The organism is Pseudoalteromonas sp. S4741, from assembly GCF_005886135.1.
GTDB lineage: Bacteria > Pseudomonadota > Gammaproteobacteria > Enterobacterales > Alteromonadaceae > Pseudoalteromonas > Pseudoalteromonas tetraodonis.
Map to the genome: position 1 here is coordinate 1 of NZ_PNCN01000032.1, position 57,671 is coordinate 57,671.

Annotated in this window: 51 protein-coding genes and 1 pseudogene (1 of these 52 running past the window's edge); 28 read left to right on the forward strand and 24 right to left on the reverse strand. The window is 40.5% G+C overall.

All coding sequences use genetic code 11. The features are described from left to right. Positions 1 to 456 precede the first annotated feature (456 nt). Entirely contained in the window at positions 457 to 1,950 is a 1,494-nt protein-coding gene (gene gppA, locus CWC30_RS05725) for a guanosine-5'-triphosphate,3'-diphosphate diphosphatase (RefSeq protein WP_138626643.1), read from the reverse strand. Between the two features lie 45 nt (positions 1,951 to 1,995). Further along, positions 1,996 to 3,273 (reverse strand): ATP-dependent RNA helicase RhlB, encoded by a 1,278-nt coding sequence (rhlB, locus tag CWC30_RS05730; protein WP_010392673.1) that lies wholly within the window; start codon positions 3,271 to 3,273, stop codon positions 1,996 to 1,998. Positions 3,274 to 3,364: 91 nt separating this feature from the next. Here rhlB and trxA point away from each other — a divergent pair, with 91 nt between their 5' ends. Beyond that, positions 3,365 to 3,691: a thioredoxin TrxA gene (gene trxA / locus CWC30_RS05735; RefSeq protein ID WP_013463750.1), complete on the forward strand. Its 327-nt coding sequence runs from the start codon at positions 3,365 to 3,367 to the stop codon at positions 3,689 to 3,691. A gap of 188 nt (positions 3,692 to 3,879) precedes the next feature. Further along, a complete protein-coding gene (gene rho / locus CWC30_RS05740; RefSeq protein WP_013463749.1) occupies positions 3,880 to 5,139 on the forward strand; it encodes a transcription termination factor Rho in 1,260 nt (419 codons plus the stop codon). A 78-nt stretch (positions 5,140 to 5,217) separates the two neighbouring features. On the opposite strand, the gene CWC30_RS05745 is transcribed toward rho, so the two are convergent. Then, a complete protein-coding gene (locus CWC30_RS05745) occupies positions 5,218 to 8,040 on the reverse strand; it encodes a tetratricopeptide repeat protein (RefSeq protein ID WP_138626644.1) in 2,823 nt (940 codons plus the stop codon). A gap of 170 nt (positions 8,041 to 8,210) precedes the next feature. Here CWC30_RS05745 and CWC30_RS05750 point away from each other — a divergent pair, with 170 nt between their 5' ends. Beyond that, the gene (locus CWC30_RS05750) at positions 8,211 to 8,792 is read left to right on the forward strand and encodes a DNA-J related domain-containing protein (protein WP_069438775.1); all 582 of its coding nucleotides are present in this window, start codon (positions 8,211 to 8,213) and stop codon (positions 8,790 to 8,792) included. An 8-nt stretch (positions 8,793 to 8,800) separates the two neighbouring features. On the opposite strand, the gene dbpA is transcribed toward CWC30_RS05750, so the two are convergent. After that, the gene (dbpA, locus tag CWC30_RS05755; protein ID WP_171034688.1) at positions 8,801 to 10,189 is read right to left on the reverse strand and encodes an ATP-dependent RNA helicase DbpA; all 1,389 of its coding nucleotides are present in this window, start codon (positions 10,187 to 10,189) and stop codon (positions 8,801 to 8,803) included. Positions 10,190 to 10,382: 193 nt separating this feature from the next. Between dbpA and CWC30_RS05760 the strand changes: the two genes are divergently transcribed. Together CWC30_RS05760 and CWC30_RS05765 are read left to right on the forward strand one after the other, a co-directional pair. Then, positions 10,383 to 12,458 (forward strand): TonB-dependent siderophore receptor, encoded by a 2,076-nt coding sequence (locus tag CWC30_RS05760; RefSeq protein WP_138626646.1) that lies wholly within the window; start codon positions 10,383 to 10,385, stop codon positions 12,456 to 12,458. 135 nt (positions 12,459 to 12,593) lie between these two features. Further along, positions 12,594 to 13,535, forward strand: coding sequence for a tetratricopeptide repeat protein (locus tag CWC30_RS05765; protein ID WP_069438772.1), 942 nt, complete (start codon positions 12,594 to 12,596; stop codon positions 13,533 to 13,535). Positions 13,536 to 13,617: 82 nt separating this feature from the next. On the opposite strand, the gene CWC30_RS05770 is transcribed toward CWC30_RS05765, so the two are convergent. Then, entirely contained in the window at positions 13,618 to 14,523 is a 906-nt protein-coding gene (locus tag CWC30_RS05770) for a DUF808 domain-containing protein (RefSeq protein WP_036980862.1), read from the reverse strand. A 122-nt stretch (positions 14,524 to 14,645) separates the two neighbouring features. On the opposite strand from CWC30_RS05770, the gene CWC30_RS05775 reads away from it, so the two are divergent. The 5 genes from CWC30_RS05775 (at position 14,646) to CWC30_RS05795 (ending at position 19,945) form a co-directional block, all read left to right on the forward strand. After that, complete coding sequence (locus CWC30_RS05775) at positions 14,646 to 14,924, forward strand: MliC family protein (protein WP_138626647.1); 279 nt, start codon at positions 14,646 to 14,648, stop codon at positions 14,922 to 14,924. Positions 14,925 to 14,991: 67 nt separating this feature from the next. Further along, complete coding sequence (locus CWC30_RS05780; RefSeq protein WP_076922609.1) at positions 14,992 to 17,022, forward strand: methyl-accepting chemotaxis protein; 2,031 nt, start codon at positions 14,992 to 14,994, stop codon at positions 17,020 to 17,022. Positions 17,023 to 17,093: 71 nt separating this feature from the next. Further along, positions 17,094 to 18,560: a 4-hydroxy-3-polyprenylbenzoate decarboxylase gene (gene ubiD / locus CWC30_RS05785; RefSeq protein WP_013463739.1), complete on the forward strand. Its 1,467-nt coding sequence runs from the start codon at positions 17,094 to 17,096 to the stop codon at positions 18,558 to 18,560. 86 nt (positions 18,561 to 18,646) lie between these two features. Further along, on the forward strand, positions 18,647 to 19,360 hold the full coding sequence (gene fre, locus CWC30_RS05790) for an NAD(P)H-flavin reductase (protein WP_069438769.1): 714 nt from the start codon (positions 18,647 to 18,649) through the stop codon (positions 19,358 to 19,360). A 171-nt stretch (positions 19,361 to 19,531) separates the two neighbouring features. Then, positions 19,532 to 19,945: a CBS domain-containing protein gene (locus CWC30_RS05795; protein WP_013463737.1), complete on the forward strand. Its 414-nt coding sequence runs from the start codon at positions 19,532 to 19,534 to the stop codon at positions 19,943 to 19,945. 46 nt (positions 19,946 to 19,991) lie between these two features. Here the strand turns inward: CWC30_RS05795 and add are convergent, their stop codons facing one another. The 8 genes from add to cyaY all read right to left on the reverse strand — a co-directional run bounded on the left by add (position 19,992) and on the right by cyaY (position 29,714). Then, on the reverse strand, positions 19,992 to 20,993 hold the full coding sequence (add, locus tag CWC30_RS05800; RefSeq protein ID WP_069438768.1) for an adenosine deaminase: 1,002 nt from the start codon (positions 20,991 to 20,993) through the stop codon (positions 19,992 to 19,994). Positions 20,994 to 21,115: 122 nt separating this feature from the next. Beyond that, positions 21,116 to 23,806, reverse strand: a complete 2,691-nt coding sequence (locus CWC30_RS05805; protein ID WP_138626648.1) for an ATP-binding protein — start codon at positions 23,804 to 23,806, stop codon at positions 21,116 to 21,118. A 48-nt stretch (positions 23,807 to 23,854) separates the two neighbouring features. Next, complete coding sequence (locus CWC30_RS05810; RefSeq protein ID WP_036980855.1) at positions 23,855 to 24,964, reverse strand: heme biosynthesis HemY N-terminal domain-containing protein; 1,110 nt, start codon at positions 24,962 to 24,964, stop codon at positions 23,855 to 23,857. Then, positions 24,961 to 26,799 carry a uroporphyrinogen-III synthase gene (locus tag CWC30_RS05815; protein WP_138626649.1) on the reverse strand — a complete coding sequence of 613 codons (1,839 nt, stop codon included), beginning with the start codon at positions 26,797 to 26,799 and terminating at the stop codon, positions 24,961 to 24,963. The genes CWC30_RS05810 and CWC30_RS05815 overlap by 4 nt, the downstream gene beginning before the upstream one ends. Further along, the gene (hemC, locus tag CWC30_RS05820; RefSeq protein ID WP_069438765.1) at positions 26,799 to 27,737 is read right to left on the reverse strand and encodes a hydroxymethylbilane synthase; all 939 of its coding nucleotides are present in this window, start codon (positions 27,735 to 27,737) and stop codon (positions 26,799 to 26,801) included. Before hemC ends, CWC30_RS05815 begins: the two co-directional genes overlap by 1 nt. 71 nt (positions 27,738 to 27,808) lie before the next feature. After that, the gene (locus CWC30_RS05825; RefSeq protein ID WP_069438764.1) at positions 27,809 to 28,714 is read right to left on the reverse strand and encodes a DUF2914 domain-containing protein; all 906 of its coding nucleotides are present in this window, start codon (positions 28,712 to 28,714) and stop codon (positions 27,809 to 27,811) included. 23 nt (positions 28,715 to 28,737) lie between these two features. After that, the gene (locus CWC30_RS05830) at positions 28,738 to 29,394 is read right to left on the reverse strand and encodes an alpha/beta hydrolase (RefSeq protein ID WP_036980847.1); all 657 of its coding nucleotides are present in this window, start codon (positions 29,392 to 29,394) and stop codon (positions 28,738 to 28,740) included. Continuing rightward, positions 29,391 to 29,714 carry an iron donor protein CyaY gene (gene cyaY, locus CWC30_RS05835; RefSeq protein WP_013463729.1) on the reverse strand — a complete coding sequence of 108 codons (324 nt, stop codon included), beginning with the start codon at positions 29,712 to 29,714 and terminating at the stop codon, positions 29,391 to 29,393. Before cyaY ends, CWC30_RS05830 begins: the two co-directional genes overlap by 4 nt. Positions 29,715 to 29,862: 148 nt before the next feature. On the opposite strand from cyaY, the gene lptM reads away from it, so the two are divergent. The 7 genes from lptM to CWC30_RS05870 all read left to right on the forward strand — a co-directional run bounded on the left by lptM (position 29,863) and on the right by CWC30_RS05870 (position 34,939). Beyond that, entirely contained in the window at positions 29,863 to 30,042 is a 180-nt protein-coding gene (lptM, locus tag CWC30_RS05840) for an LPS translocon maturation chaperone LptM (protein ID WP_013463728.1), read from the forward strand. Next, entirely contained in the window at positions 30,043 to 31,296 is a 1,254-nt protein-coding gene (lysA, locus tag CWC30_RS05845) for a diaminopimelate decarboxylase (RefSeq protein WP_024601982.1), read from the forward strand. It begins immediately after the preceding gene. A 64-nt stretch (positions 31,297 to 31,360) separates the two neighbouring features. After that, a complete protein-coding gene (dapF, locus tag CWC30_RS05850; RefSeq protein WP_013463726.1) occupies positions 31,361 to 32,191 on the forward strand; it encodes a diaminopimelate epimerase in 831 nt (276 codons plus the stop codon). After that, complete coding sequence (locus tag CWC30_RS05855) at positions 32,188 to 32,799, forward strand: DUF484 family protein (protein ID WP_069438763.1); 612 nt, start codon at positions 32,188 to 32,190, stop codon at positions 32,797 to 32,799. The genes dapF and CWC30_RS05855 overlap by 4 nt, the downstream gene beginning before the upstream one ends. Further along, the gene (locus tag CWC30_RS05860; protein WP_069438762.1) at positions 32,796 to 33,740 is read left to right on the forward strand and encodes a tyrosine recombinase XerC; all 945 of its coding nucleotides are present in this window, start codon (positions 32,796 to 32,798) and stop codon (positions 33,738 to 33,740) included. Before CWC30_RS05855 ends, CWC30_RS05860 begins: the two co-directional genes overlap by 4 nt. 10 nt (positions 33,741 to 33,750) lie before the next feature. Further along, entirely contained in the window at positions 33,751 to 34,461 is a 711-nt protein-coding gene (locus CWC30_RS05865; protein ID WP_013463723.1) for an HAD-IA family hydrolase, read from the forward strand. 97 nt (positions 34,462 to 34,558) lie between these two features. Further along, a complete protein-coding gene (locus CWC30_RS05870; protein WP_069438761.1) occupies positions 34,559 to 34,939 on the forward strand; it encodes a HopJ type III effector protein in 381 nt (126 codons plus the stop codon). On the opposite strand, the gene CWC30_RS05875 is transcribed toward CWC30_RS05870, so the two are convergent. Both CWC30_RS05875 and CWC30_RS05880 read right to left on the reverse strand, forming a co-directional pair. Further along, a complete protein-coding gene (locus tag CWC30_RS05875) occupies positions 34,932 to 35,351 on the reverse strand; it encodes a GNAT family N-acetyltransferase (RefSeq protein WP_069438760.1) in 420 nt (139 codons plus the stop codon). The genes CWC30_RS05870 and CWC30_RS05875 overlap by 8 nt on opposite strands. A gap of 41 nt (positions 35,352 to 35,392) precedes the next feature. Continuing rightward, entirely contained in the window at positions 35,393 to 35,698 is a 306-nt protein-coding gene (locus tag CWC30_RS05880) for a DUF6482 family protein (RefSeq protein WP_036980836.1), read from the reverse strand. A gap of 91 nt (positions 35,699 to 35,789) precedes the next feature. Between CWC30_RS05880 and CWC30_RS05885 the strand changes: the two genes are divergently transcribed. From CWC30_RS05885 to CWC30_RS05895, 3 genes and pseudogenes are all read left to right on the forward strand, one after another. After that, positions 35,790 to 36,479, forward strand: coding sequence for a pseudouridine synthase (locus CWC30_RS05885; RefSeq protein ID WP_069438759.1), 690 nt, complete (start codon positions 35,790 to 35,792; stop codon positions 36,477 to 36,479). 112 nt (positions 36,480 to 36,591) lie between these two features. Then, positions 36,592 to 36,966 (forward strand): BlaI/MecI/CopY family transcriptional regulator, encoded by a 375-nt coding sequence (locus tag CWC30_RS05890; protein ID WP_036980833.1) that lies wholly within the window; start codon positions 36,592 to 36,594, stop codon positions 36,964 to 36,966. 21 nt (positions 36,967 to 36,987) lie between these two features. Further along, positions 36,988 to 37,728 (forward strand): annotated as a pseudogene (locus CWC30_RS05895) (M56 family metallopeptidase); the annotation flags it as partial. Here CWC30_RS05895 and CWC30_RS05900 read toward each other — a convergent pair. Beyond that, a complete protein-coding gene (locus CWC30_RS05900; protein WP_033103663.1) occupies positions 37,725 to 38,108 on the reverse strand; it encodes an MAPEG family protein in 384 nt (127 codons plus the stop codon). The pseudogene CWC30_RS05895 and the gene CWC30_RS05900 sit on opposite strands and share 4 nt — an antisense overlap. A gap of 244 nt (positions 38,109 to 38,352) precedes the next feature. Between CWC30_RS05900 and CWC30_RS05905 the strand changes: the two genes are divergently transcribed. Next, complete coding sequence (locus CWC30_RS05905; protein ID WP_083238633.1) at positions 38,353 to 39,234, forward strand: DMT family transporter; 882 nt, start codon at positions 38,353 to 38,355, stop codon at positions 39,232 to 39,234. Positions 39,235 to 39,274: 40 nt separating this feature from the next. Here the strand turns inward: CWC30_RS05905 and CWC30_RS05910 are convergent, their stop codons facing one another. The 4 genes from CWC30_RS05910 to CWC30_RS05925 all read right to left on the reverse strand — a co-directional run bounded on the left by CWC30_RS05910 (position 39,275) and on the right by CWC30_RS05925 (position 44,426). Beyond that, the gene (locus CWC30_RS05910; RefSeq protein WP_010392612.1) at positions 39,275 to 39,592 is read right to left on the reverse strand and encodes a DMT family transporter; all 318 of its coding nucleotides are present in this window, start codon (positions 39,590 to 39,592) and stop codon (positions 39,275 to 39,277) included. Continuing rightward, on the reverse strand, positions 39,592 to 41,124 hold the full coding sequence (locus CWC30_RS05915) for a bifunctional GNAT family N-acetyltransferase/carbon-nitrogen hydrolase family protein (RefSeq protein ID WP_069438758.1): 1,533 nt from the start codon (positions 41,122 to 41,124) through the stop codon (positions 39,592 to 39,594). Before CWC30_RS05915 ends, CWC30_RS05910 begins: the two co-directional genes overlap by 1 nt. An 88-nt stretch (positions 41,125 to 41,212) precedes the next feature. After that, positions 41,213 to 42,061, reverse strand: a complete 849-nt coding sequence (locus CWC30_RS05920; RefSeq protein ID WP_036980826.1) for an MBL fold metallo-hydrolase — start codon at positions 42,059 to 42,061, stop codon at positions 41,213 to 41,215. A 76-nt stretch (positions 42,062 to 42,137) separates the two neighbouring features. After that, positions 42,138 to 44,426 (reverse strand): penicillin acylase family protein, encoded by a 2,289-nt coding sequence (locus CWC30_RS05925; RefSeq protein WP_138626650.1) that lies wholly within the window; start codon positions 44,424 to 44,426, stop codon positions 42,138 to 42,140. Positions 44,427 to 44,582: 156 nt separating this feature from the next. Between CWC30_RS05925 and ycaO the strand changes: the two genes are divergently transcribed. From ycaO to folX, 7 genes are all read left to right on the forward strand, one after another. After that, complete coding sequence (gene ycaO / locus CWC30_RS05930) at positions 44,583 to 46,343, forward strand: 30S ribosomal protein S12 methylthiotransferase accessory factor YcaO (protein WP_138626651.1); 1,761 nt, start codon at positions 44,583 to 44,585, stop codon at positions 46,341 to 46,343. 118 nt (positions 46,344 to 46,461) lie between these two features. Then, the gene (locus CWC30_RS05935; RefSeq protein WP_138626652.1) at positions 46,462 to 49,812 is read left to right on the forward strand and encodes an ATP-binding protein; all 3,351 of its coding nucleotides are present in this window, start codon (positions 46,462 to 46,464) and stop codon (positions 49,810 to 49,812) included. 47 nt (positions 49,813 to 49,859) lie between these two features. Continuing rightward, positions 49,860 to 50,492: a YceH family protein gene (locus CWC30_RS05940; protein ID WP_171034689.1), complete on the forward strand. Its 633-nt coding sequence runs from the start codon at positions 49,860 to 49,862 to the stop codon at positions 50,490 to 50,492. 72 nt (positions 50,493 to 50,564) lie between these two features. After that, positions 50,565 to 51,401 carry an NAD(+) synthase gene (gene nadE / locus CWC30_RS05945; RefSeq protein WP_036980816.1) on the forward strand — a complete coding sequence of 279 codons (837 nt, stop codon included), beginning with the start codon at positions 50,565 to 50,567 and terminating at the stop codon, positions 51,399 to 51,401. A gap of 127 nt (positions 51,402 to 51,528) precedes the next feature. Continuing rightward, positions 51,529 to 52,248, forward strand: coding sequence for a dihydromonapterin reductase (gene folM, locus CWC30_RS05950; RefSeq protein WP_013463706.1), 720 nt, complete (start codon positions 51,529 to 51,531; stop codon positions 52,246 to 52,248). 25 nt (positions 52,249 to 52,273) lie between these two features. Further along, positions 52,274 to 52,828 (forward strand): GTP cyclohydrolase I FolE, encoded by a 555-nt coding sequence (gene folE, locus CWC30_RS05955; protein WP_008108996.1) that lies wholly within the window; start codon positions 52,274 to 52,276, stop codon positions 52,826 to 52,828. A gap of 3 nt (positions 52,829 to 52,831) precedes the next feature. Further along, on the forward strand, positions 52,832 to 53,188 hold the full coding sequence (gene folX / locus CWC30_RS05960; RefSeq protein WP_013463705.1) for a dihydroneopterin triphosphate 2'-epimerase: 357 nt from the start codon (positions 52,832 to 52,834) through the stop codon (positions 53,186 to 53,188). Here folX and CWC30_RS05965 read toward each other — a convergent pair. From CWC30_RS05965 to CWC30_RS05980, 4 genes are all read right to left on the reverse strand, one after another. Further along, positions 53,165 to 53,605: a YqaA family protein gene (locus CWC30_RS05965; RefSeq protein WP_036980806.1), complete on the reverse strand. Its 441-nt coding sequence runs from the start codon at positions 53,603 to 53,605 to the stop codon at positions 53,165 to 53,167. The genes folX and CWC30_RS05965 overlap by 24 nt on opposite strands. Before the next feature lie 90 nt (positions 53,606 to 53,695). Then, positions 53,696 to 54,061, reverse strand: coding sequence for a DUF4870 domain-containing protein (locus CWC30_RS05970; protein WP_010392586.1), 366 nt, complete (start codon positions 54,059 to 54,061; stop codon positions 53,696 to 53,698). Between the two features lie 159 nt (positions 54,062 to 54,220). After that, a complete protein-coding gene (locus CWC30_RS05975; RefSeq protein WP_138563482.1) occupies positions 54,221 to 56,392 on the reverse strand; it encodes a S9 family peptidase in 2,172 nt (723 codons plus the stop codon). 128 nt (positions 56,393 to 56,520) lie between these two features. After that, positions 56,521 to 57,671 carry the 3' end of a S8 family serine peptidase gene (locus CWC30_RS05980; RefSeq protein ID WP_138626654.1) on the reverse strand. The gene runs 2,314 nt beyond the window's last position, so the window shows 1,151 of its 3,465 coding nt (coding positions 2,315-3,465); the start codon falls outside the window, past its right edge — the gene reads right to left on this strand; its stop codon occupies positions 56,521 to 56,523.

The window sequence follows — 57,671 nt, forward strand, 5'->3', positions numbered from 1 at the left end:
GTTGGTCACTCAGTATCTCTTTCGAGAAATCACATTGAGACTCTAAATTTGTTTGCCTCGTTACTTGCTCAATAAAGAACGAAATAGCTTGGCTGTTAGAACTCAATCTGTACGAGTGCCCACACAGATGATTGCTTTATATTGTTAAAGAACGTTGCGATTAAAGCGTTTAACTTTATCTCGCTAGGGCTGCGCATATTACGCTTTCCTATTTTTTTGTCAACACTTAATTTTGTTAAACTTGAAAGTTTTCGAAACTAAGTTTTACTCAACTCACTGAGTAGCTCGTGCCTCGCTATGCGTTGCCCTCTGCCGTCTCAGTGGGGTCGCATTATAGGGAGATCCGAAAACAGATCAACCCTTTTTTGAAGAAAACCTGAAATAAATGACTGTTCGCTGGATATTTAGACTAAACGCTCATTTTAACCACTAAAAACTCCGCAAAGGTCGACTTAATTAGCTTACTTTAAGTTTCCAACCGCATTTTTTCTGATACTTAATCTCTTGATTTAGCTCACTTGCCATCAATGGATGATTTTTTAACCAATCATTTTCAAATTGAATCACTAACTCTTCATTCTCAGCTGTTATCTTAAAGTTTGGCAACACATCATCTTGTCGGCGCATTGATAGAATAACAGCGATACGTAATAGTCGAACCATATACGCGGCAACAATACTATGTGCACCTAAATGATCTAAGCATCCCTTTTGAAGGTCCCAGCGATGACTATTAGCTATAGCAACAATTACTTTATGCTCTGATTGTGAAAAACCGGGCATATCGGTATTTTCTAAGATATAAGCGGTATGTTTGTGGTACTGCTTATACTCTATTAGTAAACCTATTTCATGAAGCTGCGCGACAGCATTCAAAAGCGGTAATCCGTTTTGTGCTTCAATCGGCCAATAATGACTGACTTCATTAGCTAACAGTACTGCTAAACTTGATACTCTAGATGCTTGCTTTTGATCCACATGATAACGATTCATAAAACCATCAATAGTACGTTGGCGAATGTCGGTATTGTGTAGCTCCGGTAGCATGCTATATAAAACACCTTCACGAAGCGCGCCACCCGCTAATCCCATTTGTTCTATTTCTAGTGACTCAAACAGTGCAATTAAGATAGCCAGCCCAGATACAAACACTAAACGTCGCTCTTCACTTAACCCTGGCAAGTCGAGTTCAGCGATAGTCTCATAAGCAATAGATTGTTGCTTAATGGTGTATAGCTTTTCAAGGGTGAGCATTTCATTTAAATTTTGGGCCACCATGATTTCTTGAATAGCTTGTACGGTCCCTGACGCACCAGAGGCAAGTTGCCAACCAGCCGTTTTATACTCAGGCGCTATTTCATCAATAACAGCACGCGCGGCTTTAATAGCAGTATTAAAGTTTGCTTCATTTAACTGGCAATCTTTAAAGTAGCGTTCAAGGTAAGTAACACACCCTATATTAAGACTTTTATAGTGACGTGCTTCAAAGCCTTGGCCGATCACCACTTCAGTACTCGCACCACCAATATCAATAACTAGCTGTTTGCCCGCACATGAAGAAGTGTGCGCAACTCCTTTGTAAATAGTTCGCGCTTCTAGCTCACCACTAATAACATTAACTTTATGGCCTAATATTTTTTCAGCACGTAATTTAAAGTCGTCGGCGTTGGTTGCTAAACGAAGTGTTGCAGTGGCAACAATGGTGATGTTTTTCTTGGGAATATCTTGCAAACGTTCCGCAAACAAGGCCAAACACTCCCAGCCTCGTTGCATAGCCTCTAAGCTCAATAGATTATTATCATCAAGCCCAGCGGCGAGTCTTACTTTGCGTTTGACGCGACCTATTGTTTGCAAGCCACCCGCCACTGATTTGGCAATAAGCATATGAAAGCTATTTGAGCCCAAATCAATGACTGCATATACATTTTTTTGCGGTTTAAGTTGCCCCACCGTTCAAAAACCTCTAGTTACGAATACTATCAAACTAACGGTCGGTTAAGACCGTCCTTTTTGGTAACCATTATTTGGGCGACGTCCGTTGTTATTACTACGATTACGTGGACCGGTAGAAAAATTACGTTTTCTGTGAATAGTCGGCTTAGTCAAATCATCTAGCAATGCACTTTTATCGTAATGCGATAAAGGGATGCTGTGCTCGATGTACTCTTCAATTTCATGAAGGTTATAAGCATACTGCTCACACGCAAAGCTAATTGCATGACCCGAAGCGCCTGCACGAGCTGTACGACCAATACGATGAACGTAATCTTCGCAATCATCAGGTAAGTCAAAGTTAAATACATGACTTACTTCTGGAATATGTAAACCACGCGCAGCAACATCGGTAGCTACTAAAAAGTCTAGCTCGCCTTTACTAAATTGCGCGAGTATTGATTGACGTTTCTTTTGGTTTACATCACCGGTGAGCATACCCACTCGATGTCCATCTGCTTTTAACCATGCATACACAGTTTCACAGCTGTGTTTGGTGTTTGCAAAAACAATGGCTTTCTCGGGCCATTCTTCTTCAATCAGGGTTAACAACAGCTTAATTTTATCTTCTTGTGAAGGATGAAATAGCTCTTCTTGAATACGTTTACCCGTTTTTACATCGGGTTCTATTTGCACATGCTCTGGGTTTGTCATATGTTCAAATGCAAGCTCTTGTACACGATACGACAGTGTGGCAGAGAATAATAAGTTTAAACGTTCTGATGTATCCGGCATACGACGGAACATATAACGGATATCTTTAATAAAGCCTAAATCGAACATACGATCGGCTTCATCTAGCACGACTACCTCAATTTCATTAAGGGTGTAACAGCCTTGCTTGTACAGATCTATTAGGCGACCTGTAGTACCAATTAAAATATCAACGCCTTTTTCTAGTTGTGCACGTTGTTTTTCGTAATCTTCGCCACCATATACTAAACCTAAGTTAAGATTACAGTGCGGCGCTAAAATTTTTGCATCTTTGTGTATCTGAATCGCAAGCTCCCGAGTTGGGGCCATGATCAGGGCTCTTGGATGTTTACTAGGTGCTTTGCTAGATTGTAATAACCGGTGGCATGTGGCGGTTAAAAACGCCAACGTTTTGCCTGTACCTGTTTGTGCTTGGCCCGCAATATCGCGCCCTTCACAAATAAACGGTAGGCATTTAGCTTGAATGGGTGTGCAATATTCAAACCCACTTTCGGTTAACCCGGCAACCACTTCCGGTGCAATAGCAAAGTCTGAAAACTTTTTATCGGTCAAATGTGTCTTAGTCATAGCGTTTAAGCATAACGTTTAAACTTGCAATAAGAAACAAGAGTGTTTAAATACGCACTAAATATTTCGCCTAACTAAACCGGAGAGCGCAATGAGCGAGAAAATAATCCAAATTACCGACGATAGCTTTGAAGCTGACGTATTACAATCAGACAAACCTGTACTAGTAGACTTTTGGGCTGAATGGTGCGGACCGTGCAAAATGATCGCCCCAATTCTAAGCGAAGTTGCTGAGGAATTTGATGGCCGTGTAACGATTACTAAATTAAACATTGACCAAAACGCAGGTACTCCACCTAAATTTGGTATTCGTGGTATTCCTACACTACTACTTTTCAAAGATGGTCAAGTGGCTGCAACTAAAGTAGGCGCATTATCAAAAACACAATTAGTTGAGTTTTTAGAAAACAACATCTAAGTGTAAATTTATAAAAAAAGGGCGCTCAGCCCTTTTTTTATTATTTATTTTACAGAAGTACTGGACGCTGCAGTAATGACCTGCTAGTTTATAAAGCCAACTAATCCTTAGTTATATTCAACAAACCTCACTCAACGATCTAATAAAGCGATTTTGAGTATGACAACTGTAATAAAGAACCCACCAATATGCATTTACGCGAATTAAAAGACAAGTCTATAAAAGAGCTTGTAAACTTAGCTGAGTCCATGGGGCTCGAAAACGTAGCCCGCTTAAGAAAGCAAGACATTATTTTTGCTATTCTTAAATCCCACGCCAAAGGCGGAGAGAATATTTTCGGCGGTGGTGTATTAGAAATTTTGCAAGATGGTTTTGGCTTTTTAAGATCATCAGAAGCTTCTTACTTAGCTGGCCCAGATGATATTTATGTATCTCCAAGCCAAATTCGCCGTTTTAGTATGCGTACTGGCGACTCTATTTCAGGTCTTATTCGTCCGCCAAAAGATGGTGAGCGTTACTTTGCTTTACTTAAAGTAAACGAAGTTAATTTTGATAAACCTGAAAACTCTCGCACTAAAATACTTTTTGAAAACCTGACGCCACTACATGCAAACGAACGCTTTCGTATGGAACGTGGTAACGGCAGTAAAGAAGATATTACCGCACGAGTTCTTGATTTAGCGTCACCCATTGGCCGCGGCCAACGTGGTTTATTAGTAGCACCGCCAAAAGCGGGTAAAACCATGTTGCTACAAAATATTGCGCAATCAATCACACATAACCACCCTGATGTTACATTAATGGTTTTACTTATTGATGAACGTCCGGAAGAAGTGACTGAGATGCAACGCCTAGTAAAAGGTGAAGTTATTGCATCAACATTCGATGAACCAGCATCTCGCCATGTACAGGTTGCTGAAATGGTTATCGAAAAAGCAAAGCGCTTAGTTGAGCACAAAAAAGACGTGGTGATTTTACTTGATTCAATCACACGTTTAGCACGTGCTTACAACACCGTTATTCCATCATCAGGTAAAGTATTGACCGGTGGTGTAGATGCTAATGCATTACATAAGCCTAAACGTTTCTTTGGTGCAGCACGTAACGTTGAAGAAGGCGGTAGCTTAACAATTATTGCGACTGCGCTTATTGATACCGGCTCTAAAATGGATGAAGTTATTTACGAAGAGTTTAAGGGTACGGGTAACATGGAACTACACCTTAACCGTAAAATTGCGGAAAAACGTGTATTCCCAGCTATCGACTTTAACCGTTCTGGTACGCGTCGTGAAGAATTACTTACTAAGCCTGATGAGCTCCAAAAGCTGTGGATTTTACGTAAGATAGTCCATGACATGTCAGAAATTGATGCCATGGAATTTTTAATCGATAAACTATCAATGAGTAAAACCAACGATGAGTTTTTTGATTCGATGAAACGTCAGTAATCTGAACGCTGGTTAACTAAATGTTTTTAAATAAAAAAGACACCAGATGGTGTCTTTTTATTTTTAGAGTAAATCAGCTTATCTGTATTGCTTAAGCAGTACCAGCAAGTCATTTACTAATGTTGTTAACTTTTGAGTGTTAATTTGTGACTGAAGTAATTCATCATCTAGTGCTTTTGCCACTAATGCTATCTCTTTAAACTCAAACATTTGTGCCGCACCTAAAACTCGGTGGCTATCTTTTTGCAACAATTTATAATCTCCAACTTTAAAATGCTGTTCAATTAGCTCACTTTCTGTAATCAGGCTTTGTTTAAAACTCGCTACTAAATCACTCATATCTACATGGATACTTTCTGTCGATAAATCCTCATTTGCTGAGCTTAAGTATTTAGCTAAAACAGTGTAAAAAGATTCTTTGTCTATTGGTTTTGCTAAATAATCGCTAAAACCAAGTGATAAGTAGTGGTCAATCTCGTGGCTCATGGCATTGGCCGTTAACGCTAAAATAGGCTGCTCATAGCCACATTGTTTGAGTAGTTCAAACGCAGAAATACCATCCATAACGGGCATTTGAATATCTAAAAGCACCAAATCCGGATACAACTTTAAACTTTGCTCTACGGCTTGCTCACCATTTTCAACGGCAATCACTTCAAGTCCTAGGGAGTGTAAATAACGACTGATCAGTTTTCGGTTATCACTGTGATCCTCAGCAAGCACCACCTTACCGGATAACAACCTATGCCCCTCACCCGATTTAGCCTGCATATCATCGTGGCAAACTTGCTCTTCAACTTGTATACAAGGCAAATAGAACGAAAACTCACTGCCCTTTTTAAACTCACTCTGCACGCTAATATAGCCACCCATCATCGCTGCTAACTGCTGCGACAAACTCAAGCCCAAACCGGTACCACCAAAACGTCGGCTAATGCTGTTATCTGCTTGACTAAAGCATTCAAAAATAAGCTTAAGCTGTGAGGATCTCATACCAATTCCAGTATCTTGAATACAAAAGAGCAGCCCTTGATCCGTTTTGCTAACAGCAATTGTTACGTGCCCCTTATGAGTAAACTTAATGGCATTGGCGCATAAATTAATAAGTATTTGTTTTACTCGAGTTAAATCTAGCCGCGTAAAATAGGTATCACCTAACTGACTCTCTAATATCAGTGACAAGCCTTTCGCTTTAGCTTGTGGAGAAAACATAGCATGAACATCGTTGATCAATCGCACCATATCAAAACAGCTAATGTTAAGTTCTAGCCTGTTTGCTTCGATTTTACTTAAATCAAGCACATCATTAATTAGGCTTTTTAAATGCTCACTTTGTCGTTGTATTACCCTAAGCTCATCTTGTAATTGCTCAGCCTTGTACTGACCACTAATAAGATTATCTGTTTGCGCCAAAATAGCGGTTAATGGCGTTCTAATTTCATGGCTTATATTTGCTAAAAACTGGCTTTTAACCTCGTTAGCTTCACGCAGTTCTTGCGCCACACTTTGCAGCTCTTTGGTGCGCTGTTCAACTTGATCACTCAGCTTTAACTTCGCTTGTTTTTCTGTTCGGCGTTTATAAACAGCAATTACTGTAATTAAAATCAATATGGCAACAATCACCAATAAGAACATCAGCTGTGAACGTTTAGCTATTTGTAATTCTTGTAAGTATTGTTGCTGTTTTAATTGTTTAATTTCTTGGTTTAGCTGATTTGATTCAAACTGAATTTGAAATTGACTGACCGCTTTTGAGGCTTCTTCGGTATTAACACTGCGCTGATAATCAACATACTGTTGATGCAAACTTAACGCTTTTTCATAATCCCCTAAGCTAGCATGGATCAGCGCTTCAACCCCCAAACCGTCTTTTATGCGCATGCCATTATTATACTCTTTGGCAAGCGTAATTGAACGCTCTGAGGTTTCTTTGGCATTTTCTGTATCGCCTTGCACAAATTGAACAGTCGATAACACGTGTAAAGCAGCCGCTAGTAACGACTTATTATCAGCCTCAAGTGCAAACTGCTGCCCTGCATTAGCATGATATAACGCGACATCAAATTTATTTAATTTAAGGTTAATTGTTGCTAAATTGGCGTGCTTAGTCGAAAGCTGAAAGGCGTTATTAACACTTTGATAGTAGCGCAAAGCTAATTGGTTGTAATGCAACGCTAACTGGTACTGCCTTGATTCAGTGTACGCCACACCCATGTTACCGTATACCTGTGCAACGCCATCGTCATCACCAAGCTCTTGAAAAACTTTTAAAACCTCACGATACATCTCAAGCGCGGACTCATAGCGAGAGAGACGAATATAAATACCGGCAATATTATGTAATATATCGGCTTTATCTTGTGCGCTCCCCTCTTTTTCATAAATGACTTTGGCTTGCTGATAATAATCGAGGGCTAGCTCCATGTTATACATATCAAAGTAAGCGAGCCCAATATTACTGAGTAAGTTAGCCTGTTTAATCGGGCTTTTAAGGGGAACGGCAATGTTTAACGCGCGATTATAATCAACGACCGCTTGTTGCACTAACCCTTGATAATAAAGCACCACGCCTTGCATTTTAATTGCACGAAAATAAAGTTTTGGCTGTTCTTTAAGGGTGCTATTCGCCTCTAGTAATTTAAAATACTTTAGTGCGTTAGCTAAATCACTCTGTGTAAACGCCAGCTCCGCTAAGTCACTGTAAATGGTCACGCGTTTTAAGTTTGGAAGATCAGGGTTAGCTAATATGTCTGTTGCAAGGCGGTGCTTTTTAGTCCATGTTTGCTCAAGATCGAACTGCTCAAACAAACTTGTCTGCTCATTGGATAAAGCGTCGTTTGATGCACCACTCAGTACAACCAAAAGAACAATAAAGCAGATGCGCTTTAACCGAGTCAGCATAAAAATATCCTTTAATCCTTGCTAGCCATAATAAAATGACAGCCAAACAATATGTAAACATCTAATTTAGACGAATATAAAACAGGCATTCACGCCCACTCCTTGGGGTTTAATGTTACTTAGGTGTATGATAATTTGTTAAAGATACACCAATTAATAGATTGTAAACAATGTTTAACCCACTGATAGATGAGATTTTTGAACTATTAATCAATAAAAAAGTGTGGATGGTTCATACTTTAGCATCGGAACTAAAAGAACGTGGGTTACTTGATACCTTAGCCGCTGATCCCGAGCGTGATTTATTTAAACGTAATTTTTTAATTATGAATGCACTTTATCAATTACAGCAGCAAGTCATGCCAAAACAGCAGCTACTGATTGAAAGTTTACACATTGAACTGGTGAGCGACCCTAGCCAAAACCAACTTCACCCAAACGATCCGCTGCGTGACTACTACTTAAACTGGCAAAACTTTGAAACATCAACAGCAGAAATTAACGCATTATTAGATAGCTTTTGGCAACGTTTCAGTAAGCCTAAACAACATGAAGCGCCTTTAAGTGCTCAGCTACATCAGCAATTAATCGCTCGCTGGCAATTAGTACAACCAATTACCTTAAAAACATTACAAAAGCGTTGGCGACAACTTGCAGTACAGCATCATCCAGATAAACAAGGGGGTGATAATGAAGTGTTTAAACAATTAAAAATAGAGTATGAGCAACTCAAGGCGAGCTGCTCATCTTAGATCGAGAATTAACGCGTTAGGCGACGCGCACGGATTTTACGTCCTTTAATATTACCTTCGGTTAATTTGCGTAACGCTGGTTTAGATGAGTTACGCTCTACCGCAACAAATGCCACGTTATCAAGTACGTTGATTTTACCAACTTGGCGCCCTGCTATACCATCTTTACCTGTTAATGCCCCTAAAATATCACCCGCGCGCACTTTTTGCTTTTTGCCTGCATCTATCATCAGCGTCACCATTTCAGGTTTGTATGGCGGCTTATCTAATAGGTTATAAGATGGCATTGGCTCAGGGGTAAAATCACGCTCATAGTGGTCACCAATTTGCGCTACTTTAAATTGCTCTGCCTCACCATAAATAGAACATGCAATCCCTTTTTTGCCTGCTCGTCCGGTACGGCCAACACGATGTACATGAGTTTGTGGATCGTGAGCTAAGTGATAGTTAATCACCATGTCCATATCATCAATGTCTAAGCCGCGTGCAGCTACATCGGTAGCCACTAAAATAGACGCACTCTTGTTCGCAAAATGAATCAGTGTACGCTCACGGTCACGCTGCTCTAAATCACCATGCAGCGCCACTGCACTAAAGCCTTCATCGGCTAAGTCATCACATACTTGCTGCGTTTCTACCTTGGTATTACAAAACACCACACAGCTTTGAGGGGTAAATTTAAGAAGTAGCAGCTTAAGCGTTGGATAACGCTGTTTATTATTATCCATTTTGTAGAAGTATTGTTTAATCGTACTTTTTTCTTGCTGTTCTTCTACTTTAATCATTTCTGGATTGCTTAGTACACGCTTAGCAATAGCTTCGATTGATTTTGGAAAAGTAGCGCTAAATAACAACGTTTGACGATTGGTTGGAATGCGATCAATTATGGCATCGAGGGTATCTTGAAAGCCCATATCAAGCATTTGGTCGGCTTCATCAAGTACCAGGGTTTCAACATCATCTAAACGCAATGTACCTTTGCGAATATGATCATCAACTCGCCCCGGTGTACCCACAATAATATGTGCACCATGTTCGAGTGAACCAATTTGCGGCCCAATTGAAACCCCACCACACAAAGTTAAAATCTTAATGTTATGAATACCACGCGCTAGTTTACGCATCTCAACCGCCACTTGCTCTGCAAGCTCACGAGTTGGGCATAATACTAGCGACTGAATACGAAAGCGTTTTACATTTAGCTTGGCTAAAACGCCTAAACTAAATGCCGCTGTTTTACCTGAGCCTGTTTTGGCTTGGGCAATAATATCTTTGCCACTTAAAATAGGCGGTAGGCTTTGCGCTTGTACAGGCGTCATTTGGGTGTAGCCAAGCGTTGATAAATTATCAACTAACCCTGAAGGTAAGGCCAACGATGAAAAAGCAGTTGCAGTCACAGTAAATTCCATAGCAAAAAATAACTTGAGAAAAGTCTCAATTAATATGTGGCTAATAATAGCAGAATTAGCAATTGGCAACCATTAGCAACGAACGATTAAAAACTGCAATAAAGACATTGCAAATGATAGTTGTTTTCATTAAGATCTGCGACGTTTTACTATTCTAATAATTCTAAGCCGGAAGCTACTAATGAAACTTAATCCTCTTTTTATCGCTCTTTTAGCCTGTACCTCTGCAAATGTATTTGCCAACACCGCAAATATAGAGCGCATTGAAGTTAAAGGTAGTTACTTCAACGACTACAAAGTAGATAATGCCAGTGGGGCAATGAGAACATCTACCTCATTACTCGAAACCGCTCAGTCAGTTACCGTAATCACTGACACTATCGTAAATGAGCAACTAGCAACCACTCTTGGTGAAGTATTGACCAATGATGCCAGTTTAACTGCAGGGTCTAAACAACGAAATAGAGAAGTATTTAACTTACGTGGCTTTCAATTAAGCTCATCAACCGGCTACCTGCGTGATGGCCATCAGCATTGGTCTCATTACCAACAACCCATTGAAATTTTAGAGCAAGTAGAAGTTATTAAAGGCCCTTCAAGTATTTTGTATGGGCAATCAGGTCCCGGTGGCCTAGTTAACATGGTAACTAAAAAGCCAACTGCACAAACGTTATTTAGTGCCAGTGCCGATGTTGACCAACATGGTTCAACCCGCTTTATGCTTGATGCTGGCGGCGCACTCACCGAGGCTGAAGATTTACGTGCTCGTGGTATATTAGTAAAGCAAGACGTTGAATATTGGCGTGAATATCAAAACGGTGAAAACCGTGAGCGTGACCGCTTTTTAGGTGCCTTAGTTGTAGATTACGATATTGGCGACAACGCACTTGTTCGTGTTCATTATGACCGTACCGATGACAAAGCAGGCTTAGATACTGGCGCTTGGATAGATAATGATGCCAACATTATTGGTGATGACAAAACAATTCGTGATATGTCATGGGCCTTTACCGACATTACTGTTGAAAACATGGGTATTGATTTCAAAGTATTTTTAACCGATAACTGGCAAGTTAATTTAGGCTACAATGAGCAAACGTTTGAACGTCAGCGCTTTGAGTCAGCACCACGTAAGCCAAGTGACTTTATCGAAGGTGATAGTTACCAGTCACGTCCTTACGATCGCTTTGATGATTGGCAGTTTAAAACTGCTTTTATTGACTTCATTGGCGAATTTGAAACCTTGGGTGTACATCATCAATTACTTGTAGGTGCTAACTCACTGGATTATTACTACGGCCAATTACGCACATCTGCTGATACGATTAATTTTTCTGCCGGTCAAAATGAGCCTAATCGCCCTAATATAAGTTACAAATCAGATGACACTATTAGCTCATCTGCTTACGACTACTACGGGATTTATATCCAAGATTTAATTTCATTCTCACCAGAATGGCAACTATCACTGGGTGGTCGTTACGATAAACAAAGTAAAGAAAACAGCAATAACGAATCGTTCGTACCTAAAGTTGGTGTACTTTACCATCCAAATGCCTCTGCAACTGTTTATGCAAGTTACTCAGAAGGGTTTGAGCCGCAAAACGAAACATTAGTAAATGAAAAAGATATTAATAACGGTATGAAGCTCGATGCTATTACCTCTGAGCAAAAGGAAATTGGGGTAAAATGGCAACTGTTTGATGATCGATTAATGCTTAGCGGTGCCTTATTTGATATTAGCAAAACAGGCACCTTAGTGAGCGAAGATCTTGTTAACCCTATCGGTGATATAACGAGCATTACCACGCAGGCAGGTGAGCAACGCCATAAAGGCTTTGAGCTTGCTGCTCAAGGTGCTGCAACTGACCGTTTATTTGTTATGGCATCAACCATGTATTTAGATGCTAACTATGAGCGTGATGAAAAATTAGAGGGCAAACGCCCTACTGATGCTCCAAAATGGTCTGCCTCTTTATGGACACGTTATGAACTCAATGACGCTGTTGCTTTTAATGCAGGTGCGTTCTACGAAGGAGAGCGTTTTGCTGATAACGCTAATACCGTAACAAAAGAGGGTTATACTCGTGTTGATATTGGCGCAACCTACAAGCTTAACTTAAATAACAATGATATTAACTTACGTTTAAATATTGAGAACTTATTCGATAAAAACTACCTAGTCGGTGGCGGTTTAAATAACGTTACCGTAGGTGAAGGCACAAGCGTGCGTTTAGCCGCACAATTTAGCTTCTAAGCTGATTCTCTATAAAGCCCATATCAAAAAGTATGGGCTTTATAAACCAATCCTTTATGACATAATTACTTACAGTTTGCTGCTTTACTAATTTATCACTTGCTCTAAAGTTGTAAATTAACAAGGAGCCTTATTATGTTGCTTTTCAATACTAGCCAGTCATTTCCTTATTTTGCACAAACGCAGTGCTGCCCTAATTGCCATAGCCGCGCCTATCATCTGATAAACCAAAGTCGCTTTTTACGCTTTACGGTTATTCCTGTTTTACCTTTAGCGCTAAGCTATAAATACGAATGCTATCAATGTGGCTATAATGCGCCTGCAAAGCTAAAGCAGTTACCTATTTTTGAAATTGTCACTCTACCTAAATACTTTATAGGAGTGTTTTTAGCGTTATGGGTGGGGCTGTTTTTTTACCAACAACACGCTGCAGCGCAAGCGCAAAAGCAACACTACTTAACTAACCCTAAAGCGTACGACACGTATTTAGTACACGCCGATAAATTTACTCATGAGCCATGGACACTGACCAACTTAAAAATTGCGCAGGTTTTAAGTTTTGATGAGCAGTTTATAACTTTTCAGGTAAGTAACTACAGCTATAAACGTAACAACGGCATTACGACAGCAATGCGTACTAGCTTATTAGTGCAAAACGGTTATTTCTCAACTGACAAAATTACTTTGCCTCGTAGCGAAGTTATAAGACTCTATAACGACGGGGTGATTTACGACGTACTACGCCCCTCAGCAAACAGTTTATATGGTGGTTTTGTAATGTTTCCGCCAAAACCTAAACCGCTATATAAAGGTTTAAAGCTCGACAAAAATAACCAACAAGGGATTACCTACTTTAAAAATGGACAGTACAAAGAAGCCGCTGAAAGCTTTAAGCTTGCCGCAAATGCCGGCTCGCAATGGGGGCAGCTAAATCTTGCGCAAATGTATCGAGATGGGCAAGGCGTAACTAAAAATGTAAAAACAGCAAAGTATTGGTACGAGCAAGCAATAGCGCAAGGTAATAGCAAAGCGAAATATGAGCTAAAACAGCTTTGTGACAATAGCCAATGTAAATAACCTAAGCTATAGTTAAATAATTAATAGTGTGCGCTTTGATGAAAATATAAAACAAAGCGCAGTCTAAAAATTCGCACAGTAGTTATTTTTTAAATATTTTTGTATAAGCTAAATGCAGAATAACAATGCATAGCCCCGCTACTACCCCTAGTAATCCGTCAAATATAAGAGGGGCTAATATTTCGCCGGTGCCATTTAATAACGACTTACCTATGGTTATTACTTCTAATTGCCAATGATGTAGTAGCTCAATACCGTGGGATAAAATGCCGCCACCGACTAAAAACATGGCCACAGTGCCGGCAAAGGCTAAAAATTGCATAAGCCTTGGCGCTGCTGCTAATAAGCCTTTACCGATCAGCTCTTTAAACTTATTGGCCGACACCTTGGATTGGTTAAGTAAATACAAACCCGCGTCATCAAGTTTTACAATTCCAGCTACCAATCCATAAACACCAATTGTCATGATGATGGCAATAACACTTAGCACCAGTGCTTGATTCATTAATGTAGCCCCAGCCACAGTCCCTAAGGTAATTACAATAATTTCAGCAGAAAGAATAAAGTCAGTACGAATAGCACCTTTTACTTTTTGCCTTTCATATTCAACTAAATCTAACTTTTCATCATCATCTATCGTTTCCTCATGGTGAGGTAAAAAGCGAGCAAATACTTTTTCAGCGCCTTCAAAACATAAAAATAAGCCACCCATCATTAAAAGTGGTGTAATTAGCCAAGGCAACCACACACTAATTAATAACGCAGCAGGGACTAATATCGCTTTATTTAAAAAAGACCCTTTTGCCACTGCCCATACTACCGGCAGCTCTCTATCGGCAGTGACCCCTGTAACTTGCTGCGCATTGAGCGCCAAGTCATCTCCTAGTACGCCTGCCGTTTTTTTAGTCGCGACTTTACTCATGGTCGCAATATCATCAAGTAAGGTCGTTATATCATCAAGTAATGTTAAGAGGTTAGTGCCAGCCATGATATTCCCTAGCTAAAAATAAGAGCTTAAACATAACGTAAAGCCTTATTTTCACCAACGGTTAATTTAGCTTTGCTAAGCTCTTAATTAACCAAGCGACCAAATAAGTAAAACACAACCTAATGAAACACTACGCCGTTACTATTACTTTAATAGCCCTGGTTGCATGCAATGAGCAACCCATTACAACAAACTACATGTGCGATAACACCGCTGCACAGCTAGATATTATTAGCAACAAACAGGCGACGCTCCGCTTTAATAAGCATGATTATTTATTAACTCATGAGGTGAGTGCTTCTGGTAGCAAATATATTAATACCAAGGTACTGTTTTGGAGTAAGGGCGAGCAAGCTATGCTAATAATTAACGGTAAAAAATATCAATGCACAAGCAATTAACCATTAACTAACAACATATTAAAAAACTTGCTACACTAACAAAAGTCTTAATATTGTTGATAAAGTTATGCATTCTATCGCTATAAAACATAAAATAATTTTAGCCTTTTCAGCTATTGGCCTGTTAATGCTCACCAGCTGCATATTTTTTTACTGGTCACTCCATCAAATCAGTACCACTAACTCGCGCATAGAAACGTTAGCGGTTCCGGTACAGCAAGCAAGTAAAGACCTGCGTTTATCGCTACTTTCAATTACTAAATTTAATGCCATTGCTTACAGCCAAACTAAACTTGATTTACTACTGCAAAATAAAAAGCAAGCACACGCAGAGCAAACACAGTTTTTTAATAAATTAGAGACGCTAAAAGCGCAAGTTGCCAAACAACAAAGTATGCAAACATTACTTGTTACTATTCATAATGACTTCACTAAACTAAATACAATAAGCAACGACATGCTTGCAGTAAAAGAGCAACGCTTTAAGGCACAAAGTACCGCCGCAGCACTGACTGTTACCTTTAATGAACAGCTACGCGATCTGAGTAACCAGTTACTTGATATAGAGCTCATAAACGTAGCAGGCAACCAGCAATCGCTTTTAAATGCAGTCTTTGGCACAGCGACTCGAATTGATGATTTATTATTTACTCTAAACAATAATGTCAAAGGCATTGGGCAAGTAACCACCTCAGAAGATATCAATGCCCACCAACAAGACACTTCTTTTTTACTCGATAATATTCAATCTAATCTTAGTTATTTAGAGCAACAAGCCTCTCCTATTACAAATAAGCTCAACGCCAATGAGTTAATAGCGGCGTTTAACGATTTAAGCAGCCTATTAAATAGTCCTGATGGGCTGTATGCATTGCAGAACACTGTACTCAATAGCAAAGACAAGGTTGATCAGCGGTTTGAAAGTTTTCAACATGCCTTTATCATTATAGAAAATCAGCTAATTGAGCTTAATAAACTTGCAGACACGCGTTTTGACTCCCTGCAAGAGAGCGCTAAGTCAGCAATCAATACCGGCTCTAGCTTAGTTATTATTATTGCTTTTGTTTTAATTGTTTTGCTGGTTATTATTTCAGTGTTTACTACTAACGCCATGCTAAAACCACTTAAAAAGGTAAATAAAGAACTCGCACGCATAGCCTCAGGTGACTTTTCACAGCGTAGTAATCCTCTAAGTAAAGACGAATTTGGTACCCTACTGCATAATACCAATAAGCTTTGTGATGATTTAACTCACCTAATAAAAGGGATCAGTAACGACGCCTACGAACTCGATAACTCAGCCATTCAAACCAGTGAAAAAGGGCAGCAAATGACCATCGTTGCTAAGCAACAGCTGGAACGCAGCGCACAAGCAACCTCATTAGCGCAACGTATGCTACAAAGCTCACAAGCCGTTTACAAACAAGCGCAGAGTACCTCAAATGAAATAACGAATGCCTCGCAGTTTGCAAATGATGTCAATGACATTGCAAACAACAATAGCCAAAGTATTGAATCTCTTTTAAGCCGCTTAGATAAAGCCGTCACCAGCACCGAGGAGCTTGCGCAATACACCCAACTGATTGGCGCTATTGTTGATACGATTAGCAGTATTGCAGAGCAAACCAATTTGCTAGCGCTTAATGCGGCCATTGAAGCAGCAAGAGCCGGTGAACATGGTCGAGGATTTGCCGTAGTGGCCGATGAAGTGCGTTCGCTTGCAGCACGAACACAAAGCTCCACTAGCGAAATAACCACCATGATCAACACACTACAACAACATACTCAGACTACCCAAGCTGAAATAAATGATGGTCAACAACAAGCCAAGCATTGTGTTGAAAACAGTACTGAACTAAATGCAGCCGTTGAGCGTATCAAAAGCACGTTAGTATCGGTCAATGCAATGAGCAAAGACATTGCCCATGCATCGCATGAACAACTTGCAAACAGCACTGATATCCAACAAATAATGGCTAAGGTAACCGATCATGCCACCTTAAATGCCGACAATGCGACGACCCTAGCAAGCGAAAGTGAAGATGTTAACCAACTTGCACACTCTTTAAAAGATGCGGTAGAGCGCTTTAAGTTTTAAGTGCAAGTAATGACTTGGCTTGCATGAACTGGGTATAATACTTTTAACTTTTTGCTAAGTAACGGCCCACAATGAAATACAAAGATCTACGCGATTTTATCGATTTACTTGAAAAACGAGGCGAATTAAAACGCATCAGCCAAGAAATCGACCCGTATCTTGAGATGACCGAAATTGCCGATCGCACACTGCGTGCTAAAGGCCCCGCTTTATTATTTGAAAACCCGAAAGGGTATGACATGCCTGTTCTAGCTAACTTATTTGGTACACCTAAGCGTGTAGCAATGGGTATGGGCCAAGAAGATGTCAGTGAATTACGAGAAGTTGGTAAGTTATTGGCATTTTTAAAAGAGCCAGAGCCACCAAAAGGCATTAAAGAAGCCCTTGGACAAATTCCGGTATTTAAGCAAGTCCTTAATATGCCAGCCAAAGAAGTAAAAAAAGCGCCCTGCCAACAAGTTATTTTACAAGGTGACGATGTTGATTTAACCAAGCTTCCTATTCAGCATTGCTGGCCTGGTGATGCTGCGCCTTTAATTACTTGGGGTTTAACCGTTACCAAAGGGCCTTATAAAAAGCGTCAAAATTTAGGGATTTATCGCCAGCAGTTACTTGGCAAAAATAAAATTATTATGCGTTGGTTATCTCATCGTGGTGGCGCGCTTGATTTTCAAGAGTGGTGCAAAGAACACCCTGGTGAGCCGTATCCGGTATCAGTGGCATTAGGGGCAGATCCTGCCACAATTTTAGGGGCGGTTACTCCGGTCCCCGATACATTAAGCGAATATGCTTTTGCCGGTTTATTGCGTGGCAGTAAAACGGAAGTGGTTAAGTCTATTTCGAATGATTTACAAGTACCGGCCAGTGCAGAAATCGTGCTTGAAGGGCATATTATGCCGGGAGAAATGGCACCTGAAGGCCCCTATGGCGACCATACGGGTTACTATAATGAAGTCGATGACTTTCCCGTTATGACGGTCACTCATATTACTCATCGTAAAGACCCTATTTATCACAGTACCTTTACGGGTCGTCCGCCTGATGAGCCAGCTATTTTAGGGGTGGCTTTAAACGAGGTATTCGTACCAATTTTACAAAAACAATTTCCAGAAATTGTCGATTTTTATTTACCGCCAGAAGGTTGTTCGTATCGTATGGCCGTGGTTACCATGAAAAAACAATACCCAGGGCATGCCAAGCGCGTAATGATGGGGGTTTGGTCATTCCTACGACAGTTTATGTACACTAAATTTGTTATTGTCTGCGATGATGACATTAACGCCCGAGATTGGAACGATGTAATATGGGCTATTACCACCCGTATGGATCCTGCACGCGACACCACGTTAATTGAAAACACGCCAATAGACTATTTAGACTTTGCATCGCCTGTCTCTGGCCTTGGTTCAAAAATGGGCATGGATGCAACCAACAAATGGCCTGGCGAAACAACCCGTGAGTGGGGCGAACCTATTGTTATGGATCAAGCCACTAAAGATCGCGTTGATGAACTTTGGGATAGCCTAGGTATTCTTTAACGACTTTGGTCTAGGCTATAAACTCACCCTGCGGATATGCTACTATTGCTCAAATAAAGTGCGTATCCGCTAATTTAAGGTAAAACATGCAAACATTACACGCTGACGTTGTTTCTATCAGTCCACTAACAGAATTTGTTCATAAAGTTATTTTAAAGCCGCAGCAACCCGTCACATTTGAAGCTGGCCAATATTTACAATTGGTTTTAGGTGAAAAAGATAAACGTGCGTTTTCAATTGCAAGCCGTCCTTCACAAACGGATGCTTTAGAATTACATATTGGTGCTTCAGTTGCTGACTCATATGCTATGCAATCGCTAGAGCACCTTCGTAGTGCCCACAATAATAATCAAACCGTGACTATTGAAGCGGGCTTAGGTGTTTCTCAACTACGTTTGCAGTGCGAGCGCCCCATTATTTTACTTGCTGGCGGCACAGGCTTCTCTTACGCAAAATCAATGGCCGATCACCTTGCTGAAATAAACTGTCAGCGCCCAGTGCTATTTTATTGGGGTGTTAAAGAAGAGTCTGCGCTGTATGCACACACCGAAATGAAAGCTTGGGCAGATAGCCATAAGCACTTCGAATTTATTCCTGTGGTAGAAAATCCTACTGACAGCTGGACTGGCCATACTGGTTATGTGCATAAAGCGGTAATGGACGATATCATCTCGCTTGAACCTTACGATATTTACATGGCAGGTCGTTTTGACATGATAGGCATAGTGCGCGATGACTTTATTAGCCACGGAGCCATTCGCGAAAACATGTACGCAGATGCATTTGCTTTTATAAAGTAAAAGATAGCAGATTATTTTTAAGGCACCTTAGGGTGTCTTAATTGTTTTTATTACCCGCCATTACCGCTGCGATGATTGTTATTACCTATTAAACTCATCAACATAAACAATTTCCTAAAATCCAATCTATAAACCATACTTTGTATAGAACATTCAGCGGGAGAAACCTAAATGCTAAATACAAAAGTAAAAGATTTTATGCAACACAAGTTGCCTCATATTACCCCTAATACAGAAATGACGACCGCCATTGCAGAACTACAAAAATTTAAATTGCTTGGTGCCCCAGTATTTGACGATAACAAGTTGCTAGTAGGTTTTATCTCTGAGCAAGAGCTACTTAAACCCCTAATGCAAAGCAGTTATTTTTGTGACGGTATGGTAAAAGTGTCTCAGTTGATGCAAACAGAAGTTGTGACGGTCAGCGGTGATACCAATATCATGGAATTAGCAGAACAAATGCAACCTGGTAAGCCAAAGAATTATCCCGTGGTTGATGGTGACGTTGTAGTTGGCATGATCAGCCGTGCCGATATTTTAAAAGCACTTTATGATAATTACGTTAGCTGTCAAACTCACATATAAACAAAAATGCCACTGTAAACAGTGGCATTTTTAATCGTATGGGTGATTAACGCTGTGCGACTTTGGTTTTGAGTGCCTGTTTATCTGCATCACTTAAATACGCAATTTCAAGTGCATTGGCTTGCGCTTTTTCCATATCAGCTTGCGATAAACCAGCTTGTGGCGCTGCAGTTGCATATTCGTACTCAATTTCAATCCCTTCAACAGCCGGATCATCGGTATTAATGCTGGCCAAAATGCCATGATCTAAAAACTGTTTAAGCGGATGCTTAGTTAAGTCATTAACTGTGCTGGTTTGAATATTGCTGGTTAAGCACGATTCAATACCAATACGGTTATCACGTAAATAATCCATTAGCGTTGAGTCTTCAATCGCTTTAACGCCATGCCCTATTCTGCTTGCACCAAGCTCGTTTAATGCTTGCCAAATACTGGCAGCACCCAATGCTTCGCCAGCATGCACGGTAACCGCTAAATACGCATCACGTACTTGTTTAAACTGATCAACAAACAGCTCGCCAGGGTAACCAATTTCGTCACCGGCTAAATCAACCGCGACCAAATCATTTTTAAAAGCAAGTAAAGCATCCAGCTCGTGTTGACAGGTTTTAACACCATAAGTACGAGACAAAATACCAATTAAGTTTGCTTTAATATCAGCATCTTTTGTTGCACTTTTAATACCATCGACCACAGCTTCAACAACGCCCTGAGGATGTAAACCTTGGCTTTGTGCCATGTAGTAAGGGCTAAAACGTAGTTCTACGTAATCAAGGCCTTGCGCTTGTGCATCTTCAATGTTTTCTATCGCAATTCGTCTACAAGCATCATAATCACCCAGTACCGTGACCCCCCAATCAAGCTTTTGTAAAAATGCCATTAGGTTTGGCTCAGGATCAATAACCTGAACATGAGGAATAAGTGCCTCAACATTATCTGCTGGTAAAGCTATATTAAACTGACGACCAAGTTCTAATATGGTTTGCGCGCGTACATTCCCATCTAAGTGACGGTGAATATCTAGCAAAGGTATTTTTCTATTAATCATAGTAGCTACTCGGTTGAATTAAAATTGCGCGAATGATACGCAGGTACATTAATATTTCAAGTGTAGAATATTTAAAATGGCGCTTGGAGGGCTTATGTCTGCCTTTTGTACAAAAATACGTGTTACTTATCTAAGCGAGATAAATAATACCAAAGCGTTTTAAATAGCTCATCAGCTTCAATAGGCTTGGTCATGTAGCTATCCATTCCAGAGGCAATCGCTTTTTGAGCGTCTTGTTCGTGAGCGTTGGCGGATAAACCAATAATAGGTAAATCAATAAAACCTAACTCATTACGAATCACTTTTGTTGCTTGTAAACCATCCATATTAGGCATTTGAATATCCATAAATACTAGATCGTAGTTTTTTTCGCTAAGCATCGCAATCGCTTCTAAGCCATCTTTTGCGATATCAGCAATACCGTGTTTAGTTTCTAAAATAGCACTTACAACATGTTGGTTTAATGGGTTGTCTTCCACTATAAGTAATTGATATTTTTCTAAAGAAATATTACTGACATCAATTTTTGATAAAGCATCAGCACTGTATTTGGCTTTTGGCAGCGATGAATGAACTGGTAAGCTAAAAGTAAACGTAGATCCATGCCCCTCACTGCTTTTTAAATCAATAGCCCCTCCCATCAATTCGACCAATTTTTTACAAATACTCAAACCTAAACCAGTACCACCGTACTGACGCGACGTTGAGCTATCGGCTTGAGAAAAGGGTTTAAAAAGCTGTTTTTGAGCTGCAGAGCTAATGCCAATCCCGGTATCGTTAACGCTAAAGTATGTCATTTTTGATGATTGCCAAATCTTTAACGTAATACAGCCCTTTTCGGTAAATTTTACTGCATTATTTAATAAATTAAGCAGAATTTGCTTTAAACGAATAGGATCGGTATTGAGAGTTAAATGCGCATCGCTGTCATACTCTAATTTTAAAGAAAGCGATTTACTCTCCACCTCAAATTGCATTAAACCGACGATGTCCTCGGCTAATTGTTTGAGGTTCACAGGCTCTTGCATTAACTCAAGTTTACCGGCTTCCATTTTAGAAAAATCGAGTACATCGTTTAACACTCTTAATAATACACTTAGAGCACCATCAGCTTGCTCTATATAGCCTTTTGCTTGCTGCCAATCCTGTTGTTGTAGCGCTAGATAGTGCATACCCTTTATGCCATTTATTGGCGTACGTATTTCATGGCTCATGTTGGCTAAAAACTGACTTTTTATAGCACTGGCTTCATCGGCCTTTTGTTTTTCTTGGCGTAGCGTGAGTGTTTGCTTTGCCACTTGTTCGCGAATTCGAATATTGGTAGCCGTCACAGAGATCAAAAATATAATCAACAACCACACAAATAACATACCCACTATTTGCGCCAGCCAGTATATTAACCACGATGATTTTAAAACGGGTTGATGCAGCTCAACGCGCCACATTCGCTGACCAATTAACAACTGATATTTTTTTAATAACACCATAGAGTGATGCTCTGCAATATAAAGTGCCTGCTGTTTTTCAGTATTATTAATATCAAAAAAACTAATCGCAATACGCTCATTAGAGTCAAACGACAGCGACTTAGAAAGTTTAGCTAAGCTAACCACGGCAACAACAAATCCTTTAAAATCGCCTTCTGTTACCACATTTCCAAAAACGGGATACATAAAGAGTACACTTAATTCATCGTTATTCGGTATCAGTGCTGTCGGTTCACTGATCACCAATTCATTAAGTACTTTAGATTTAGTGAGTGCTGTACGCACTTGCTCGTTTGAACCTAAATCAAACCCAACAATATCTTTCATACCCCTAAGTGGATTTATATATTTTACAGGGTAATACAACTCTCGATAGGGGGCTTTTTGCCATTGCCCATTCGCTGATTTTTGTTTGATAAACGGGTTTTCGCTATCAACTTGCTCAATCCATGATTGATACTCGGCACGAGAATCATCAGTAATAGCAGGAACCCATTTAAAAGCGAGTATTTCTTCACTGTAGCTTAATTGTTTAGCCGTAAACTGCGTAAACTCACTAAAACTAACGTCTTCACTATTTGCTAAAAAACCACTTAATAAAGATAGATGTGCAATGATCTCATCTAACTTTTGATTTATAGCGCTTTGAGTCGCAAGCACTTCCGTTTCTTGTTTTTGAGTGTCTTTTTGTTTTTTTACACTCGCTGCACCATAAAAACTAATACTAATAATCGCATAAATAAGTAATGCAGGAACAATAACTTGTAGCCGATGGCGCATCTCAGAATAGTGAAATACAGCTAATAGTAATGGGGTAAAAATTAATACGCCAATACTGTCACCTATCCACCAAGTAATAAAATTATCCAGCGCATTCGTAACAGGGATGATCTGGTTAAATACTAATAAACTCGTACCAGCAATAGCGCCTATGACACAGCCGACAGGACCTGCGATTGCTAAGCTTTGAATACTTAATTTTAACGATGAAAGGTCTAGAGGGGCTTTTATTACTTTTGTAATTATTTGCGCGCCAAGCCATGCTTGCAAAAAAGCAGCGCCGCTGAGGCCCACTGCATGTAACAAAATTTGCCAGTTAAAAATATCTGTAACATGGTCTAAATGAATTAAATTAATCAGTAAAGAACCAGCAATAATGCCTAAGTAAGCGCGATGGCGCCATAATAAAAAACTGGCTAGTGCAATGCCTGCAGGTGGCCAAGAAGCCACGGCATAACCGTCTACTGCGAGTAATAAATTACTAAGATAACCAGTAAAAAAATAAGCGCATGCAAGACTAAAAGAGAGTGTAAACACATTTTTCATAGCCTTCGCTCCTGCACTTTTAATTATTGATTTATAAAATATAATCCACTATTGGTAGAGCACAAGCGCCTTATCTAATTGTGCGCTGTGTTTATAGCTTAGTATAGCTTGTTGTCGATACTGTGATTTGTTATCGCTATTAAGCGCCTTGTCGAATACTCGTGCAGCTAAATCATAATCACCTTGGGCATTCGCTAAACATGCCAATGCTAATAATAACGCGTTATTGTGCTCGTCTTTTTTCAACCGTTCTTGAATGCTTGATTGCAACTTATATGCATTACTTGGCGCAGCTTCACGTAAAATGTCGGCAAGTTCAGTGTGGTGCTTAGCATGTTTGAGCATTTTAATTAACGCGTTTTCAATACTCGCCAACTGCCCTGTTTTTGCCATTTGAGTTAAGTACGCAGTGTGCGCATGTGCTTGCAATTTCTTACCTAATTGCTGGTACTTACTGGTTAGCTCATCACTTGCTTGAGCAGCAAAATAAGCTAAAAACACCTGCTGCCACTGCTTATCGCTCAATGCATCTTTACGTAATAAGCGCGGTAAAAAGTCTTCTAGTATTTTAAAGTGCTGCTGTTGCACCAACACTTCAGTGTACAATTTTAGCTCAAGTACCGTGGCTTTTTTAGACTCAGCCGCCATCCGTATTTGCGGTTCAATAACACTGCTGTCGCCACTGGCTAACCACAGTTTAGCCACTTTTAGTTGCTGCTCAGGGCTTATTTCAAACAAGTATTCCAGCGCTTTATCGGGTTGATTATTTGCCAGTGCAGCTTTTGCTAGTAACGCCAAACGTATGTCTAAAAATTTAGCTGGCACACTGTTACTTGATAACGCGCTTTCCACTTGCGCGTAATCGTCATTAATCAAGCTCCACAGCGCTTGCTCTATAGCTGCATGCTTGCGCTCTTGGCTGCGAGCAAAAAATCCATGTTTGGTATTTCTGTAAATAGATAGGCAGTAGCGTATGAATTTGTAAGTTAAATACAAAGCTGCTGCGCTCAGTGCCGCCATAATACAAAACGAAACAATCGTACCTTCTATGGTCGTGTTATTAAATGAAATCAGTACATAGCCTTTTTCATCTAACACGAAAGGAGTGATCGCTAATACCAATACAATAGCGACAATAAAAATGATCAACCCTATCATTGTGCCCACTCCTTAACTTGCTCAGTACTTTGTAATGTCACCTCAGGGTTAAAGTTAAGCGGCTCTTTTTCAAGGTTTACTAAAGTTTGTAGTACCACTTTTGTGACATTATCATCTTGCTTAAAGTATTCATTAACCAAACGTTTTGTGTCGTTTAAGGCGCTAAAATAGATGCTGGCTTGCTTGCTCATTAGCGCATCTTGCGCCTGAGTAATATTGAGCTTTATGCGCTGATTAATTAGGTGGCGCTCTCTATCAGTTAATAGCGGCTCTATTAATACCCCTTCGTGATGGCGAATTGTAATAAAGCTATCAACTATTTTATTCCAGCTATTTCGGATGTTTTGTTGCCAATCACTCATATTTTCAGAGAGCGCGTTTTCGTCAATTACTGACGCTTCTTCTGGCAAATTAACCGCATTAAATACCAAGTTATCGATACGATCTCTTACACTATTTAACTGTAAGTAAATCGCCTCTGTTGCAACGGGTTCAATACTATCGAGCGTTTGTATGTCTTGTATAATTGCTTGGCGTAACTCAAGCGTGCCTGGGTGGTCGCTTAAAAGTGAATCTAAACGTTTAAGCACTGCACTTGTGCCTTGATAATCTTGTTCAGCCCACAATTTAAATTCAGCCATACGTTGTAAGCTGGTCACTTCTTGTGGGTTTAATGTGTTACCACTTTGCTGCACTTTTTGCAGTGCTGCTTTTAATGCTTGCTGATTTTTTACAGAGTTTTCATTGAGCGCCATAGCAATTTGCTCTTCGCTCTTTTGTAACGCTTGCTGTAGACTGAGCTGCTCAGACTTAAGCGCTTGTAGCTCTTGCTGCAATATCTTATTTTGCTCTGTTAATGCATTAACCGCTAAATTTTGCACTTTACCGGCATTGAGCTTTTGATAAAACTCATAACCCACGCCACTGGCAACAAGTAACGAAATCACCAACGCTAAACTCCCCACCTTACTCACTTTATGGGTATTATTTTGCGTTTGATTATTGGCTTTTGCAGTGTCATTTTTAGCGGTGTTAGACGTGTTATTGGCTATTGGCTGCGCTGCTTTTTCTACTTTTGACGTCGCTGACTGTTCACTCATTTTGCTACCTTGCTGATTAATGCAGGCAAACATAGCGTGGTCGCTAGCCCCTGCCGCAGTATGTATATGTGTCGAATTTATTTTTTGCTGTTGTAAATAATCGCCAATACGCTCACTGGCAACATAAAATTCGCACTGTTGTAACCATGTTAGTTGCGCCGCGGTAAGGGTATTAAAAATGGCATCAACAGCGGCATTACTAGTAATGACTATACCGTGTACATTCTGGCTTTGCCAGTGGTCAATCCAGTCAGCGGGTTGTTGCGCTACCGGCTCGCGCTGATACACTACACAATTATTTAAAAAAGCACCGCGTTGTTTTAAGGTTTTTGCTATCTCAGGCCGCCCACCAATACCTTTAACTAACACAATATTACTGCCATCAACCTCAGCCAATGACTTAAGGGCCAGCAACCCCTCAGAGTCATGTTGTTTTGGCAAAGCCGCACGTACACCAAATACTTCATAAATGGTGTCGGCTGTTTGTTGGCCAACACCATAAAACTGCGCTTTGGTGTTAATTGCAGGCTTAAGGGCACTCAGTGCATGTACTGCATCTTGCGAAACAAAAATAATTTTGTCGGCATTAACCAACGGGCTTAGCTCAACGCTTGTTGGGGTTAAATACGTTATTTTTAAAACAGGACATAAAGACGCTTGATAACCCGCTTGCTCAAGTTGCTGTGCAAGGGCTGCGCCTTTTCCTTCGGGCCGAGTTATCAAGATGTGTTTCATTATGCGTCTCGATATACGTCAGCAAGGATTTTATCTGCGCCTTGTGCTAAGAGTTTTTTAGCCAGCTCAATCCCTAATTTTTCCGCATCATCAACATGCCCACTAATTTCATCGCGTAAAATTTCGCTGCCATCAATAGCCCCAACTAAACCACGTAAATGCACTTGCTCGCCATCAACCAGTGCATACGCACCAATTGGCACTTGGCAGCCCCCTTCTAAGTGGCGGTTCATTGCGCGCTCAGCATTAACACGAATACGAGTTTCACTGTGCTCCAGCGGTGCTAATAAGGCTTTAGTAACTTCATCATCTATACGGCATTCAATACCGACAGCACCTTGACCATTAGCAGGTAACGACACTTCTGGCTCAATAAAGTCACGAATACGTTCACCCATTTCTAAACGAATTAGCCCAGCCGCTGCGAGTATAATCGCATCGTATTGACCACTATCAAGCTTTGCTAAACGTGTATTTACATTGCCACGTAAGTCACGAATTTCTAAATCTGGACGCAACGCTCTAATTTGGCATTGGCGACGTAAACTTGAGGTGCCAACAATGGCGCCTTGCGGTAACGCATCAATATTGGCAAAATTATTTGAGACAAACGCGTCACGCGGGTCTTCACGCTCACAAATAACGTGTAACTCTAAATCATCTGGAAATTCGACTGGCACGTCCTTCATTGAATGCACTGCAATGTCTGCTCGCCCATCAAGCATGGCTTGTTCTAGTTCTTTTACAAATAAGCCTTTACCACCAATTTTAGCCAGTGGTGTATCTAAAATAATGTCGCCTTGAGTCGACATAGGCACCAGCTCTACACGCACGTCATCGTGAAAATGCTCTAGCTGCGCTTTTACAAATTCAGCCTGCCACAGTGCCAATGCACTTTTACGAGTAGCAATGCGAACTAACTTTGTTTTTTCAGTCATAAAATATCCATTAATAATTACTGGGGTCTGTTGACCTTTCAGGATTAAAACCTGTTCTATCTGAGGGCGATTTAATCAGCTAAAATTCTAAATTTTTTTTGCGCAATGAGTAAGCCTCGCTCATCAACCACATCAACGCGCCAATTCCCTAGCTGGGAATCCATAATATTTTTAGTTGAGTAAGTTCGGTAGCGCGGAGAAGTAACTTTGAGCGACACTTCCGCCATCACTTCCCCTTCAAATAACCAAATGTGCTTTACCTGCTGACCTTGTAAGTTTTTAAGCTCACTAAAAAATGACAATGATTCTTCAAATTGGCTTAAACGCACATCGGCGGCAAATACATTGGTTGGTTCACGATTACTCACACTGCGCGTCAATACGGCGCGGCTAATAGTAGCTGTATCTATTTTGGCACCAATGGCCACACTCGCAACTTGTGCTGATTCAGCAAATACTTTTTGCTCAGCCGGTTTTTCACTGGCCGTTTCGGTTTCAGGCGTTTGGTTATCTGTTGCAGCCATGGCTGCTTCTTCAGGCTCAGCAGTGAGCGTTGGCTCTACTTCTTGCTCAATATTACTTTGTTGAACTTTAGGCTCTGATGTTACTTGTTCGGTAATAGGAGCTGATCTTTGTTCATTTGGGGAAAGGATTTTAGGTGCTGTAATTGCGACACCGCTCAGCGGCTCCTCACCAGCATCTGTTGCGTTTTCACTTTCTGCTGATGCTACAGTATCATCGCTTAGCGACACAATTGCGGTTTGTTGCTCAGTAAAATCGAGCTGCTCATGAGGATGCGGCGCCCCTTGATCAGCATTCACAGCGCTAGACAGGCCGTAAATAACCGCTGCTGAGGTCATAATCACCAACATAGAAATACTCACAATCCGACGCCAATGCCACTCATAGCTCACGCTGGGTTCACTAACCTGTGGTTCACGTTTTACATTTGCTGTTATTACTATTTTTTGACTCATTTTGACCCTCAGCGGCTCCTAAACTAACTTAAGCGAGAAATTAACCATTGGCGCACAGCTTGTAACTCTTGTGTACAAACCTGATGCCCCATTGGGTATTCTTGCCAACTTACATCCATGTTATGCGTTGATAATACTTCAAACGCACTTCTACCCGCACTATGCGGTACAACGTCATCTTGGCTCCCATGAGCCATAAATATATTTAGCTGTGTTTGCTTTGCTTCATCAGCCAATTTATGTGGCACACACATATAGGTTGATAGTGCCATAACGCCAGCAAGCTTTTGCTCTAAACGCGGGGCTAAATGTAGCGATATGACGCCACCTTGTGAAAATCCCGCTAAAATAATTTTGTTCGCCGGTATGCCGTTAGCAATTTCTTGCGTTATTAATTGCTCAACTTTTGCTGCAGATTCCCTAACCCCCTGTTCATCTGCACGTTTGTCTAAATCCATCGATTTAATGTCATACCATGAGCGCATTTGCATACCGCCGTTAATAGTAACAGCCTGCATAGGCGCATGCGGAAAGATAAAACGCACACCTAGTTCACTGGGTAAATCGAGCTGTGGCGCTACTGGGGCAAAACCATCACCTGAATCACCCAAACCATGTAACCAAATAACCGTGGCTTTATGCGTCCCCTGAGCTGGGTATTGAACAAACTCTAAACTCATAGCGATGATTGCCACTTAATTTCTTGACCCGCTTGACGTGTTGACGCTTCATTGATGAAACTCCAAAACTCTGCGCCTGAGCGGTTATCGATCCATTGACCATCACGCATTTCAAAATGGTGACCATTAAATTTTGTTGCCACCCACACTTGATGCAACGGTGCTTGCTTATTAATCACAATTTTACTGCGATCTGGAAAAATAATTTCTAAAATACCTTGAGCCGATTCATAATCTAAATCTGCTTCACAATCATCAACTTGTTCTTCAATTGTGAACATAAGAGCTTCTGCTAACTGGTGATATTCGTGATCAGTCATCGTTAATTTCCTTTGCAGGCAAGACGCCTAAATAATGGGTGCATGTTTGTACAGCTAGTGTAACAGGAATAAAATCATCCGCGAATAGCTGCATTTTTTAGATATTCTGTTACTCTGCGATTATAAAGCCAGCAACCGTATTAATCTAATGAAAGCGACATATACCTTACAATTAAAACAACTATTAATCAGCACCGTTTTGTTGTGTGCGTTAGCTGGCTGTGGTCAAAGCGGCCCGCTGTACTTACCAGAGCAGCCTACTGAACAAAATCAGCCAACAGACACCCCCAACAAGCAAACACCTATTGAGCAAAAACAGGAGCAGTAAATGGATTTTTTTAATTATAAAAACAACCAACTATTTGCTGAAGATGTCAGCGTAGCAACGATTGCACAGCACTATGGTACACCGTGTTATGTGTATTCAAGAGCGACGTTTGAACGCCATTATTTAGCGTTTGCTAATGCAGCTCAAGATCATAAAAGCCTAGTGTGCTACGCCGTTAAAGCAAATTCAAATATTGCAGTATTAAATATACTGGCGCGACTTGGTGCGGGTTTTGACATTGTTTCAAAAGGCGAGCTCGCGCGGGTCATTAAAGCGGGAGGCGCAGCCAATAAAGTGGTGTTTTCTGGGGTTGCTAAAACCGCTGACGAAATTGCTTATGCGTTAGAATTAGGTATTAAATGTTTTAACGTTGAATCAATCTCAGAGCTTGAGCGCATTTCAGAAGTAGCCTGTGAGCTTAATCTAGACGCGCCAATTTCTATTCGTGTTAATCCTGATATTGACGCTAAAACACACCCGTATATTTCTACTGGCCTAAAAGAAAACAAATTTGGCATTGGTATCGAAACCGCGTTAAGTGTGTACCAACATGCTGCGTCGTTACCTGGCTTAAATATAGTTGGGGTTGATTGTCACATTGGCTCACAGCTGACACAAACCAAACCGTTTTTAGAGGCGCTTGATAAACTACTGGCATTAATTGATGAGTTAAAAAATGCAGGTATTGAGTTAAGCCATTTAGATATTGGTGGAGGCCTTGGCGTAACCTACGACGACGAACAGCCTCCCCACCCGAGTGAGTATGCAGCACAAGTAACACAGCGCCTTACCAATTATCGCCACCTTGAACTGATTTTTGAACCAGGACGGGCTATTGCCGCCAACGCTGGGATTTTAGTGACTCAAGTTGAGTTTATTAAGCAAAATCAAGACAAGTATTTTGCGATTGTTGATGCGGGTATGAACGACATGTTGCGCCCATCACTTTATCAAGCTTGGCAAAAAATTATTCCTGTCTCGGTGCGTGATGACGAAACACCTACCCACAACTATGATGTAGTTGGGCCGGTGTGTGAAACCGGTGACTTTTTAGGTAAAGACCGCCCTCTAGCACTCAAGCAAGGTGACTTGTTAGTGCAGCGTAGCGCTGGAGCGTACGGCTTTACAATGAGTTCAAATTATAACTCACGCCCACGGGTTGCCGAAATAATGGTAGATGGTGAGCAACATCATCTTATTCGCGAACGCGAAACCATCGAAAGCCTATACCAAGGTGAGAAAATTTTACCATAAACGTTTTTGTTACCTAGCTGCTCTGTGGCATGATTAGCACAGAGCAAAACCGAATTAGAGCGCTATGTTAGTTAATTTTTCCAAAATGCACGGCTTAGGTAACGACTTTGTTGTGATTGATAATATTACACAAAACGTTTTTTTATCCCGTGATCAAATCAAAAAGCTGGCCGATCGCCATTTCGGCATTGGGTTTGACCAATTACTGATGGTTGAAGCCCCTTACTCACCCGATCTCGATTTTCACTATCGGATTTTTAATGCCGACGGCCACGAAGTAGAACAATGTGGTAATGGCGCCCGTTGCTTTGCCCGCTTTGTACGCATGAAAGGCTTAACCAATAAGCATAAAATTAGCGTTTCAACTAAATCTGGTAACCTCACCCTGTATATTGAAAAAGACGGCCAAGTAACGGTTAACATGGGACACCCTAATTTTGAGCCGAGTAAAATCCCGCTCAAAGCAACCAAACGTGAGCTGACTTACATTATTCGTGCAGAAGAACATACCGTTTTTAGTGGTGCTGTTTCTATGGGTAACCCGCATTGCGTCATGGAAGTAGACGACATTGAAACGGCACAAGTGAGTACCCTTGGCCCGTTGCTTGAAAATCATGAACGTTTTCCACAGCGCGCAAATATTGGCTTTATGCAGGTTATTTCTCAAGAACACATTAAACTCAGAGTGTGGGAACGTGGTGTAAGCGAAACACTTGCTTGTGGTACCGGTGCATGTGCCGCTATGGTGATTGGCTTTATTCAAAACAAGCTCACCAGCACAGTGCAAGTTGATTTACCAGGCGGTAGCTTACAAGTTCGCTGGAGTGGCGAAGGCCACCCAGTGCGTATGACAGGCCCCGCTGAACATGTATTTGATGGGCAAGTTGCACTATGAGTGAATTAACTAAACAGCAAGTAATAGATTACTTACAACAGCACCCTGATTTTTTAATAAATCAACCTGCGCTATTAGCGCAACTTGAGTTACAACAGCAAGTTCAGGGTGCGACTTCGTTAGTACATATTCAGCAACGTCAACTACGTGAACACAATACTCAGTTAAAACATCAAATCGAGACGATGACCAAGCATGCCACGCAAAATGAACTCGTGTACCGCTTGTTCAGTCAATGCCATCGTCAGCTTTGGAGTAATTACGACTTTAATACTTTGGCAAGTAACTTACGCAACATTATTTGCATGAGCCCGACTATCAATGAGTGCAAACTCGTAAGATACGACAGCGCGTTTGAGGGCTTAGTAGAGCATAGATTGTCAGATAATAATCATTATTTAGGGCGGGTAAATCAGCAAGAGCGCGACTTACTCTTTAACGATGATACCCAATCGGCCGCCCTGTATTTAATTGGCGAACCCACTAACCCCTACGCAATTTTGGCTTTTGGCAGCCACGATGAGAACCACTTTGAGCCCTCACAAGATAACTTATTTGTGTTAGATTTTGTACGCTCATTACAAATACGGTTACTGGAACTGGCATGAGCGACGACACGCCAAATATTAGCGACTTAAGCGATAACTGGCGTACACCCATCACGTTATTTAGTGATTACTTAAAATTTGAACGCCAGTATTCAGCGCACACCGTCAATCAATATGTTAGCCAATTAGGTTTTGCCGCCTTGTATTTTAATAAGCTATGCGACAATTGGTTTGCGGTACAAAGTGAGCACATTCGCCGTTACAGCATGGCGCTGCGCGCTAAGCAACTGAGCGGTAGAACAATCAGCTTAAAGCTAAGCTGCATTCGAAGTTTATATAAGTTTTTAAAAGCAAAAAATATTACTGAGCAACCGCATTACCATAACCCCGCGCAAGGAATAAAAGGCCCTAAATTTGCCAAGCCTTTACCTAAAAATCTTGATGTTGACCAAATGGCACGTTTACTCGAAATACCCGATGATGATCCACTTGCCATTCGAGATAAAGCCATGATGGAACTCATGTATTCATCAGGTCTGCGCATTAGCGAGTTAGTTGGTGCTAACATGCAGGATATAAACGCCCGTAATGGTGAAATACTGGTACGTGGTAAAGGTGCAAAAGAACGGCTAATACCGGTTGGCTCTAAGGCCCTTGAGGCATTAAAGAAATGGCTCGCGGTTCGGCCGCTATTTATGGGCGCAGACGAACACGCGGTATTTTTAAGTAGTAAAAAAAACCGTATCTCTGTGCGCCAAGTCCGTTTGCGAATGCAAGAATGGGGCATTAAACAAGGTATAAGCTCACAAGTGCATCCGCATAAATTACGCCATTCATTTGCGTCGCATATATTAGAATCGTCTGGCGATTTACGAGCAGTACAGGAGCTATTAGGCCACAGTAGTTTATCTGCAACCCAAGTTTATACTCATTTAGATTTTCAACACTTGGCTAAGGTGTATGACAACACCCATCCACGTGCTAAAAAACGGACTGATTAGGGTAATAACCATGATCCGATTTAATCGCGCAATTTCTCCTTTTTCTGTACTAAGCTTTGACTTAGACGACACCTTATACGACAACCGCCCAATCATAACCGCAGCCGTTCAGGCACAAATTGATTATTTAAATGCGCTGCCAGGCTATAAAAAACAGGGGCCACAGTTTTGGCAACAATGCCGTGAGCGAGTTGTTCAACACCAACCTGAACTCATTGATAACGTCACTCAGTGGCGTAAACATACCCTACGCTTAGTTTTGTCTGAGCTTGGTTTTAAAGACGATGAAGTAGAGCATCATGCACACAGTGCTTATCAAGCATTTGCTGATGCGCGCAGTAATATTGAAGTGAGCGAAGACGTACTAACATTGCTCGATAAACTAAGCCAGCACTACAAATTAATTGCCATTACTAACGGTAATGTAGAGGTTGAGCGATTTAATTTAAAAGATAAGTTTGAACTGGTGCTGCAAGCTGGCTTGCACGGTAAGGCTAAACCACATACGACCTTATTTGATCAAGCTGCAACACATTTGCGTATTAACAACAGTGAAATTTTACACATAGGTGACAGCCTTGATAGCGATGTGCAAGGTGCTAATAACGCTGGCTGCCAGTCTGTGTGGTTAAATAATCAAGCACAAGCCTATGCCTACAAAGGACTTGCTGATATTGAAATAACCAACATTCATGCGTTAACCCACTTAATTGGTAAATAAACTATGCTTGTTTTATTGGCTCAATTGAATATAAATCAATCACAAGATAGGTTAGGGGTAATTACTTAACAATATCTTATAATAACAAGGACAGCGTATGACGCTCACAAACTACTTAACAACGCTCGCGAATGAGCCTAAGAGCATTGGTTTTGCTGATACTATGGCCGTTATTGATGCGCATTATACTTTTACAGCGTGCAGTTTTAGTAACCATGGGTTATTGAGCTCTGCGAGTGAAAATAACGGTTCATGCAAAATTTTTGCGTTTGCTAAGCTCAATGGTATTAGTAAGCAAAATACATTAGATTGTTTTGGGGCATTTTATCGCGAAGACGTACTAAACAACCCAGATGCAGACGATCACATGAATATTCGCACTTTTATGTTAGCGCCTGAAGCCACCCCATTTTTAGGTATTACCTTTGATGGTACGCCATTAACAGCAAAAAATAACGCTCCAATCAGCGTTATTTAGCCACTATTAGCAGTTTTTCCATAAAGTAACGAGTGCCATTAAGTGGGTAATTATCAAGTTGATATTTAACTTGGTAACCCCGTTTTTCATAAAAAGGCTTGGCTTGAAAATCTAAGGTGTCAAGCTGAGCCTGAGCAGCGCCTTGTTCAATTGCTGCATTTTCAAGTGATGTTAATAACGAATCAGCCAAGCCATTGCCTCGTGCAGATTCATCGCACCATAACCAGCTTATTAGCAACCAGTTACCAAACACATGACCGCTTATGCCTGCAACTAACTCACCTTGTTTATCGAGATATTTAAAGCCAAGAGGTTGACGCTGTGCGTCGAAGTGCTGAGCATTAAACTCAAGCATGTGCGCGCGCAGTGCTTGATTTAATTGCTCAGAATTATCGGGATGTAATAGGTACATTGGATGATTCCAAATAAACCTATATTAGCAAATACCTGACATTAAAATAGGTTGTTTTGCCCAAAGGGCACTTCGAGCATATTACTGGAAATTTTTTCTGGTTGACCACACATTTCATCATAAGCACTGGTGTGCCTTAGCATCATTTGTGCATAGGCGATATCTTCAAAGCGTTTTTGAATATGTAATGGGCTTGGTGCCTTTACAAATTCACCATTACTTTCTTGTACGTAGTATTCAACATTATTTATGACAACAGACACTTGGTACAAGGCCATTTCCAGTGAATGAACAACCACTTTTTGTAATGGCTGATGCTTTTTTAGTTCTGAAAATTGAATACCCATAGTAACCTACCTACTGTTAAATTAACTGTCCAAGTAATCAATACGCAGCTTTGTTATAATCGCGATCAATATTTTTTAATTACACGGCATTATGGATACAAAAATTCGACTCGCTAAATACATTGCCCATGCCGGTGTTTGCTCACGAAAACAAGCGTCGCGCTTGATTGATGAAGGCGTTGTCATGGTTAATAATCGCCCCGCTAATCATATTGATCATGTGGACGAAAACGACCGTGTTATCGTTAATGGTCACGCCATTAAAGGCCCAGCCGATTTAGTGTACTTTGCCTATCACAAACCGGTAGGGATTGACTGTAAACTCAATCAGCACGACCCAAGCAGCCTTATTCATCATTTACCGCAACTAACACGGGTATACCCTATTGGTCGCCTTGATAAAGACTCACGCGGATTGCTTATTTTGACCAATGATGGAGATTTTTGTAACCAGCTGATCCATCCAGACTTTCATCAACCTAAACGCTATTTAGTCACCGTCAATAAACCATTAGACGCGCATTTTTGCGAAAAAATGGCTGCAGGCGTCCCTGTCGATAAGCAAATAACACGACCTTGTGAAGTAGTTAAAATAGCGAGTAATCAATTTAGTATTGTTTTAAAACAAGGGCTCAACAGACAAATTCGTAAAATGGCGCATTACTGTGGTTACAAAGTGATTGATTTATACCGCGTACAAATAAGTGAATTACTGTTAGACCATTTAAATTTACCTGAAAACCAGTTTATAAAAATTAATAAAAGCGACATTTTAGGCTAACAAGCTCACGCTACCCCCCCTCACTTTAATGCGATAAAAAATATAAAATAAACGTGCAAAAATAGATTACAAATGTAGTCTTAAATTAAAGATTACACTTGTAGGCAATAAAATGATCGAATTATCAAAAGCAGAATTTGAAGTGCTGGACGCACTCTGGATTAACTATCCCGCCACAGCCAGCCAAATTATTGAGCGTTTAAGTGACGATAAACAATGGCATGAAAAAACCATTAAAACCTTATTGGGTCGTTTAGTAAAAAAAGGCGCGCTTAGCTTTGAAAAAGACGGCCGCCAATATATTTACACCCCCTGTATAAAGCGTGCTGATTACACTTTAAAGGAGAGTAAGAACTTCATAGAGCGCTTTTTTAGTGGTCGTATTGCCCCCTTGGTAAGTGGCTTCGCTAAATCGGAGCAACTCTCTCAGCAAGATATAAACGAGCTTAAAAAAGTCATTGATGACTGGGAAAATAATCAAAAGTAAGGAGTTTGCATGGTAATTTAAATAGGATTTAATTGGCTCATTGAACAACAGCTATTATTAAGTCTGTTGTTTGCAGGGTTTGTTTTACTTGAGCGCTTTGGCTTAAAAACCCTTGGTTCACACTTTGTGTATAAATTAGCTTGGTTAATACCTGTATCAGTTCTGTTGGCTAATTTACCTAGTGCAATTAAGCCACTATAAAATAGCAGCATTAGTTACTATTTAATTACACCTAATCAGGTACTTACAAACGACTTGAGTGTTAGTTTGGCGCTACTGTATGTCATTATTACTACGGTCTTATTAATTGCCGCTGTTGTTACCCATACCCGATTTGTCAAAGGCCTACAGCTCACTGAATTAGCACGCTTTAAGCAAGTAACAGTAGGAGTACAAACTTATACCAGCGCTCAGGTGGCTACGCCCATGGTCATTGGTGTTTTTAATAGCAAACTGGTATTGCCGCACAATTATAATACTCTGTTTGATAAAGCTACATTGGCGCTTATTTTAGAGCACGAAAATGTGCATATAAAACGCAAAGATAACCTAACAAATGCGCTGCTATTACTGGCTACAATTTTAATGTGGTTTAACCCTTTAGCTTGGATGGCTTACGCAAGCTTTAGACGCTTACAAGAGCTGACTTGTGATGAACGGGTACTAAGCAATAAAACCACACAGCAACAAATTTTATACAGCAAAGCCTTAGTAAACTGCGCTGCAAATGCACCAGCGGGTCTGATGGCTTATTCTCGTTATAAACTGACGGCGATCATGCCAATAGCGGCTCCCATGCCTACCAGCCAAGTGATCGAGCGAATAATATCGAGGTTTAAATAATAAAAAGTACAAAATAAAATACGCGCTACAATATGCGTCATCGCTAAAGTTTCGGTTACGGCATTAACATTGTTTGTGCCTAATACAGCAGCCAAAGCAACGGCAAAAACCGCTAACGATTCAAAACAGTTTTGATGAGCAGCCAGCGCCCGTGCTCCGAGCCCTGTAAGTTGTGTTTGTTGTTGCCGCGGATGTTTATTATCGTAACCACCGAGCTTATTCATTTCTATAATAGCTGGGATCCTTGCAACATAAGGCATGATCACTGCAATTAAGGCGCAAACCAATAAAATCGTCATTATCATTCTCAAGTTATTATTTATGACCCAAAATAACACAGCAAATAGAAAAAAGCCGCCAAATATAAATAACCTGAGCTCTGGCGGCTAGCAGTAACATCCCTCACACTATAGCCGATTTAAGCAGTGCGTCACTGTGGCAAATTGTCGCAGGTGATGAATATTCATTATGCCTTTTTGATGGTCGCTTTCATGTCACAGTACTGCTAAATTACTCCTCCGCTTTTTTTGTATGTTATTTAAGATGATTTGGATTTTACTGACTATTTTTGCCGCATTTATGCAGTCATGGCGTAATGCGCTGCAAAGTAAATTAAGCGCTCATGTCAGCGTTGCTGGCGTTACTCTAGCCCGCTTTATTGTCGCAAGCCCTATTGCAGGTCTGTATTTATATGCGCTTTATTATTACCAAGATGCGCCTCTCCCTTCGTTTAACCCTTTATTTATTAGCTATATTATTGGAGCCAGCATAGTGCAAATTATTGCCACGGGGCTCATGGTGAAGTTGTTTAAAATGAACAATTTTGCAGTAGGCGCCGGCCTTGCTAAAAGCGAAGCGCTAATGGCGGCGATATTTGGGTTACTATTTTTTGGTTCGGCGCTTTCATTTTTAGGTTGGATTGGTGTATTTATTGGCGCACTCGCTGTATTGCTATTAAGCGGCATTGCGAATGTGAAACATTTTAGCTTAAAAACCGCCTTAACAGGGCTTGCCTGCGGTACTTCGTTTGCGTTGTCATCGTCATGGATCAGAGAAGCCAGTTTAAGCTCAGGTATAGCTTTTCCGTATGCGCCTGCATGGGTTTTATTGCTTGTTATTAGTTTACAAACACTGATGCTGTGTATTTATATTGCCTTAAAGGAACGCGATACATTTAAAACTATGTTTCAGCATAAGGGCATGACTTGTACGGTGAGTATATTTAGTTGCTTGGGATCAATAGGTTGGTTTAGCGCAATGAGCTTGCAACATGTTGCCTATGTAAAAACGCTCGGCCAGATAGAAGTATTTTTTACGATATTGATTGCTGTTTTATGGTTAAAACAACCGCTAAAACGCCAAGATAGCGCTGGGCTATTATTGATTGCAGTGGCTGCGATATTGGTAATGCTGCCGAGCAGCTAAAAAAGCGCAGGTATCAACCTGCGCTTGTTTAATCTAACAATTAATGACTAATTTTTAAGGTGATGACACCACAAATAATCATTAACACACCAGCAATACGGCCAAACGTGGCTGCATCACCGTAAAATAATATACCCACTAAAAACGTACCAGCAGCACCAATACCCGTCCATACTGCGTACGACGTGCCCATAGATATTTGCTTTTGCGCCAACCACAACATAAAGCCGCTCGCGACCATAAACGCAATGGCAATCGCTATGCCCTGCCAACGAGTTTCAGGGGTTTGAGAAATTTTTAACCCTATAGGCCAGCCAATCTCAAGTAACCCAGCAATAATTAAATACATCCACGCCATTAAATATCTCTCTTTTTCAATATCACTTCATACAAATCGTGACGGCGGTCTTTTAAGTTACGCACTGTCCCTTCACTGTGAAGAATTTTTAACTTATCCATATCTAAGTCGCTAAATAATAACATTTCTGTATTGGTGGTGGCTTCATTTAGTGTGGCATCGTGCGGAAATGAAAAGTCCGATGGGGTTAGTACCGCCGACTGTGAAAACTGCACATCTAAGCTTTCTACTTCAGGTAAGTTACCCACAGAGCCTGCAATAACCACATAACATTCGTTTTCAATGGCACGTGCTTGGGCACAATGGCGTACACGCAAGTAACTATTTTTAGTGTCAGTCCAAAATGGCACAAATAAAATATCCAAACCTTGGGTGGCCAAAATACGTGACAACTCAGGAAATTCGACATCATAACAAATTTGAATACCTACACGGCCTGCATCTGTATCGAATACAGCAATTTTATCACCGCCTTGGATCACCCAATCGTTTTGTTCATGCGGGGTAATATGAATTTTACGTTGCTCGTCTATTTTACCGCTGCGATGGCATAAATAACTAACGTTATATATTTTATCGTCTTCGGCAAGCGGCATTGAACCGGTAATAATGTTGGCGTTGTATTCTATCGCCATACGCGACATGGCGTTTTTAAAGGTCTCTGTGTATTCGGCTAAATACCGAATTGCCTCGGTTTGATTGCTTTGCTCGGTTAATCCCATCAGTGGCGCATTAAAAAACTCAGGGAATAAAATAAAATCGCTTTTGTAATCAGATACCGTATCAACAAAGTATTCAACTTGCTTAAGCATTTCTTCAACCGATTCAACACAGCGCATTTGCCACTGCACAGCCCCTACCCGTACGATTGATTTAGTTGACTCAATAACGGTGTCGGTTGGCTCATACATAATGTTATTCCACTCAAGTAATGTGGCATAACCTACTGATTCTTGATCCTCTGGAAGGTACTTTTTAAGTAAACGCTTTACCTGAAAATCGTTAGCCAATTGAAAGCTCAATATAGGATCGTATATCTCTTTTTGATCGACCTTAGCAATGTATTCCATCGGGGTCATTTCACTGCTGTGATTGTAATAACGCGGAATACGCCCACCCGCTAAAATAGCGCGTAAATTATACTGACGGCACAATTCTTTTCGCGCATCATATAAACGGCGTCCTAAACGCATGCCACGGTATTGCTCACTAATAGCAACATCCAAACCGTATAAAGCATCCCCTGTGGTGTCGCTAAATACACGGTCGTGGCCATCGGCAATATCTTCATAGGTATGCGGGTTTGAAAAACGTGCATAATCCACTTGGACACTCAGCGCTAAACCCACCAGCACGCCATCATCAACAATACCAATTTGCCCTTCAGGGAACTGATCGATGAGTCTAAAAATAGTATGGCTTGGCCATGCTCCGCCTAGGTCGGGGTAAGCTTCGTCCATCAAGGTTTTAATTTGTGGGTATTGTTCTCGGGTTAAGTTACAAATTTCAAGATGGGTTTTTTCTGCCGACATATACAACTCCTTTAGGCATGTAAGAATCAAAAAAGCTGAACACATGCTCAGCTTTATTAGGTTTATGCGTTTTTATTCGCGCTTTGCGCTACTTTAAACTGCGATAAAAAAGTGTGGTTACGCGCTCTTTAGGTAACCAATTTGCATATTCAAGGCCAAGTTCTGATAATGGATCGGCTTTGAGGACTTGCTCTAAACTGGCATCGTTTTGCATAGCATTAAGCATAACATCTTTCGCTTTTTGTACCAGCTTACGATACGTCATTAGCCCTGAACGGTCGCTTATCGGGCCATGCCCTGGAATAACGGTTGTTTTTTCATCAATTTGTTTAATCACATCATCAACCGCCGCTAAAACACCATTAACACTACCGCCACTATCTACATCAACAAAAGGTAAGCTTCCAAAGTTAAAATATATATCGCCCATGTGCACTATGTTGTCGTTACTAAAAAAGATAACCGAGTCGCCATCTGTGTGTGCATTTGAGTAGTGCACAACATGCGCATGCTCATTGTTAAAGTGCAGTTTTAAATCATGGCCAAAACTAATACGCGGTAAGTAATCAGAACCCTCACCATGTTTTTCTTTTAAGCGTTTGTGCACATTGTCGTGAGCAATCACATGTGCGCCCGCTTTGGCAAAGTTCTCGTTACCCCCAGTATGGTCACCATGATGGTGTGTGTTAATTACAAACTCGGCACTGCCTGGCTTTAATTCGCTAATGGTTTTTTTAATATCGTCGGAAAGCTTGGCAAACTGATCGTCAATAATATAAATACCATCATCCCCCACGCTTGCGGCAATGTTACCGCCTTGGCCAAATAACACGTAAACATGTTCACTTAATTGTGTAGCCGTAACAGGGTTTTCATCCGCAAATGCATGATTGCTTAACAGTAAACTGGTGATTAATGCCGGTAGTAATTTTTTCATTTTTGTTTTCCTATAGTTGCTTTATCTGGGTTATAAAACGTTATTACTACTTATTTAGCTCACTTTGCATCCAAGGCTAGTCGTTCATTGGTGTAATTTCAATTTGATGCATTAATGCTTGCGGTAATAATGGCGTGTGCTTACCTTTTACATATTCATCAAAGCCAGCTCGGTAAAATTCAGAAAGTGGGTGCCCTGATTGCCCACCCGGAATCGTTAAAATAGCATTCTTTAAGTGCCCAGGCTGAACAATAAAACGCTGTGATGCGCCAAAACTACGTTTTTGCACCGCTGGCATATAACTGTCACCAAACCCGGGCGCTGTTGGCATGTTAAGTAACTTACTTAGTATGGGCATTTGTTTAGCAAACGGGTGCTCAATCGCTAATTCGTTTACTTTTCCCCACTGCCAGTTTTGTATGTTACTACCAAACCGTGATGTTAACTGCGTGAGTGTTTGCTCAAAGGCACCCTGTAATTGCTGCTCCCAATTAGTAAACTGCGGATTAACCCAACTTGTTGGCTGAGCCTTTATTAACTGCCAAACAGCAGGCTCTAAATCACGTTTCACATATTTTAATGTGCCATCTTGCTGGTTGAGTGTTGTCTCAATACTGCTAAATAGAATATTAATCAGTTCATCACGATACGTCTTTACTAAGGTATACCCTATTGATTGCGGGCAAGCGCATTGCTGCCAGTTTTCGAGGGCATTTATATGATCTTTATAGCGCGTGGGCTGCTTTTTTAACTGCTCAAGCAATAAGGCATGCCAAGGCATTAAAAATCGTGCTTGGTTATCTAACTGCAACTGATAAAAATCACTTTCATTAAAGCGTTGTTTTTCAAATAACCTATCGCGAATTTGCGTTGCACGGGCTCCAAGCGCATAGCCGCCATTACCAAAACGGACGTTATCATCAGCAGATACCACTCGAGAATTACCTGTCCATAATCGCCCGTTTTCAGGATTTTTAATAAAAGGTCGATCGATTTCGTTTTGCTGCCAAAGCGCAGAGTAATCTTCTTCTTTTACGGCTAATTCATTGGGTGTTGTTCGCGCAGGTATGCCGCCCATATTTTTCCATGCTGCATTTCCTTGGTCATCGACCACCAGCAGGTTTTGCACAGGAATGCCTACGTCACTTGCAATATCAAGCGCATCATCAACAGTCTGTGCTTGCTCAAGCTGTAATAGCTGCATATTAACGGCGTATGGTTGATGTGCAGCCCAGCTCAGTGCGTAAGGCTTTTCATTGATGTATTTTACCGGACCGTATTCACTGAGCGTAAGGGAGTAACTTTCTACTTTGCCACTGGGTAATGCAATAGACTCATCTACTTGCCACATTTTGCTATCGCTATTAAGCGCAATCCAATCGGCGGTATCTAAATACCCGTTGGTAAACCCCCATGCAACGTTGTTATTTGTGCCTACTACAATCGCCGGCGCTCCCGGAAGCGAGACACCCGTTACCTGCATGGGTTTATTATTTAATGAATAGTTTAATTGGGCTCGATACCAAATAACCGGCACAGCCATTGATAAATGCATATCATCAGAGAGCATCGCAGCCTGAGTGTTGGTTAAATTTGAGGTGACAGCCCAATTATTACTACCCACTTCCAAGTTAGCGGTAATGGGTTTAATCGCGGTGATTGGTTGCGATAAAAGTTCGGGGATTGGGTTATGCAAAAGAGCGAGCTGACTGCCATCCAATGCGGCTTGATATTGGCTAGGCTGAGTAAAAAAACTTACCATTTCAGCCCCGTATTGCTGCTCTATTTGAATTAAAGCTTGGTCGCGCTCAAATGTAGATGACTGTAAATCAAGGTACATGCTAAAAATAACTAGTAAACTGTCTTCACTTTGCCAAGGCTTTTGCTCAGCCCCCGTGAGTAAATATTCAAAACTTGGGTACCCTACTTGTGCAAGGCCTTCATTTACACCTTGGGCATAACTGCGTAGCAGCTGTTTGTCGGCCTTCGGGAGGGTTTTTAAAATAGCTTGGCTGCGTTTACGTAATTGGTGAAAACGCATTTTTTTATCAAGCCCAAGCGCGGCTTCACCAAATAGCTCGCTTAGCTCACCTGCGGCATTACGTCTAAGTAAATCCATTTGAAAAAAGCGGTCTTGCCCGTGAGCATAACCTAAGCCATAGGCAGCATCGTGGCGAGTTGCTGCAGTAATAACAGCTTGGCCAAGCGTATCACGAGCGACTTTAACTGGCTGCGTTACCGCATCGCTTCGGCCTTTGCCATCAAGGGTAGGTAAACTTAGAGTCAACACGCCGTAAACAATTGCAGTACTGGCGAGCGCTAAAATCACAACAATTAATAGCAACCGTTTGATTACTTTAAACATAAACATACCCTTCAACTTTTTCAATAAACTATTATTAGCATATATTCATATTCGTTCTATTAAAAACACTACGAAAAGCGGGTAAAGGGTGAAATAAACATCAAAATCCACGATAATACACAGTTCATGTATTGTGCAGACCTAGTTGAGATCAAAATGACTGAAAAAACATTTATTAAAGGTAAAGACCGCGATTTAGAATCGTCTATCTCTACCATGCAAAACAAGCTAAAAGCGCTAAATATTAATATTGAAGAAGCGCTGTGGCTTAACCCTGTAGCAAACTGTTATTCAGTTCATATAAAAGATAGCGACTGCGGTGTGATGTTTACTAATGGTAAAGGTGCCACTGATAAAGCCTCTATCGCCTCTGCGCTAGGTGAATATTTTGAGCGTTTAAGCTGTAACTACTTTTTTGCTGATTTTTACTTAGGCGAAGAATTTGCCAATGATGACTTTACTCATTATCCAAACGAGAAATGGTTTAAAGTTGAAAACGATGAAATACCACAGGGTATTATGGATGAAAGCTTATGGGATTATTTTGACCCAGAGCGTGAATTAACCGCATCACACCTTTATGACTTTAACTCAGGCAATTTTGAACGTGGTATTTGTTCTGTACCGTACACTCGTCAGCGCGACAACCAAGACATTTATATTCCGGTGAATGTGATTGGTAATATTTTTGTTTCTAATGGCATGAGTGCCGGTAATACTAAATTTGAAGCCCGTGTTCAGGGGTTATCTGAAGTATTTGAGCGCGCTATTAAAAACCGCATTATTGCCGAAGGTATCAGCTTACCAATCGTGCCTGAAGAGGTGGTAAAACAATACCCTAAAATTCATGAAGCCTGTGAAGAGCTGCGTAGCCATGGCTTCCATTTACGCATTGCGGATGCATCACTAGGCGGTAAATACCCAGTAATGAGCGTCACGCTTATAAACCCTGTTGATGGGTCAGTATTTGCTTCTTTTGGTGCTCACCCTTCATTTGAAGTAGCGCTAGAGCGTACCGTTACCGAATTACTGCAAGGTCGTCGCCTAGATCAACTTGACGTATTCCAACCTGCTACATTTGATAACGACGAAGTCGCTACTCCTGAGAATATTGAACTGCACTTTATTGATTCAAGCGGTTTAATTTCACATGACTTTTTCCGCTCTGAAGCAGATTTTGAATTTGTACATTGGGACTTTAGTGGTTCAACTGAGCAAGAATACAACTTCTGTACTGATTTAATTCATAGCATGGGTCACGATATCTATATTATGGATTACACCCACTTAAACGTGTATGCATGTCGTATTTTAGTTCCTGGTATGTCAGACATTTATCCTGTAGATGAGCTAATTTGGCGCAACAATAATGAAGGCGCTAAATTCCGCGAAGACTTCTTATCGCTTGATCAGTACGATAGCGAACAGTGGATGGAAATTTACGACAACCTCGAAGAAGCAGGCCACAGCGATATTATTCGCGCAGCTGAATTCATTGGCTTAGCAACCGACGCCGATACACCTTGGCACACACTACGCATTGGTGAGCTTAAAGCACATTTATGCTTAGCGGCGGGTAATGAAGAAGCTATTGACTGGGTTGATTGGATTTTGCATACCGGCCAAGTAAACGACGAAGCGATGCGTCACTTTCGTTGCTTAAAAGCAATCCTTGAAATTAAATATGATGACGAGCGCGAATATGCAAGTTATCAAGATGCATTAGGTTTAATGTTTGGTAGCGACAATGTCACGCTTGCTATTGAAATTGCTGAAGGTCGTAAATTATTTAACGGCTTAACTTTCCCAGGCTTATCGCTTGAGGGCTTTAAAAAGCATGCAGCACTTCTTGATGGTTACCGCAAATTACACGTTGCAAAGCAACAGCATTGGGCGCGCGAAATTAGCGACTCATAACCACACCTAAACTACTAATTATAAAAATAAAATGGCGCACTTTTAACTGCGCCATTTTTATTTCTTCGATAAATTGACTATAGTTAGTCAGTCTTGATTAACAACTTAATTACATTCTATGTCCCCGCAGCGCAAAAACAAACGCACCCGAATTAATAACGCTAAGCTGGCTTTTTTATTATCGCTGGTGTTGATAATCACTATCAGCTTGGTGCTTGATCACGTCAATTATCACCGTGAGAAAGATGCTTATCGATTACGCACTCTGTCGCAGGTAAGTACCTATAGAGCACAACTTGAAGCTGTATTAGTGTCTAATATTCAACTCATTCGTGGCTTAGCTATTGCTGTTGCCGCTGAGCCAAACTTAGATCAAACTCGCTTTGAACAAATTGCAGCTCCCCTTTTTGAAACCTCAAATGAGCTACGTAACATTGGCGCGGCGCCAGACATGGTAATAAAAATGACCCATCCGATTAAAGGTAACGAAAAAGCGATAGGCCTTAATTTTTTGGAAAATAAAGCACAGCGCGAAGATGCCATTAAAGCAAGAGACACGAATACGATCGTGATGGCAGGTCCACTTCAGCTTATCCAAGGCAACGAAGCTTTGATTGCGCGCGTACCAGTATACTTGCCAGAAAATAACGCCTTTTGGGGATTGCTCTCAGTGGTACTCGATATAGAAAAAGTTTATGAAAATTCGGGGATCATTGAACTACAGCAAAATTATAATATAGCAATACAAGGACGTAATGGATTAGGTAAGCAAGGTGGTTTTTTTTTCGGTGACCCCTCTATTACTGATCAAGACCCTCTAGAATTTACTTTAAACTTTCAAGGAGGTGCTTGGCAGCTTTATGTTATACCCAAGCAAGGCTGGCAACCAGTGAGTTCTTCGGTCTGGCCTTTACGGTTCATTATTTTAACCGTGTTAGGCTTGCTCATTTCTGCCTTTTTGTTTTATCTAAAAATACTCAACCGTGAACAAGAAAGCGAAAGAATGCTTGAGGTGATGAGTAATTTAGCACAAGTCGGTGCATGGTCGTTTAACTTAGAAAAAAAACACGTGTTTTGGTCAGATATGACTAAAAAAATACTTGAATACCCATTAGATGAGCAACCAAAATGGTCAGAAAATTTAAACTATTTTAAAGAAGGTGAAAGTAGAGAAAAAATCGCTAAACTGGTTGAAAGAGCAATTAAGCATGGTGAAAGTTACGAAACTGAGCTTGAAGTGATCAATGCAAATGGTCAGCCTGTATGGGCACTTGTTCACGGTGAAGCTGAACATAAAAATGGCCGTTGTGTAAGAATATTTGGTTCATTACAAAATATTGATGCCCGTAAAAAAGTAGAATTAGAAAATCGTAAAATTGCTCGTTTTAACGAAACCTTGGCCTCCTTAACGGTGAGTGATGAAATATTAAATGGCAAACTAAGCCAATCTAAAGAATTAATCACGCAGTCTATTTGCCAAGCCCTTGAGGTAAACTGCGCCAGTATAAAATTGTTTAACCAACAAAGAACCCAGCTAATTCAATTTGCGAGTTTTAATCGTTCAGGTAGCGAAAATAATATTCCGTGGCTGCAAGAAACTATTCCTGACTTTTTTACCGCAATAGAACGAAAAGCGATATTTTGTGTTGATAATGCTCAACAACATCCCTACTTAGCGCCCATCAAAGAAAGCTACCTTCAACCGTTTTCAGTCAAGGCGATGCTGTGTGTTCTTATTCCTGCAAGCAGTGGCTCTATTGGAATAGTATGTGCTGAGCAAGATATAGTTAGAACATGGAGCCATAATGAAGAAAGCTTTTTAATTGCTGTAGGGGCTTTAATTGGCAGCCTTTACGCTAGCCAACAACGTATAGAAACAGAGGCACAACTAGTCAGGGCAAAAGAAGCCGCAGAACAAGCTGTGATTGCAAAAAGTGAGTTTTTAGCCAGTATGAGCCATGAAATTCGCACACCCATGAATGGGGTGTTGGGAATGCTTAATATTGTTAAAGCAACCCAATTAGATCAACAACAAAAGCGTCATATTAAACTTGCGCAATCATCTGCAGAGTCATTATTAGAAATTATTAATGATATTTTAGACTTTTCTAAAATAGAGGCTGGCAAGTTAGACATTGAAAATATTCAATTTAATTTACCTCACTTACTGGGTGAGGTGGTTGAGTCATTTGCATTAAGAGCCGAGCAAAATAACACCACGTTAATTTTGGATGCAACACATATCACTAGCAGCGAATTTATTAGCGATCCGAATAGATTACGTCAAATTTTAAGTAACTTAATTGGTAATGCCGTTAAATTCACCCAAAACGGTGAAATATTGATAACCGCTAAAATTGCCCACACACTTGACGCCACAGTTTTAGAATGTGCAATCGCTGACTCAGGTATAGGAATCAGCGCAGAAAAACAGCCCCATTTATTTGATTCATTTACTCAAGCAGACACATCAACCACACGCCAATATGGTGGCACAGGCCTGGGGCTTGCTATTGTCAAGCAGCTGTGTGAGCTCATGGGTGGCGAAGTGAATGTGAGCAGTGCACCAAATAAAGGCAGTACATTTTCCTTTTTTATAAAGATAACCCCTCAATCAGTTCAACAGCACGAAGCATATCAAGCAATTAAAAATAAGCGTATTTGGGTTATTGATGATTGCTTACTTAATACCACTATTGCCAAAAAACAATTAACTCGCTGGGGGGCTAAGGTCAGCACGATCTGCGATTACCTGTCTATAAGTGCCTACATTAATAGCCATGAAGATACCCCACCAAACATTGTGCTTGTTGACAGTGCTTTATTTGAACCATTATACGAAGCTCAAGCACTCGCACTTAAGCAGTTTTTAACAAAAAGTAATAGCCATTTAATTATTATGGCTCCCATGAGTTATACAAATAAAAGTGCCACATTTTTAACCGAAGAAACCCTCGTATTTAAACCACTCACCCCTTTTGATTTACAAAATGCGCTGACTGCAAAAAGCTCTATCGAGCAAACACACGTTGGTACACAACTAAAGTCGCTTGCTGCCACTGAGGTTATGACAGATACACTGGCGGCGCATGTTTTATTAGTAGAAGATAATAAAATTAACCAAGTTGTTACCGCTGCTTTTTTAAAACAGTTGAACGTGACATTTGAGATTGCTGAAAATGGTGCTGAGGCAATTGAAAAGTTGAATCAAAACCCAGCTAACACTTATCAATTAATATTAATGGATTGCCAAATGCCTACGATGGATGGCTATCAAGCAACTATTGCCATCAGAGAAGGCAAAGCAGGCAAGGTAAATAAAAACATAACAATAATAGCGCTTACCGCAAACGCAATGCAGGGTGATAAAGACAAATGTTTGGCCACTGGTATGGATGACTATTTAACTAAACCCCTCAATGCCACAACTCTTCATTCTAAGCTCCAGCAATGGCTTACAAGCAAATAACAGTGTAAGCTAAAAATAGGATTTATTAGGTGAGATAAGGTATGCAATTGCAATTATCAATGGAGCAACAACGCGTTATTGGTTGTTTATTAGAAAAACAAAGCACAACACCTGAGCACTACCCTTTATCGTTAAATGCATTAACAAATGCCTGTAATCAAAAATCGAATCGCGCGCCAGTTGTTAATTATACAGAAGAGCAAGTTCAAATAACCGTTGATGAGTTAATCAGTATGCGATTAGTCACTGTAAATGAAGGGCTGTCTGGGCGAGTTAATAAATACGATCATCGTTTTTGTAATACTGAGTTTAGTCACCTGCAATTTGATCAACAGCAAAGGGCGATTATTTGTTTATTATTATTGCGAGGCGCACAAACACCTGGCGAATTAAAAACACGTAGTAGCCGCCTTGCCGACTTTGCTCGTATTGATGATGTTGAAAAGTCACTTGAACAACTAATTCAAAGCAATCATGTTAAAAAGATGCCGCGCGAATCAGGTAAACGGGATTGTCGATATATTCATTTATTTGCAGATCAATCATCTGTGAACGAGGCTTCACTTGAGGCACAAACACACACTGATGATATAAAAAACACTGAGCTAAATGACTTACTTGCAGAAATTGATGAGCTAAAAGTCCAGCTTAAACAAATAAAAGCTCACTTAGGGCTTTAATTCATAAATATGAAATCACATAATAGTTGTTCTATGTAGAGCGTAAAAATTATTTAACTAAAGGAGCGGGCCATGCGCGCCGAGATTATGGCTGAAATGAAAGTTCAGCCTTCGATTGATGTAAACGCTGAAATTAAACGCCGAGTGGATTTTATTAAAGCACGTTTAAAAGCGGCATATTCAACCTCACTTGTACTAGGGATCAGTGGTGGTGTAGATTCAACGACCTGTGGCCGTTTGTGTCAACTTGCTATTGATGAGCTTAACCAAGAACACCCTGACACTCATTATCAATTTATTGCTGTACGCCTACCTTATGGCGTTCAAGCTGATGAAAGTGAAGCGCAAATGGCGGTTGATTTCATTAAGCCGAGCACCCGCATGACGGTAAACATTAAACCCGCAACCGATGCACTGCATGAGCAGACAATGGCAACTCTCGCGGGTACCGAACAAACACTCCCTTCGCAAGATAAAATCGATTTTATTAAAGGTAATGTCAAAGCTCGCCAACGCATGATCGCGCAATATGAAATAGCCGGCTTTTGCCAAGGCTTAGTGGTCGGTACCGATCATAGTGCTGAAAATATTACTGGTTTTTACACTAAATTTGGTGATGGTGCATGCGATTTGGCTCCTTTATTTGGCCTATCAAAACGCCAAGTTCGTGCATTAGCAACCACATTGGGTGCGCCTGCGTTTTTAGTTGAGAAAGCACCAACAGCGGATTTAGAAAGTGATAGACCAGGACTAACAGACGAAGAAGCACTTGGCTTAAGTTATGAAGAAATTGATGACTTTTTAGAAGGTAAAGCAGTTTCAAGTTATGTAGAAGAAACGCTAATTGCAATTTACCAGCGCACGCAACATAAGCGCCAGCCTATTCCAACAATATACGATGCTTTTTAAATCAATATTATAAGCGTAATTTAACTGATCGAGCCGCTTGTATTTTACGTAAACATGACGTGAAAATAAGTGGCTTAAATTTTTAAACGTTAACCTTAACGCTTGCCAACAGAGAGTTTTATATTTTATGACCCCCCCTATTTTGATTACTGGTGCAGCACAACGTATAGGGCTTGCGCTGGCAAAGCACTTTATAGCCCAAGGGCAAGCGGTCATTATTACTTATCGGACCCGTCATGAGGCTGTTGATTCGTTGGAACAACAAGGGGTTACCTGTCTTTATGCTGACTTTAGTACTGATGAGGGCATTAATACTTTTATTACGTTGCTTAAATCACACACTGACTCACTCAGGGCAGTTATTCATAATGCATCAAGCTGGGACTGTGAAGCTAACAACCCTCACTTTGAGCAGCTGTTTGACAATATGATGCGCATTCATGCAAAAACACCGTACTTGGTAAACTTACATTGCGCAGATTTACTATTAAATTATCAGGCGTCGCATGCTAAACCCGCTGACATTATTCATTTGACTGATTATGTAGTGGAAACAGGCAGTCCAAAGCATCTTGCTTATGCGGCCAGTAAAGCCGCACTGGATAACTTAACTAAATCATTTAGCGCTAAATACGCACCTAACATAAAAGTGAATTCAGTCGCGCCATCATTAATTATTTTTAACCAACATGATGATGAGCAGTACCGCGCTAAAACTTTAAAAAAATCATTAATGGGTATCGAACCTGGATGCCAAGAAATTATCAATAGTATAGACCTACTACTGAACAGCCATTACATCACAGGGCGTGCTTTACCTGTTGATGGTGGTCGCCATCTTAAGTAAGTCATCTAATAAAACTGAGAAACTTATGCATAACGAATTAAAAGAAAGCTATCAAAAAATTATAACTGCTGTAGGTGAAGACGCTGAACGTGAAGGGTTACTTGATACCCCAAAACGCGCTGCAAAAGCGATGGAGTACCTTACTCAAGGATATCGTCAAACGCTTAACGAAATCACGAACAATGCGGTATTCACCTCTGACGCTGACGACATGGTATTGATACAAGATATCGAGCTTTACTCTATGTGTGAACATCATTTACTCCCTTTTATTGGCCGCTGTCATATTGCTTATATCCCTGATGGCAAAGTATTAGGCTTATCTAAGTTTGCGCGTATTGTTGATATGTTTTCGCGCCGTTTTCAAATTCAAGAACAGCTTACCCATCAAATTGCAAAAGCGGTTGAGGAAGTAACTGGTGCAAAAGGTGTGGGTGTAATTGTTGAAGCAAAACACATGTGTATGATGATGCGTGGTGTAGAAAAGCAAAACTCAAGCATGCGTACCTCGGTAATGCTAGGAAACTTTAGAGCTGATCCGAAAACACGTAATGAGTTTTTACAGCTGATCAAAGGATAATGTATGGCAAACGCAATTATTAATGTAACTAATTTACGACTACGCACATTTATTGGTTTTAATCCTGATGAGCGTGAAAAAAAACAAGATGTGGTCATTAACCTTGAAATTCACTACCCTGCTGATCAAGCTTGTGAAACAGATGAAGTAGACCAAGCACTTAACTACAAAGTGATTACTAAAGAGGTGATTAGCTTAGTAGAGCAAGGACACTTTTTATTGTTAGAAAAACTAGTTGCTGAAATTCTTGCTGTTTGCCACTCACACCCAAGTGTTAATTATGCTAAGGCTCGAGTAGATAAACCTCATGCGTTGCGCTTTGCCGATTCGGTTTCTTTAACCCTCGACTGGCACAAATAATCCAACGGCAAGGGCTATTACCGCTAAATAACGTAACCCCTTGCCGAGCGTTACCAGCACTAAAAATGTAGTAAAGCGAACTTTAAACACGCCGCCAATAACGGTTAGTGGGTCGCCAACGATGGGCAGCCAAGCAAACAACAGGCTATAAACACCATATTTATTAAACTGCTGTTGTGCTTTTTTAAGCCCTTTTTCAGATACTGGAAACCATTTTTTATCTTTAAAACGCAATGCCTGCGTCCCTAACCAATAGTTAACACAACTGCCCAGTACATTACCCAAGGTTGCTGCAAACCAAATCAGCCATAAGTTAGTATTGCCTTGCATGATCATGCCACTCATCAATACTTCAGACGAGCTAGGTAATAACGTGGCAGATATAAATGCTGTAAAAAATAATGTTATATAGAGCATTTTTTCCTTATGACTAAAAACTAAACCCAGCAATTAGCTGGGTTTAACGATTTTTTAACTTAAAACCAAAGCGCTGAATAATAAAAACAGTTATTTTATCAAATTTAAGCTAAGGGGATAATTAAACTCTTTGCCATCGTTGGCTTTCACGCTTGCGATAACCACCATCACAAATGAAAAAATAGCCACCATAGGTAACAGTAGTAAACCAACCGCTGCAAAAATTAGTAAAAAACAAACAAAATAAGCTATAGCCATAGTAATTTGAAAATTAAGGGCTTTTTTTCCATGTATATCAACAATTGGCATTTCATCTTTTTTAATTAACCAGATAATAAGAGGGCCGAGTACCGACCCAAATGGCACAATAAACCCCGCTAATGCACTTAAATGACATAGCATTGCCCAGGTGCGGTCATCTTTATTGACGACTTTAATCTCTTGATTTTGTTCCATTACACTCTCCCTTCTCGTTTTTATTTTGCGCTAAAATGATATTCACACTCATTAGCCACCTTAATGTAAATGCTTATTTATCCAATGCAAAGCATTTGTGTATATTTAAAAATAAAAAAGCGCAGCAAATAGCTGCGCTTATTGATATTGCCAGACCAGTTACTTATTCACACCCGCTAAATCAAGCATAAAAGCATAATTTAAGGCAGTATCTTCTAAGCGTTTGAAGCGACCTGATGCACCTCCGTGCCCTGCTTCCATATCGATTTTAAACAGTAGCTTATTATCATCTGTTTTGTAATCTCGCAGCTTAGCCACCCACTTTGCAGGCTCAAAATATTGTACCTGCGAATCATGTAAGCCAGTAGTAACTAACATATTTGGGTAATCTTGCTTACTGACCTGATCATAAGGTGAATACGATAACATATACTCATAGTATTCTTTCTCGTTAGGGTTACCCCACTCACCGTATTCGTTGGTTGTAAGTGGAATACTTGCATCAAGCATCGTGGTCACTACATCAACAAATGGAACTGCAGCCACCATACCTTTATACAACTCAGGAGCTTGGTTTGCCACTGCCCCCATTAACAAGCCACCCGCACTGCCACCTTGAGCAAATATTTTATCTTTTGCACCATACTTTTGCTCAACCAATGCCTTGGTAACATCTACAAAGTCGTTAAAGGTGTTCTTTTTAGTCAGTAGTTTACCGTCCTCATACCAAGGGCGACCTAGCATTTGTGAACCACGAATATGCGCAATGGCAAATACAAAACCCCGATCGAGCAAACTTAAGCGAGCGCTAGAAAAGGTAGGATCCATGGTCGCGCCATACGAGCCATAACCATATTGTAGCAGCGGATTAGTCCCCTCTTTTTTAAACATGTCTTTGCGATAGACTAGGCTTACCGGTACTTTAATACCATCTCGTGCAGTGACAAAAATTCGCTCTGATGCGTAATTATCTGCACTAAAATCACCGAGTACTTTTTGTTGTTTAAGTAATGTTTTATTGCCAGTAGCTAAATTAACATTATACGATGAAGCGGGTGTTGTCATACTGGTATAATACACACGTAATGTATCGCTATTTAAATCATTGTTACCGTAGGTGCTAATTGTATAAGCACTGTCGTTAAAACTAAGCGGTATCTCTTTACCCGTGGTTAAGTTACGAGCAATAATAGTCGACTGACCCATTTCACGCTGCTGATACACTAAGTAGTCGTTAAATAAGTCGATGCCTTCTAATTTTATATTATCGCGAGCGGGGATCACCGTTTGCCAATTAGCTTTATCGCCAGCTTTATCAATATCAACTTTCATAAGCTGAAAGTTAACCGCATTTAAATTAGTGACAATGTAGTAAGTATTACCCAGCTTAGAAATTCCATACTCCAGATCCGCTTCACGCTCAATTAAACGCTTTGGCTTAGCATTTACATCATCAGCACTTAAAACCGATACACCTGACGCAGTTGTACTGCTGTGCCAAATATAAATTTCTGAATCGTCTTTGCTTTTGCTTATACCCATGTAATAACTGGTATCTGTTTCTTCATAAACCAGCTCATCATCGCTTTGTGGGGTACCGAGCGTATGACGATAAACTTGGTAACCTAGTAAAGTTTGTAAATCTTTTTTTATGTAATAAAGCGTTTTGTTGTCGTTTGCCCAAACAACACTGCCATTCGTACCTTTAAGCGTATCTTCGAGTAATTTACCAGTGCTTAAGTCTTTTATTTTTATATCATAAATACGACGACTTACGGTATCTTCACCATATGCCATTAAATTGCCGTTTGGACTTACATCTAAACCACTTACGGCATAATAATCATGTTCCTTAGCTAGCTCGTTTACATCTAAAATAACCTGCTGGTCAGTGCCTGCAAAATCACTACTACGTACATAAGTTGCGTATTCGTTATCACCGCGAGTTTGTGATGAATAATAATAGTCACCGTTTTTAACTGGCACTGAATCATCGTCTTTTTGAATTCGCCCTTTTAGCTCTTCAAATAACCTAGTTTGTAACGTTTTTGTGTGCGCAAGCATTGCATCTGTATAAGCATTTTCAGCCTCAAGGTAACTAAGTACCTCAGGATCTTTTCGCTCATCATCACGCATCCAATAATAATTATCGATACGCGTGTCGCCATGAATAGACATTTCATATGGTACTTTTTTAGCAACCGGCGGCATTACTGCGATTTGAGTAGCTGCGTTTTCAATTTTTGCTGATTGCTCAACGTCAGGAGCTTTGTTGCATCCCCCTAAAATAGCTAAGGAAATAAAAGTAAGAACAAATGGGGTATGTTTCATTGATTGGAATCTCTGTAGTTTTTATTTTTATTAAATATACCTAATATTAAACACGACAGAAATTTAGTTTGTGAAGCTATGTAAAAAGGGAGCCGAAGCTCCCTTTAATTAATGTTTAATTTATTTAATTACTTTTGCTTACGACGACGCATAAAGGCAAACGGCGCTACAAGTAATGTTAACCAAGCTAATGAACCTGAAGAACTTTTCTTAGTAGGCTCTGGAGTAACAACCGGAGGCGCTACTTTAGTAACGGATATTGTTACCATTGCAGGCTCTGACACATTACCACGAACATCAATCGCAACAACTTCCATTTCTGCAGATGTATCACCCGCTAATAAAGTGGTATCTGCAACTACAATTTGACCATCTGCATCAACTGCAAAGCCAAGGTTTGTATTAGATTGAACATAGTACTCTGAAATAGCTAAGTCTAAGTCTGATTCTTCAATAGTAAGCGCACCTACTACAGTTCCATCAGCTGCATCTTCAGAAACACTAAACTCACCACCAACCAGCATTGGAGCTTCAACGTCTGGTAACTCTAGGTCTTCAGCTGCCATTACTTTAATAATGTTAGTACCTGAACCTTGCGATAATGCAAACGGGCCGCTTGCAGAAACAACCGCTTTCTCACCAGGTTTAAGTGAAGAAATTGCTTCACCTGTCTCATAAGAGGTCATTTCAACTGCTGGTTGTACGCCAAATACTGTTGAACCTGTTACGCTGTCTGTTTCACTGTAAACACCAGTTTGGTAACTAGGGTAGCCTACCGATACTTTGAAGTTCATTTGCTCACCAAGAAGCGAAGCATCAATATTCATTAACTCTGAACAACCTGAGAAAGTAACTGTGTCTTCTCCTGCAGCATGGAAAAGCGGCGTACCCCATTGCCATGCATCATTACCAGCGCCATCAGTTGTACCAATTAATGTGCGGCTACGACCTGGGAATGCAGTTGTGCGACCACGGTCATTTAAGTTTTGCATGAACTGATCAGATACACCGTCATTATTGGTATCTATTTCAATTCTATAACCCGCTTGGAAAGTATGAGTTAACGGATCTCGTAGTTGTATTGATGACGTAATATAAATTCCTGAATCACAGAAATCTGCATTGAATGCAGAGAATGTAGTAGACAGGATATTAAATTCAGCATCTTCAACTGATTTTTCTGTCCCCATTGCAACAATACTTTCAGCTTGTGGAGAAATTTCAGTTTGACCTGTATTTTCAATAACCAATGCCATTTCATTGTTAACAATTTCAGGTG

What these genes read in the sequence shown, in the direction of transcription:
- CWC30_RS05815 (WP_138626649.1), bottom strand. Translation starts at nt 26,799, where the DNA reads ATGAAACACATCTTGATAACTCGGCCCGAAGGAAAAGGCGCAGCCCTT.
- folX (WP_013463705.1), top strand. Translation starts at nt 52,832, where the DNA reads ATGGCAAACGCAATTATTAATGTAACTAATTTACGACTACGCACATTT.
- CWC30_RS05775 (WP_138626647.1), top strand. Translation starts at nt 14,646, where the DNA reads ATGAAACACTACGCCGTTACTATTACTTTAATAGCCCTGGTTGCATGC.
- cyaY (WP_013463729.1), bottom strand. Translation starts at nt 29,714, where the DNA reads ATGACTGATCACGAATATCACCAGTTAGCAGAAGCTCTTATGTTCACA.
- CWC30_RS05925 (WP_138626650.1), bottom strand. Translation starts at nt 44,426, where the DNA reads ATGTTTAAAGTAATCAAACGGTTGCTATTAATTGTTGTGATTTTAGCG.
- CWC30_RS05825 (WP_069438764.1), bottom strand. Translation starts at nt 28,714, where the DNA reads ATGAGTCAAAAAATAGTAATAACAGCAAATGTAAAACGTGAACCACAG.
- CWC30_RS05875 (WP_069438760.1), bottom strand. Translation starts at nt 35,351, where the DNA reads ATGTACCTATTACATCCCGATAATTCTGAGCAATTAAATCAAGCACTG.
- CWC30_RS05750 (WP_069438775.1), top strand. Translation starts at nt 8,211, where the DNA reads ATGTTTAACCCACTGATAGATGAGATTTTTGAACTATTAATCAATAAA.
- CWC30_RS05900 (WP_033103663.1), bottom strand. Translation starts at nt 38,108, where the DNA reads ATGACGATTTTATTGGTTTGCGCCTTAATTGCAGTGATCATGCCTTAT.
- dapF (WP_013463726.1), top strand. Translation starts at nt 31,361, where the DNA reads ATGTTAGTTAATTTTTCCAAAATGCACGGCTTAGGTAACGACTTTGTT.
- CWC30_RS05870 (WP_069438761.1), top strand. Translation starts at nt 34,559, where the DNA reads ATGACGCTCACAAACTACTTAACAACGCTCGCGAATGAGCCTAAGAGC.
- CWC30_RS05745 (WP_138626644.1), bottom strand. Translation starts at nt 8,040, where the DNA reads ATGCTGACTCGGTTAAAGCGCATCTGCTTTATTGTTCTTTTGGTTGTA.
- lptM (WP_013463728.1), top strand. Translation starts at nt 29,863, where the DNA reads ATGAAAGCGACATATACCTTACAATTAAAACAACTATTAATCAGCACC.
- CWC30_RS05885 (WP_069438759.1), top strand. Translation starts at nt 35,790, where the DNA reads ATGGATACAAAAATTCGACTCGCTAAATACATTGCCCATGCCGGTGTT.
- CWC30_RS05970 (WP_010392586.1), bottom strand. Translation starts at nt 54,061, where the DNA reads ATGGAACAAAATCAAGAGATTAAAGTCGTCAATAAAGATGACCGCACC.
- CWC30_RS05905 (WP_083238633.1), top strand. Translation starts at nt 38,353, where the DNA reads ATGATTTGGATTTTACTGACTATTTTTGCCGCATTTATGCAGTCATGG.
- CWC30_RS05860 (WP_069438762.1), top strand. Translation starts at nt 32,796, where the DNA reads ATGAGCGACGACACGCCAAATATTAGCGACTTAAGCGATAACTGGCGT.
- CWC30_RS05935 (WP_138626652.1), top strand. Translation starts at nt 46,462, where the DNA reads ATGTCCCCGCAGCGCAAAAACAAACGCACCCGAATTAATAACGCTAAG.
- CWC30_RS05975 (WP_138563482.1), bottom strand. Translation starts at nt 56,392, where the DNA reads ATGAAACATACCCCATTTGTTCTTACTTTTATTTCCTTAGCTATTTTA.
- CWC30_RS05965 (WP_036980806.1), bottom strand. Translation starts at nt 53,605, where the DNA reads ATGCTCTATATAACATTATTTTTTACAGCATTTATATCTGCCACGTTA.
- add (WP_069438768.1), bottom strand. Translation starts at nt 20,993, where the DNA reads ATGATTAATAGAAAAATACCTTTGCTAGATATTCACCGTCACTTAGAT.
- CWC30_RS05915 (WP_069438758.1), bottom strand. Translation starts at nt 41,124, where the DNA reads ATGTCGGCAGAAAAAACCCATCTTGAAATTTGTAACTTAACCCGAGAA.
- CWC30_RS05865 (WP_013463723.1), top strand. Translation starts at nt 33,751, where the DNA reads ATGATCCGATTTAATCGCGCAATTTCTCCTTTTTCTGTACTAAGCTTT.
- rho (WP_013463749.1), top strand. Translation starts at nt 3,880, where the DNA reads ATGCATTTACGCGAATTAAAAGACAAGTCTATAAAAGAGCTTGTAAAC.
- trxA (WP_013463750.1), top strand. Translation starts at nt 3,365, where the DNA reads ATGAGCGAGAAAATAATCCAAATTACCGACGATAGCTTTGAAGCTGAC.
- folM (WP_013463706.1), top strand. Translation starts at nt 51,529, where the DNA reads ATGACCCCCCCTATTTTGATTACTGGTGCAGCACAACGTATAGGGCTT.
- lysA (WP_024601982.1), top strand. Translation starts at nt 30,043, where the DNA reads ATGGATTTTTTTAATTATAAAAACAACCAACTATTTGCTGAAGATGTC.
- folE (WP_008108996.1), top strand. Translation starts at nt 52,274, where the DNA reads ATGCATAACGAATTAAAAGAAAGCTATCAAAAAATTATAACTGCTGTA.
- CWC30_RS05855 (WP_069438763.1), top strand. Translation starts at nt 32,188, where the DNA reads ATGAGTGAATTAACTAAACAGCAAGTAATAGATTACTTACAACAGCAC.
- CWC30_RS05810 (WP_036980855.1), bottom strand. Translation starts at nt 24,964, where the DNA reads ATGATAGGGTTGATCATTTTTATTGTCGCTATTGTATTGGTATTAGCG.
- nadE (WP_036980816.1), top strand. Translation starts at nt 50,565, where the DNA reads ATGCGCGCCGAGATTATGGCTGAAATGAAAGTTCAGCCTTCGATTGAT.
- CWC30_RS05795 (WP_013463737.1), top strand. Translation starts at nt 19,532, where the DNA reads ATGCTAAATACAAAAGTAAAAGATTTTATGCAACACAAGTTGCCTCAT.
- CWC30_RS05920 (WP_036980826.1), bottom strand. Translation starts at nt 42,061, where the DNA reads ATGAAAAAATTACTACCGGCATTAATCACCAGTTTACTGTTAAGCAAT.
- CWC30_RS05880 (WP_036980836.1), bottom strand. Translation starts at nt 35,698, where the DNA reads ATGGGTATTCAATTTTCAGAACTAAAAAAGCATCAGCCATTACAAAAA.
- rhlB (WP_010392673.1), bottom strand. Translation starts at nt 3,273, where the DNA reads ATGACTAAGACACATTTGACCGATAAAAAGTTTTCAGACTTTGCTATT.
- ycaO (WP_138626651.1), top strand. Translation starts at nt 44,583, where the DNA reads ATGACTGAAAAAACATTTATTAAAGGTAAAGACCGCGATTTAGAATCG.
- CWC30_RS05910 (WP_010392612.1), bottom strand. Translation starts at nt 39,592, where the DNA reads ATGGCGTGGATGTATTTAATTATTGCTGGGTTACTTGAGATTGGCTGG.
- hemC (WP_069438765.1), bottom strand. Translation starts at nt 27,737, where the DNA reads ATGACTGAAAAAACAAAGTTAGTTCGCATTGCTACTCGTAAAAGTGCA.
- ubiD (WP_013463739.1), top strand. Translation starts at nt 17,094, where the DNA reads ATGAAATACAAAGATCTACGCGATTTTATCGATTTACTTGAAAAACGA.
- CWC30_RS05760 (WP_138626646.1), top strand. Translation starts at nt 10,383, where the DNA reads ATGAAACTTAATCCTCTTTTTATCGCTCTTTTAGCCTGTACCTCTGCA.
- CWC30_RS05805 (WP_138626648.1), bottom strand. Translation starts at nt 23,806, where the DNA reads ATGAAAAATGTGTTTACACTCTCTTTTAGTCTTGCATGCGCTTATTTT.
- CWC30_RS05770 (WP_036980862.1), bottom strand. Translation starts at nt 14,523, where the DNA reads ATGGCTGGCACTAACCTCTTAACATTACTTGATGATATAACGACCTTA.
- CWC30_RS05780 (WP_076922609.1), top strand. Translation starts at nt 14,992, where the DNA reads ATGCATTCTATCGCTATAAAACATAAAATAATTTTAGCCTTTTCAGCT.
- CWC30_RS05830 (WP_036980847.1), bottom strand. Translation starts at nt 29,394, where the DNA reads ATGAGTTTAGAGTTTGTTCAATACCCAGCTCAGGGGACGCATAAAGCC.
- CWC30_RS05765 (WP_069438772.1), top strand. Translation starts at nt 12,594, where the DNA reads ATGTTGCTTTTCAATACTAGCCAGTCATTTCCTTATTTTGCACAAACG.
- CWC30_RS05890 (WP_036980833.1), top strand. Translation starts at nt 36,592, where the DNA reads ATGATCGAATTATCAAAAGCAGAATTTGAAGTGCTGGACGCACTCTGG.
- fre (WP_069438769.1), top strand. Translation starts at nt 18,647, where the DNA reads ATGCAAACATTACACGCTGACGTTGTTTCTATCAGTCCACTAACAGAA.